The sequence below is a fragment of the Pseudomonas sp. FG47 genome (assembly GCF_057809115.1).
Genome location: NZ_JBMDJI010000026.1, coordinates 1 through 57,126 on the forward strand (window position 1 = coordinate 1; position 57,126 = coordinate 57,126).

52 protein-coding genes and 2 pseudogenes (1 of these 54 only partly in view) are annotated in these 57,126 nt (G+C 59.4%); 42 read left to right on the forward strand and 12 right to left on the reverse strand.

Annotated features, from left to right (window positions below; all coding sequences use genetic code 11):
- Window positions 1-39 precede the first annotated feature (39 nt).
- Window positions 40-1,434, reverse strand: coding sequence for a class II fumarate hydratase (locus ACODS5_RS18040; RefSeq protein ID WP_489109308.1), 1,395 nt, complete (start codon window positions 1,432-1,434; stop codon window positions 40-42).
- 154 nt (window positions 1,435-1,588) lie between these two features.
- On the opposite strand from ACODS5_RS18040, the gene ACODS5_RS18045 reads away from it, so the two are divergent.
- From ACODS5_RS18045 to ACODS5_RS18075, 7 genes are all read left to right on the forward strand, one after another.
- The gene (locus tag ACODS5_RS18045; protein WP_134689260.1) at window positions 1,589-2,113 is read left to right on the forward strand and encodes a DUF2059 domain-containing protein; all 525 of its coding nucleotides are present in this window, start codon (window positions 1,589-1,591) and stop codon (window positions 2,111-2,113) included.
- Window positions 2,114-2,123: 10 nt separating this feature from the next.
- The gene (locus ACODS5_RS18050; RefSeq protein WP_489109309.1) at window positions 2,124-2,420 is read left to right on the forward strand and encodes a BolA family protein; all 297 of its coding nucleotides are present in this window, start codon (window positions 2,124-2,126) and stop codon (window positions 2,418-2,420) included.
- Between the two features lie 205 nt (window positions 2,421-2,625).
- Entirely contained in the window at window positions 2,626-3,558 is a 933-nt protein-coding gene (gene trhO / locus ACODS5_RS18055) for an oxygen-dependent tRNA uridine(34) hydroxylase TrhO (protein WP_489109310.1), read from the forward strand.
- Window positions 3,559-3,561: 3 nt separating this feature from the next.
- Window positions 3,562-4,194, forward strand: coding sequence for a DsbA family protein (locus ACODS5_RS18060; protein WP_489109311.1), 633 nt, complete (start codon window positions 3,562-3,564; stop codon window positions 4,192-4,194).
- On the forward strand, window positions 4,187-6,019 hold the full coding sequence (locus ACODS5_RS18065; RefSeq protein ID WP_134689255.1) for an ABC transporter ATP-binding protein: 1,833 nt from the start codon (window positions 4,187-4,189) through the stop codon (window positions 6,017-6,019). Before ACODS5_RS18060 ends, ACODS5_RS18065 begins: the two co-directional genes overlap by 8 nt.
- Window positions 6,020-6,179: 160 nt before the next feature.
- On the forward strand, window positions 6,180-8,636 hold the full coding sequence (locus ACODS5_RS18070) for an EAL domain-containing protein (RefSeq protein ID WP_134689254.1): 2,457 nt from the start codon (window positions 6,180-6,182) through the stop codon (window positions 8,634-8,636).
- A gap of 38 nt (window positions 8,637-8,674) precedes the next feature.
- Window positions 8,675-9,460, forward strand: a complete 786-nt coding sequence (locus ACODS5_RS18075) for an iron-containing redox enzyme family protein (protein ID WP_489109312.1) — start codon at window positions 8,675-8,677, stop codon at window positions 9,458-9,460.
- Between the two features lie 66 nt (window positions 9,461-9,526).
- Here the strand turns inward: ACODS5_RS18075 and ACODS5_RS18080 are convergent, their stop codons facing one another.
- From ACODS5_RS18080 to ACODS5_RS18095, 4 genes are all read right to left on the reverse strand, one after another.
- Entirely contained in the window at window positions 9,527-10,267 is a 741-nt protein-coding gene (locus tag ACODS5_RS18080; protein ID WP_489109313.1) for a YciK family oxidoreductase, read from the reverse strand.
- A gap of 115 nt (window positions 10,268-10,382) precedes the next feature.
- Complete coding sequence (gene mupP, locus ACODS5_RS18085; protein WP_134689251.1) at window positions 10,383-11,054, reverse strand: N-acetylmuramic acid 6-phosphate phosphatase MupP; 672 nt, start codon at window positions 11,052-11,054, stop codon at window positions 10,383-10,385.
- A 2-nt stretch (window positions 11,055-11,056) separates the two neighbouring features.
- The gene (gene ubiG, locus ACODS5_RS18090) at window positions 11,057-11,755 is read right to left on the reverse strand and encodes a bifunctional 2-polyprenyl-6-hydroxyphenol methylase/3-demethylubiquinol 3-O-methyltransferase UbiG (protein ID WP_023630595.1); all 699 of its coding nucleotides are present in this window, start codon (window positions 11,753-11,755) and stop codon (window positions 11,057-11,059) included.
- Between the two features lie 64 nt (window positions 11,756-11,819).
- Window positions 11,820-13,145: a TRZ/ATZ family hydrolase gene (locus tag ACODS5_RS18095; RefSeq protein ID WP_489109314.1), complete on the reverse strand. Its 1,326-nt coding sequence runs from the start codon at window positions 13,143-13,145 to the stop codon at window positions 11,820-11,822.
- A gap of 111 nt (window positions 13,146-13,256) precedes the next feature.
- On the opposite strand from ACODS5_RS18095, the gene mtnA reads away from it, so the two are divergent.
- The 20 genes from mtnA to rfbA all read left to right on the forward strand — a co-directional run bounded on the left by mtnA (window position 13,257) and on the right by rfbA (window position 38,298).
- The gene (gene mtnA / locus ACODS5_RS18100) at window positions 13,257-14,333 is read left to right on the forward strand and encodes an S-methyl-5-thioribose-1-phosphate isomerase (RefSeq protein ID WP_489109315.1); all 1,077 of its coding nucleotides are present in this window, start codon (window positions 13,257-13,259) and stop codon (window positions 14,331-14,333) included.
- Window positions 14,334-14,581: 248 nt separating this feature from the next.
- Window positions 14,582-17,344, forward strand: a complete 2,763-nt coding sequence (gene gyrA / locus ACODS5_RS18105; RefSeq protein WP_134689248.1) for a DNA gyrase subunit A — start codon at window positions 14,582-14,584, stop codon at window positions 17,342-17,344.
- Between the two features lie 247 nt (window positions 17,345-17,591).
- Window positions 17,592-18,677, forward strand: coding sequence for a 3-phosphoserine/phosphohydroxythreonine transaminase (gene serC, locus ACODS5_RS18110; protein ID WP_489109316.1), 1,086 nt, complete (start codon window positions 17,592-17,594; stop codon window positions 18,675-18,677).
- Entirely contained in the window at window positions 18,677-19,771 is a 1,095-nt protein-coding gene (pheA, locus tag ACODS5_RS18115; protein ID WP_134689246.1) for a prephenate dehydratase, read from the forward strand. The genes serC and pheA overlap by 1 nt, the downstream gene beginning before the upstream one ends.
- A gap of 77 nt (window positions 19,772-19,848) precedes the next feature.
- Window positions 19,849-22,089 (forward strand): bifunctional prephenate dehydrogenase/3-phosphoshikimate 1-carboxyvinyltransferase, encoded by a 2,241-nt coding sequence (locus ACODS5_RS18120; RefSeq protein ID WP_489109317.1) that lies wholly within the window; start codon window positions 19,849-19,851, stop codon window positions 22,087-22,089.
- Window positions 22,086-22,772 (forward strand): (d)CMP kinase, encoded by a 687-nt coding sequence (gene cmk, locus ACODS5_RS18125; protein ID WP_489109318.1) that lies wholly within the window; start codon window positions 22,086-22,088, stop codon window positions 22,770-22,772. Before ACODS5_RS18120 ends, cmk begins: the two co-directional genes overlap by 4 nt.
- Window positions 22,773-22,895: 123 nt before the next feature.
- Window positions 22,896-24,572: a 30S ribosomal protein S1 gene (gene rpsA / locus ACODS5_RS18130; protein WP_134689584.1), complete on the forward strand. Its 1,677-nt coding sequence runs from the start codon at window positions 22,896-22,898 to the stop codon at window positions 24,570-24,572.
- 256 nt (window positions 24,573-24,828) lie between these two features.
- Window positions 24,829-25,128, forward strand: coding sequence for an integration host factor subunit beta (gene ihfB, locus ACODS5_RS18135; protein ID WP_134689244.1), 300 nt, complete (start codon window positions 24,829-24,831; stop codon window positions 25,126-25,128).
- A 20-nt stretch (window positions 25,129-25,148) separates the two neighbouring features.
- Window positions 25,149-25,412, forward strand: a complete 264-nt coding sequence (locus ACODS5_RS18140; RefSeq protein WP_134689243.1) for a lipopolysaccharide assembly protein LapA domain-containing protein — start codon at window positions 25,149-25,151, stop codon at window positions 25,410-25,412.
- Window positions 25,413-25,512: 100 nt separating this feature from the next.
- Window positions 25,513-26,937: an MBL fold metallo-hydrolase RNA specificity domain-containing protein gene (locus tag ACODS5_RS18145; RefSeq protein ID WP_489109319.1), complete on the forward strand. Its 1,425-nt coding sequence runs from the start codon at window positions 25,513-25,515 to the stop codon at window positions 26,935-26,937.
- Window positions 26,938-27,195: 258 nt separating this feature from the next.
- On the forward strand, window positions 27,196-27,762 hold the full coding sequence (gene rfbC, locus ACODS5_RS18150; RefSeq protein WP_489109320.1) for a dTDP-4-dehydrorhamnose 3,5-epimerase: 567 nt from the start codon (window positions 27,196-27,198) through the stop codon (window positions 27,760-27,762).
- A 215-nt stretch (window positions 27,763-27,977) separates the two neighbouring features.
- Window positions 27,978-29,258 (forward strand): O-antigen translocase, encoded by a 1,281-nt coding sequence (locus tag ACODS5_RS18155; RefSeq protein ID WP_489109321.1) that lies wholly within the window; start codon window positions 27,978-27,980, stop codon window positions 29,256-29,258.
- Between the two features lie 65 nt (window positions 29,259-29,323).
- The gene (locus ACODS5_RS18160) at window positions 29,324-30,274 is read left to right on the forward strand and encodes a glycosyltransferase family 2 protein (protein ID WP_489109322.1); all 951 of its coding nucleotides are present in this window, start codon (window positions 29,324-29,326) and stop codon (window positions 30,272-30,274) included.
- A 126-nt stretch (window positions 30,275-30,400) separates the two neighbouring features.
- Entirely contained in the window at window positions 30,401-31,312 is a 912-nt protein-coding gene (locus tag ACODS5_RS18165) for a glycosyltransferase (protein WP_489109323.1), read from the forward strand.
- Window positions 31,309-32,277, forward strand: a complete 969-nt coding sequence (locus ACODS5_RS18170) for a UDP-glucose 4-epimerase family protein (RefSeq protein WP_489109324.1) — start codon at window positions 31,309-31,311, stop codon at window positions 32,275-32,277. Before ACODS5_RS18165 ends, ACODS5_RS18170 begins: the two co-directional genes overlap by 4 nt.
- Window positions 32,274-33,296, forward strand: a complete 1,023-nt coding sequence (locus ACODS5_RS18175) for an MraY family glycosyltransferase (RefSeq protein ID WP_489109325.1) — start codon at window positions 32,274-32,276, stop codon at window positions 33,294-33,296. Before ACODS5_RS18170 ends, ACODS5_RS18175 begins: the two co-directional genes overlap by 4 nt.
- A 47-nt stretch (window positions 33,297-33,343) precedes the next feature.
- Complete coding sequence (locus ACODS5_RS18180) at window positions 33,344-35,341, forward strand: polysaccharide biosynthesis protein (protein WP_489109326.1); 1,998 nt, start codon at window positions 33,344-33,346, stop codon at window positions 35,339-35,341.
- Between the two features lie 110 nt (window positions 35,342-35,451).
- Complete coding sequence (rfbB, locus tag ACODS5_RS18185) at window positions 35,452-36,522, forward strand: dTDP-glucose 4,6-dehydratase (RefSeq protein WP_489109342.1); 1,071 nt, start codon at window positions 35,452-35,454, stop codon at window positions 36,520-36,522.
- A complete protein-coding gene (rfbD, locus tag ACODS5_RS18190; RefSeq protein ID WP_489109327.1) occupies window positions 36,519-37,415 on the forward strand; it encodes a dTDP-4-dehydrorhamnose reductase in 897 nt (298 codons plus the stop codon). The genes rfbB and rfbD overlap by 4 nt, the downstream gene beginning before the upstream one ends.
- A gap of 4 nt (window positions 37,416-37,419) precedes the next feature.
- Window positions 37,420-38,298 carry a glucose-1-phosphate thymidylyltransferase RfbA gene (rfbA, locus tag ACODS5_RS18195; RefSeq protein ID WP_489109328.1) on the forward strand — a complete coding sequence of 293 codons (879 nt, stop codon included), beginning with the start codon at window positions 37,420-37,422 and terminating at the stop codon, window positions 38,296-38,298.
- A 411-nt stretch (window positions 38,299-38,709) separates the two neighbouring features.
- Here rfbA and ACODS5_RS18200 read toward each other — a convergent pair.
- A pseudogene (locus ACODS5_RS18200) lies at window positions 38,710-39,863 on the reverse strand (IS3 family transposase).
- A gap of 345 nt (window positions 39,864-40,208) precedes the next feature.
- Between ACODS5_RS18200 and ACODS5_RS18205 the strand changes: the two are divergent.
- Genes ACODS5_RS18205 through ACODS5_RS18245 form a run of 9 tightly spaced genes read left to right on the forward strand, consistent with a single transcriptional unit; the run spans window position 40,209 to window position 47,773 of the window.
- The gene (locus tag ACODS5_RS18205; protein ID WP_134694143.1) at window positions 40,209-40,967 is read left to right on the forward strand and encodes an ABC transporter permease; all 759 of its coding nucleotides are present in this window, start codon (window positions 40,209-40,211) and stop codon (window positions 40,965-40,967) included.
- A complete protein-coding gene (locus tag ACODS5_RS18210; RefSeq protein WP_489109329.1) occupies window positions 40,964-41,701 on the forward strand; it encodes an ABC transporter ATP-binding protein in 738 nt (245 codons plus the stop codon). The genes ACODS5_RS18205 and ACODS5_RS18210 overlap by 4 nt, the downstream gene beginning before the upstream one ends.
- Window positions 41,694-42,452 carry a glycosyltransferase family 2 protein gene (locus ACODS5_RS18215; RefSeq protein WP_134694145.1) on the forward strand — a complete coding sequence of 253 codons (759 nt, stop codon included), beginning with the start codon at window positions 41,694-41,696 and terminating at the stop codon, window positions 42,450-42,452. The genes ACODS5_RS18210 and ACODS5_RS18215 overlap by 8 nt, the downstream gene beginning before the upstream one ends.
- Window positions 42,449-43,072 carry a PI-PLC domain-containing protein gene (locus ACODS5_RS18220; RefSeq protein WP_489109330.1) on the forward strand — a complete coding sequence of 208 codons (624 nt, stop codon included), beginning with the start codon at window positions 42,449-42,451 and terminating at the stop codon, window positions 43,070-43,072. The genes ACODS5_RS18215 and ACODS5_RS18220 overlap by 4 nt, the downstream gene beginning before the upstream one ends.
- The gene (locus tag ACODS5_RS18225) at window positions 43,069-43,704 is read left to right on the forward strand and encodes an HAD family hydrolase (protein WP_134694147.1); all 636 of its coding nucleotides are present in this window, start codon (window positions 43,069-43,071) and stop codon (window positions 43,702-43,704) included. The genes ACODS5_RS18220 and ACODS5_RS18225 overlap by 4 nt, the downstream gene beginning before the upstream one ends.
- Window positions 43,701-44,429 carry a glycosyltransferase family 2 protein gene (locus ACODS5_RS18230; RefSeq protein ID WP_489109331.1) on the forward strand — a complete coding sequence of 243 codons (729 nt, stop codon included), beginning with the start codon at window positions 43,701-43,703 and terminating at the stop codon, window positions 44,427-44,429. Before ACODS5_RS18225 ends, ACODS5_RS18230 begins: the two co-directional genes overlap by 4 nt.
- The gene (locus ACODS5_RS18235) at window positions 44,426-44,746 is read left to right on the forward strand and encodes a cupin domain-containing protein (RefSeq protein WP_134694149.1); all 321 of its coding nucleotides are present in this window, start codon (window positions 44,426-44,428) and stop codon (window positions 44,744-44,746) included. The genes ACODS5_RS18230 and ACODS5_RS18235 overlap by 4 nt, the downstream gene beginning before the upstream one ends.
- A gap of 32 nt (window positions 44,747-44,778) precedes the next feature.
- Complete coding sequence (locus ACODS5_RS18240; protein WP_489109332.1) at window positions 44,779-46,737, forward strand: WavE lipopolysaccharide synthesis family protein; 1,959 nt, start codon at window positions 44,779-44,781, stop codon at window positions 46,735-46,737.
- 13 nt (window positions 46,738-46,750) lie between these two features.
- Complete coding sequence (locus ACODS5_RS18245) at window positions 46,751-47,773, forward strand: WavE lipopolysaccharide synthesis family protein (protein WP_489109333.1); 1,023 nt, start codon at window positions 46,751-46,753, stop codon at window positions 47,771-47,773.
- 90 nt (window positions 47,774-47,863) lie between these two features.
- Here ACODS5_RS18245 and ACODS5_RS18250 read toward each other — a convergent pair whose 3' ends face one another.
- The 3 genes from ACODS5_RS18250 to ACODS5_RS18260 form a co-directional block, all read right to left on the reverse strand.
- Complete coding sequence (locus tag ACODS5_RS18250; protein WP_489109334.1) at window positions 47,864-48,004, reverse strand: transposase domain-containing protein; 141 nt, start codon at window positions 48,002-48,004, stop codon at window positions 47,864-47,866.
- 160 nt (window positions 48,005-48,164) lie between these two features.
- The gene (gene tnpB / locus ACODS5_RS18255) at window positions 48,165-48,356 is read right to left on the reverse strand and encodes an IS66 family insertion sequence element accessory protein TnpB (protein ID WP_489109335.1); all 192 of its coding nucleotides are present in this window, start codon (window positions 48,354-48,356) and stop codon (window positions 48,165-48,167) included.
- A gap of 216 nt (window positions 48,357-48,572) precedes the next feature.
- Complete coding sequence (locus tag ACODS5_RS18260; RefSeq protein WP_489109336.1) at window positions 48,573-49,514, reverse strand: NAD-dependent epimerase/dehydratase family protein; 942 nt, start codon at window positions 49,512-49,514, stop codon at window positions 48,573-48,575.
- Window positions 49,515-49,727: 213 nt separating this feature from the next.
- Between ACODS5_RS18260 and ACODS5_RS18265 the strand changes: the two are divergent.
- The 3 genes and pseudogenes from ACODS5_RS18265 to ACODS5_RS18275 all read left to right on the forward strand — a co-directional run bounded on the left by ACODS5_RS18265 (window position 49,728) and on the right by ACODS5_RS18275 (window position 52,634).
- Window positions 49,728-50,963 (forward strand): annotated as a pseudogene (locus ACODS5_RS18265) (IS3 family transposase).
- A 212-nt stretch (window positions 50,964-51,175) separates the two neighbouring features.
- Complete coding sequence (locus ACODS5_RS18270) at window positions 51,176-51,943, forward strand: hypothetical protein (protein ID WP_489109337.1); 768 nt, start codon at window positions 51,176-51,178, stop codon at window positions 51,941-51,943.
- Between the two features lie 364 nt (window positions 51,944-52,307).
- Entirely contained in the window at window positions 52,308-52,634 is a 327-nt protein-coding gene (locus ACODS5_RS18275) for a ComEA family DNA-binding protein (RefSeq protein WP_134693748.1), read from the forward strand.
- 55 nt (window positions 52,635-52,689) lie between these two features.
- Here ACODS5_RS18275 and ACODS5_RS18280 read toward each other — a convergent pair whose 3' ends face one another.
- Complete coding sequence (locus ACODS5_RS18280; protein WP_134693713.1) at window positions 52,690-52,857, reverse strand: DUF2897 family protein; 168 nt, start codon at window positions 52,855-52,857, stop codon at window positions 52,690-52,692.
- Between the two features lie 182 nt (window positions 52,858-53,039).
- Here ACODS5_RS18280 and pyrF point away from each other — a divergent pair, with 182 nt between their 5' ends.
- On the forward strand, window positions 53,040-53,741 hold the full coding sequence (gene pyrF / locus ACODS5_RS18285; RefSeq protein ID WP_094010694.1) for an orotidine-5'-phosphate decarboxylase: 702 nt from the start codon (window positions 53,040-53,042) through the stop codon (window positions 53,739-53,741).
- A 69-nt stretch (window positions 53,742-53,810) separates the two neighbouring features.
- Here the strand turns inward: pyrF and ACODS5_RS18290 are convergent, their stop codons facing one another.
- Complete coding sequence (locus ACODS5_RS18290) at window positions 53,811-54,812, reverse strand: NADP-dependent oxidoreductase (protein WP_489109338.1); 1,002 nt, start codon at window positions 54,810-54,812, stop codon at window positions 53,811-53,813.
- A gap of 176 nt (window positions 54,813-54,988) precedes the next feature.
- On the opposite strand from ACODS5_RS18290, the gene ACODS5_RS18295 reads away from it, so the two are divergent.
- On the forward strand, window positions 54,989-55,750 hold the full coding sequence (locus tag ACODS5_RS18295; RefSeq protein ID WP_489109339.1) for an SDR family oxidoreductase: 762 nt from the start codon (window positions 54,989-54,991) through the stop codon (window positions 55,748-55,750).
- Between the two features lie 6 nt (window positions 55,751-55,756).
- Here the strand turns inward: ACODS5_RS18295 and ACODS5_RS18300 are convergent, their stop codons facing one another.
- Window positions 55,757-56,929: an MFS transporter gene (locus tag ACODS5_RS18300; RefSeq protein WP_489109340.1), complete on the reverse strand. Its 1,173-nt coding sequence runs from the start codon at window positions 56,927-56,929 to the stop codon at window positions 55,757-55,759.
- A 117-nt stretch (window positions 56,930-57,046) separates the two neighbouring features.
- On the opposite strand from ACODS5_RS18300, the gene ACODS5_RS18305 reads away from it, so the two are divergent.
- Window positions 57,047-57,126, forward strand: partial view of an aminotransferase-like domain-containing protein gene (locus ACODS5_RS18305; RefSeq protein WP_134693717.1) — the beginning only. It continues 1,318 nt past the right edge of the window; 80 of the gene's 1,398 nt are visible here — the first part of the coding sequence; the start codon lies at window positions 57,047-57,049; its stop codon lies beyond the right edge, outside the window.

Genomic DNA, 57,126 nt, shown 5'->3' on the forward strand with positions numbered 1-57,126 from the left:
GCCCATTCGCGGCACAAGGCCGCTCCTACAGGTGATGAGTCAACCTTTGCCGCCGGGCGCCAGCATGTTATCTGGCCGCACCCACTGGTCGAACTGCTCGTTGGTCAGGTACTTCAACTGCAACGCCGCCTCGCGCAGGGTCTTGCCCTCGCTGTAGGCCTTCTTGGCGATTTCCGCCGCCTTGTCATAACCGATGTGCGGGTTCAGCGCGGTCACCAGCATCAGCCCCCGCTCCAGGTGCGCGGCCATCTGCTCGGCGTCCGGCTCGATGCCGGCCACGCAGTGCTGCTGGAAGTTGCGACAGCCATCGGCCAGCAGCTCGATCGACTGCAGCAGGTTGTGGATGATCACCGGTTTGAACACGTTCAACTGCAGATGCCCCTGGCTGGCGGCGAAGCCGATCGCCGCGTCGTTGCCCAGCACCTGGCAGGCCAGCATCGACAAGGCCTCGCACTGGGTCGGGTTGACCTTGCCGGGCATGATCGAGCTGCCCGGCTCGTTGGCTGGCAGGCGGACCTCGGCAATCCCCGCACGCGGGCCGGAGCCCAGCAGACGCAGGTCGTTGGCGATCTTCATCAGCGCCACGGCCAGGGTCTTCAGCGCCCCGGCCAGGCTGGTCAGCGGTTCGTGGCCGGCGAGGGCGGCGAACTTGTTCGGCGCGGTGACGAACGGCAGGCCGGAGAGCGCGGCCAGTTCCGCGGCAATCGCTTCGGCGAAGCCGTGTGGGGCGTTCAGCCCGGTGCCCACCGCCGTGCCACCCTGGGCCAGTTCGCACACCGCCGGCAAGGTCGCGCGGATGGCGCGCTGGGCGTAGTCGAGCTGGGCGACGAAGGCCGAGACCTCCTGGCCGAAGGTGATGGGCGTTGCGTCCATCATGTGCGTGCGCCCGGTCTTGACCAGGTGCATGTGGCGCGCCGACAGCTCGGCCAGCCCCGCGGACAGCTCGGCGATCGCCGGCAGCAGCTGGCTGTGCACGGCCTGGGCGGCGGCGATGTGCATGGCGGTGGGGAAGCAGTCGTTGGAACTCTGCGAACGGTTGACGTGATCGTTGGGGTGCACCGGCGCCTTGCCGCCACGGCCCTTGCCAGCCAGCTCGTTGGCGCGCCCGGCGATCACCTCGTTGACGTTCATGTTGCTCTGGGTGCCGCTGCCGGTCTGCCAGACCACCAGCGGGAACTGGGTGTCGTGCTCGCCGTCGAGCACTTCGTCGGCGGCCTGCTCGATCAGCCGGGCGATATCGGCGGGCAAATCGCCGTTGCGGTCGTTGACCCGGGCAGCGGCTTTCTTGACCAGCGCCAGGGCGTGCAGCACCGCCAGCGGCATGCGCTCCTTGCCGATGGCGAAGTTGATCAGCGAACGCTGGGTCTGCGCCCCCCAGTAGGCGTCCTCTGGAACTTCGACCGGGCCCAGGCTGTCTGTCTCGATACGGCTCATGCTGCGCTCACTCCTTTGGTAGTTCGAAACCGCAGTTTAGGCCCTGATTCGACACAGCGGTTCCATCGCTCGTCGTGCCACTTGAGCACTTCGCCATCACGGCGCAGAATGCTCTACCCTGAGGTATCCGCCTCCCTCTCTTGAAGGAAATGCAATGACCCGTCTCCGTGCCCTCTGTGCCGCCGTTGCCCTGGTTTGCGCCAGCGGCCAGGTACTCGCAGCCACTCCAGCCCACAATGCTGCCGCCGAGAAATTCCTGACCCTGGCCAATGCCGACAAGCTGGGCACCCCGGTGTACATGCAGGTCCAGCAGATGTTCGCCCAGCGTTTCGAGCAGACCAAGGCCCCGGCCTCCAAGAAAACCGTGCTCGACAGCTACCAGGCCAAGGCTAACGCAGCCCTGGACAACGCCATCGGCTGGAAGAAACTCAAGCCGCAGATGGTCAACCTGTACACCGCGACCTTCACCGAGGCCGAGCTGAACGACCTGGTCAAGTTCTACGAGTCGCCGCTGGGCAAGAAAGTCCTGCGCGAAATGCCCAAGGTCACCCAGCAGTCGGCCCAACTGACCCAGCAGAGCCTGGAACCGGCGGTGCCGGTGGTCAACAAGCTGCTCGAGGACATGACCAAGGAACTCGACCCGAGCGCCGGCAAGGCCGCCGCCCCGGCGAAGAAGTGAGCCTGACGCGATGAGCATGCAGCAACGCATCGAACAGCAGCTGGCGCCCTTGGGCGACCAGCACCTTGAAGTGCACAACGAAAGCCATATGCACAGCCGTGGCCAGGAAACGCACTACAAGGCGGTGCTGGTCAGCGAGCAGTTCGCCGGGCTGAACAGCGTCAAGCGCCACCAGAAGGTCTACGCCACCATGGGTGAGCTGATGGGCGAGATTCATGCCCTGGCGATTCACACCTACACGCCCGGAGAGTGGGCGGCAGTCGGCGCCGCGCCAGCCTCGCCGGTGTGCGCCGGCGGCGGGCACTGAATCCTTTCCGTCGTTCTGGTACAATTGCGCAAAATCCGGGGGCCGCGTTGCGGCCCTTTCGCGGCACAAGGCCGCTCCTGCAGGAATACGCATTCCCCCTGTAGGAGCGGCCTTGTGCCGCGAAAGGGGCGCAACGCGCCCCCATGCTTTTTATGTCAAACCCGGTCCGCCCCTTACGAGGGCAACCACCTGGAGATTCAGCTTCATGACTCAACCGATCGTCGTGGCGGCGCTGTACAAGTTCGTCACCCTCGAAGACTACGTCGAACTACGCGAGCCGCTGCTCAAGGCCATGCTCGACAACGGCGTCAAAGGCACCCTGCTGCTGGCCAACGAAGGTATCAACGGCACCGTCTCGGCCACCCGCGAAGGCATCGACGCGCTGTTGGCCTGGCTGCGCACCGACCCACGTTTGGTGGACGTCGACCATAAAGAGTCGTATTGCGACGAACAGCCGTTCTACCGCACCAAGGTCAAGCTCAAGAAAGAGATCGTCACCCTGGGCGTGCCCGGCGTCGACCCGAACAAGGCCGTCGGCACCTATGTCGAGCCCAAGGACTGGAACGCCCTGATCAGCGACCCGGAAGTGTTGCTGATCGACACCCGCAACGACTACGAAGTGGCCATCGGCACCTTCAAGGGCGCCGTCGATCCGAAGACCGAGACCTTCCGCGAGTTCCCCGACTACATCAAGGCCAACTTCGACCCGAGCAAGCACAAGAAGGTCGCGATGTTCTGCACCGGCGGCATCCGTTGCGAAAAAGCCTCCAGCTACATGCTCGGTGAAGGCTTCGAAGCCGTCTATCATCTCAAGGGTGGGGTGCTGAAATATTTTGAGGAAGTCCCCCAGGAAGAAAGCCTCTGGGACGGCGACTGCTTCGTGTTCGACAATCGGGTCACCGTGCGTCACGACCTCAGCGAGGGCGAGTACGACCAGTGCCACGCCTGCCGCCACCCGGTCGATGCCAAGGACCGCGAGTCCGAGCACTATTCGCCAGGCGTGAGTTGCCCACACTGCTGGGACAGCCTCAGCGAGAAGACCCGCCGCAGCGCCATGGATCGGCAGAAGCAGATCGAGTTGGCCAAGGCGCGCAACCTGCCACACCCGATCGGTTACAACTACAAAGCCGAGGCCTGATGCATGTCCGCACGCCTGCTCTATGTGATGGACCCGATGTGCTCCTGGTGCTGGGGTTTCGCCCCGGTAGCCGAGGCGCTGATCGCCCAGGCCCGTGCGGCCGGGGTCGAGACCCGTCTGGTGCCGGGTGGCCTGCGCAGCGGTGGCAGCGCCTTGGACGCCTCGACGCGCAAGTACATCCTCGAGCACTGGCAGGCCGTGCATGACGCCACCGGGCAGGGGTTCCGCTTCGACGGGGCGATGCCCGCCGGCTTCGTCTATGACACCGAGCCGGCCTGCCGCGCGCTGGTGACCGCGCGCGAGATGGACGCGCAGGGTATGTGGCGTTTGCTCAAGCTGATCCAGGCGTCGTTCTACGCGCAGGGCGTGGATGTCACCCGCGCCCCGCAACTGGTGGAGCTGGCCGAGCAGGCCGGCTTCGACCGCGAGCAGTTCTCCCAGCGCTTCACGCTCCCTGACACCCGTGTCGCCACCAGTGCCGATTTCGCCTGGGTGCAGGACCTGGGCATCGCCGGCTTCCCCACCTTGCTGGCCGAGCGCAATGGCCAACTGGCCCTGCTGACCAATGGCTACCAGCCGCTGGACAGCCTGCAACCCTTGCTCGGCCGCTGGCTGCAGCAGGCCGCCTGTGCTTGATCTGCCCGGGTCGCCAGACCCTGCGCCAGGGAAGTCCCCCGCTGTGCCCGATCGCCTGAGCTGGGTGGAGATCCGCCGCCTGGCCCTGCACCACAAAAAAGCCCTGTGGACCGCCAACCTGGTGGCCGTGCTCGCCGCCCTGTGCAGCGTACCGATCCCGTTGCTGCTGCCGCTGCTGGTCGACGAAGTACTGCTCGGCCATGGCGACACCGCGCTGCAGTGGATGAACAATTTCCTGCCCGCGGGCTGGCAGGTGGCGGCGGGCTATATCGGCCTGATGCTGTGCGCCACCCTGGGTCTGCGCCTGGCCGCGCTGGCGTTCAACGTGGTGCAGGCCAAGCTGTTCGCCGGTTTGGCCAAGGATATCGTCTACCGCTTGCGCATCCGCCTGATCGAGCGGCTCAAGCGCATTTCCCTCAAGGAATACGAAAGCCTGGGCAGTGGCACGGTGACCACTCACCTGGTCACCGACCTGGACACGCTCGACAAGTTCGTCGGTGAGACCCTCAGCCGCTTCCTGGTGGCGGTGCTCACCCTTACCGGCACCGCTGCGATCCTGATCTGGATGCATTGGCAGCTGGCGCTGCTGATCCTGCTGTTCAACCCGCTGGTGATCTACTTCACCGTGCAGTTGGGCAAGCGCGTCAAGCACCTGAAAAAGCTCGAGAACGACAGCACCGCGCGGTTCACCCAGGCATTGTCGGAAACCCTGGATGCAATCCAGGAAATCCGCGCCAGCAACCGCCAGGGTTATTTCCTCGGGCGCCTGGGGCTGCGGGCCCGGGAAGTGCGCGATTTCGCGGTGGCTTCGCAGTGGAAGAGCGACGCCAGTGGTCGTGCCAGCGGGCTGTTGTTCCAGTTCGGTATCGATATCTTCCGCGCCGCGGCCATGCTCACCGTGCTGTTCTCCGACCTGTCCATCGGCCAGATGCTCGCGGTGTTCAGCTACTTGTGGTTCATGATCGGCCCGGTGGAGCAGTTGCTCAACCTGCAATATGCCTACTACGCCGCCGGCGGCGCGCTGAGCCGCTTGAACGAGCTGCTGGCGCGGGCCGACGAACCGCAGTATCCGGCGGCCGCCGACCCGTTCGCCGGGCGCGCCACGGTCGGTATCGAGGTGCGCGACCTGCGTTTCGCCTATGCCGACGAGCCGGTGCTCGACCAACTCAACCTGACTATCGCGCCGGGCGAGAAGGTCGCCATCGTCGGTGCCAGTGGCGGTGGCAAGAGCACCCTGGTGCAGTTGCTGCTGGGTCTGTATGGCGCCCAGGCCGGGACCATCCGCTTCGGTGGCGCCAGCCTGCAGGAGATCGGCCTGGAGACCCTGCGCGAAAATGTCGCGGTGGTGCTGCAGCAGCCGTCGCTGTTCAACGACAGCGTGCGCGCCAACCTGGCCATGGGTCGTGACTGCAGCGACGACGCCTGCTGGCAGGCGCTGCGCATCGCCCAGCTGGACGCCACCATCGCCGCGCTGCCCCAGGGCCTGGACAGCGTGGTCGGGCGCTCCGGCGTGCGCCTGTCAGGTGGCCAGCGCCAGCGCCTGGCGATCGCCAGGATGGTGCTGGCCGAGCCAAAGGTGGTGATCCTCGACGAGGCGACCTCGGCGCTGGATGCCGCCACCGAGTACAACCTGCACCAGGCCCTGGCGCGCTTCCTCAGTGGCCGTACCACGCTGATCATCGCCCACCGGCTGTCGGCGGTGAAGCAGGCAGACCGCGTGCTGGTGTTCGATGGCGGCCATGTGGCCGAGGACGGCGACCATCAGCAACTGATCGCCGAGGGCGGGCTTTACGCCAAGCTTTACGGTCACCTGCAGCAAACCTGAAAAGCTGCCTCAAGCTTCGAGCTGCAAGCGGCAAGTTGAAGTCAGCGCACTTTTCTTGCCGCTTGGGGCTTGTCGCTTGTCGCTCCTTCATGGCAAATGGCCTACGCTGTGCTTTGTCTAGGTCGATTCGTGCCTTATCTGCCGCCGTGACAGGGATTACATGAAGGGAAATCGGACTCTCGAAGCGCCAAGGCTGCTGGGTATCATCTGGCCCTTCGTCGCCGTTGTGCTGTTCCAGGTACTGCTGGGCAGCCTGAGTCTCTACGCGTTGTCCGCCGTGCGCGCCTATGTGGCGGGTGAAAGCCTGTGGTCCAAGGCGCAGAAAGACGCCATCTATTACCTCAACCTCTATGCCGATGACCGCGACCCGCTAACCTACGCCCGCTACCGCCGCGCCATCCTCGTGCCCCAGGGCGATTTCGACCTGCGCCTGGCCCTGGACCGCCCCGAGCCGGACCTGGCGGCCGCCCGTCGCGGCATCCTGCAGGGCGGCAACCATCCCGACGATGTCGCCCGGATCATCTGGTTCTATCGCAACTTCCGCCATATCAGCTACATGGAAACCGCCATTCATTACTGGGATATCGGCGACGACTACCTGCGCCAGCTCGATAGGCTGGCCGACGAGATGCGCGCAGGCTTCGCCACCGGCGCGGTCGACGCGCGCCAGGTGGCCAACTGGCGGGCGCGCATCGTGGTCATCAACGATGGGGTGACGCCTGCGGCCAAGGCGTTCAGCGATGCCCTGGGCGAAGGCTCGCGGATGCTGCTCAAGGTGCTGATGATCACCAACCTGGCTACCGCACTGTTCCTCATTGCCATGGCCTGGTTGCGTTCGAGCAAGCTGCTGGCCCAGCGCCAGGCATTCGCCAGCGCGCTGCAGGCGGAAAAGGAGCGCGCCCAGGTGACCCTCGAATCGATCGGCGATGCGGTGATCACCACCGATGTCGATGGCTGTATCGCCTACATGAACCCTGCCGCCGAGCAATTGACCCACTGGCAGGCGGCTCAGGCCCAGGGCTTGCCGTTGGCGGCGTTGTTCAGCCTGCTCGATGAAAACGCCGAGAAGGACGGCCACACCCTGGTCGAGCAGGTGCGCAGTGGCAGCCTCAAGGGCGGCGCCGAGCATGCCCGACTGATCCAGCGCCTGGACGGCAGCACGGTATCGGTGAACCTGGTCGGCTCGCCGATCCTCACCGAAGGGCAGCTCAGTGGTATCGTCGTGGTGCTGCACGACATGACCCAGGAGCGCCAGTACATCGCCAACCTGTCCTGGCAGGCCACCCATGACGCGCTCACCGGCCTGGCCAACCGTCGCGAGTTCGAATACCGCCTGGAGCTGGCGCTCAACGGCCTGGCGCGCCAGGCCGGGCGCCATTCGCTGATGTTTCTCGACCTCGATCAGTTCAAGCTGGTCAACGACACCAGCGGCCATGCTGCTGGCGACGAGCTGCTGCGACACATCTGCGCGGTATTGCAGTCGGGCTTGCGCGAAGGCGACACCTTGGCCCGGCTGGGCGGCGACGAGTTTGGCGTGCTACTGGAAAACTGCCCGTCGGAGCAAGCCGAGCGCATCGCCGAGCAGTTGCGTCAGGCGGTGCAGAGCCTGCATTTCGTCTGGAAGGGGCGGCCTTTCGTCACCACCGTCAGTATCGGCCTGGTGCACATCGCCCAGGTGCCGACCACCCTGGAGGCGTCGCTGCGGGCCGCCGACATGGCCTGCTACATGGCCAAGGAGAAGGGGCGTAACCGCGTGCAGGTTTACCACGCCGACGACAGCGAGCTGTCCATGCGCTTCGGTGAAATGGCCTGGATCCAGCGCCTGCATGTGGCGCTCGAGGAGAACCGTTTCTGCCTCTACGCCCAGGAGATCGCGCCGTTGCAGTTGCACGAAGGGCCCGGCCATATCGAGATCCTGCTGCGCCTGCACGACGAAAGCGGGCGCACCATCCTGCCCGACAGCTTCATTCCGGCGGCCGAGCGCTACGGCCTGATGACTGCCCTCGACCGCTGGGTGGTGCGCAACGTGTTCCAGACCATCCGTCAGTGCCTGGATGAAGGCCGCGCAGGGCCGCTGGCAATGTGCGCGATCAATTTGTCGGGTTCGAGCATCGGCGACGACAAGTTCCTCGAGTACCTGCAGCGGCTGTTTGGCGAGTTCGATATCCCGCCGCGGTTGATCTGCTTCGAAATTACCGAAACCAGCGCCATCGCCAATCTTGGCAGTGCGATTCGCTTCATCAATGAATTGAAGGGATTGGGCTGTCGGTTCTCGCTCGACGACTTCTGCGCCGGGATGTCGTCATTCGCCTATTTGAAGCATTTGCCTGTAGACTTCCTGAAGATCGACGGAAGTTTCGTCAAGGACATGCTCGACGACCCGATCAACCGGGCGATGGTCGAAGTGATCAACCACATCGGCCACGTCATGGGTAAGCGGACCATCGCCGAGTTCGTCGAAACGCCGTTGATCGAGCAGGCTTTGCAAGAGATCGGCGTGGACTACGCCCAGGGATACCTCATCGAACGCCCGCAGGTCTTCACCTGCGACAGCCTGCAGCGCCAACGGATTGCCGCGAGGCCCCTTTTGCACCGGGCACCGGGGACCTTTCGCTGAACAACGCCCGGAAATCACAGGGAATCAAGGAGCTGACAGTGATTGACGCGTTCGTACGGATCGGACCATTGATGGATCCGGCCAGTTATCCAGATTGGGCCCAGCAACTTATCGAGGATTGTCGCCAGAGCAAACTCCGCGTGGTGGAGCATGAGTTCTACCAGCGTCTGCGTGATGGCCAGCTCAAGCAGTCGACCATACGCCAGTACCTGATCGGGGGCTGGCCGGTGGTCGAGCAATTCTCCTTGTACATGGCCCATAACCTCACCAAGACCCGCTATGCCCGCCACCCGGGCGAGGACATGGCACGACGCTGGCTGATGCGCAACATCCGCGTCGAGCTCAACCACGCCGACTATTGGGTGCACTGGTGCCAGGCCCATGGCATCCACCTGCACGAGTTGCAGGCCCAGGAGGTGCCGCCGGAGCTCAACGGCCTTAACGACTGGTGCTGGCGCGTATGCGCCACCGAGTCGCTGGCCATCGCCATGGCGGCCACCAACTATGCCATCGAAGGGGCGACCGGCGAATGGTCGGCGGTGGTCTGCGCCGATGACACCTACGCCCAGGGCTTCCCCGAGGATACCCGCAAGCGCGCGATGAAGTGGCTGAAGATGCACGCCCAGTACGACGATGCTCATCCGTGGGAGGCGCTGGAGATCATCTGTACCCTGGCGGGCGAGAACCCCACGCTGGGGCTGCGGACCGAGCTGCGTCGGGCGATCTGCAAGAGCTACGACTGCATGTTCCTGTTCCTGGAACGCTGCATGCAGCTTGAAGGGCGTCAGCCAGGGCGGCTGCGCCCGGCACTGGCGGCGGGCTGAGGCGGCTCGCCGGCGAGCCGGCTCCTGCAAGGTTGCGTAGGAGCCGGATTGCCGGCGAATGGGGCGTTACTGCGCGTTCAGCGCCTGCCCGTTCACACCCTTGCTGTCCGGCCCCATCAGGAACAGGTACACCGGCATGATCTCTTCGGGCAGCGGGTTGTTCTGCGGGTTCTCGCTCGGGTACGCCTGGGCGCGCATCGCGGTGCGCGTGGCGCCCGGGTTGATGCTGTTGGAGCGCACCGGCGCCACGCCTTCGAGTTCGTCGGCGAGAGTCTGCATCAGGCCCTCGGTGGCGAACTTCGACACGCCATAGGCGCCCCAGTAGGCCCGGCCCTTGCGGCCGACGCTGCTGGAGGTGAACACCACCGAGGCGTCTTCCGACAGCTTGAGCAGCGGTAGCAAGGTGCTGGTGAGCATGAAGGTGGCATCGACGTTGATGTGCATCACGCGCATGAAGTTGTCGCCCGACAGCTGCTCCAGCGGCGTGCGCGGGCCAATGATCGAGGCGTTGTTGAGCAGCCCGTCTAGGCGTCCGAACTGCTCCTCGATCATCACCGCCAGCTCGTCGTACTGGTGGGGCAGGGCGGTTTCCAGGTTGAACGGGATCACCACCGGCTGCGGGTGGCCGGCGGCCTCGATCTGGTCGTAGACCTCATTGAGGTTGGCCTCGGTCTTGCCCAGCAGCAGCACGGTGGCGCCGAGGGCGGCGTAGGCCTTGGCGGCGGCGGCGCCGATGCCGCGGCCGGCGCCGGTGACCAGGATGACCCGACCCTTGAGCAGGTCGGGGCGGGCGGTGTAGTCGAACATAGGTCTGTCCTTGGATATGAGCTGCAAGCTACAAGCGGTAAGCTACAAGAGAAAGCGTATCAGTGTTGGAGCTGCTCTTTCTTGAGGCTTGCAGCTTGACGCTTGCGACTTGAAATCAGCAGCCGCACAGTGCGCTGTCGATCACCTTGCGCAGTTCCAGCGGGTGGTCCACCACCACGTCGGCGCCCCAGTGGTTGGGGTTGTCCTCGGGATGAATGTAGCCATAGCGCACCGCGGCGGTGCGGGTGCCGGCATCGCGGCCGGACTCGATATCGCGCAGGTCGTCACCGACGAACAAGACGCTGGCCGGGTCCAGGTCGAGGGTCTTGCACGCCAGGATCAGCGGCTCGGGGTCGGGCTTGCTGTTCTTCACGTGGTCCGGGCAGATCAGCAGCGCCGAGCGCTCGGCCAGGCCCAGGCGTTGCATGATCGGCTCGGCGAAGCGCACAGGCTTGTTGGTGACCACGCCCCATAGCAGGTTGCCTTTCTCGATGTCGGCGAGCAGCTCCGGCATGCCGTCGAACAGCTTGCTGTGCACCGCGCAGTCGCGCTGGTAGCGTTCGAGGAATTCCAGGCGCAGGGCCTCGAAACCTTCGGCCTCGGGGTCCATGGCGAAGGTCGCGGCGACCATCGCCCGGGCACCGCCGGAAATCACCTCGCGGATGCGCGCGTCGTCGATGGCTGGCAGGCCGCGATCGGCGAGCATCGCCTGGCAGATGGCGATGAAGTCCGGCGCCGTGTCCAGCAGGGTGCCGTCCATGTCGAAGAGTACTGCTCGCAGGCGCATGCTCATTCCTCGCGCAGGGTCTGGATCATGTAGTTGACGTCGACGTCGTTGCACAGCTTGTAGTGCTTGGTCAGCGGGTTGTAGGTCAGGCCGATGATGTCCTTGACCTCGAGGCCTGCGGCACGGCTCCAGGCGCCCAGCTCGGAGGGGCGGATGAACTTCTTGAAGTCGTGGGTGCCGCGCGGCAGCATCTTCAGCACGTATTCGGCGCCGATGATCGCCAGCAGGTAGGCCTTGGGGTTGCGGTTGATGGTCGAGAAGAACACCTGGCCGCCGGGCTTGACCATGCGATAGCAGGCGCGAATCACCGAGGAAGGGTCGGGTACGTGCTCGAGCATTTCCAGGCAGGTGACCACGTCGAACTGGCCGGGCATCTCTTCGGCCAGGGCTTCGGCGGTGATCTGCCGGTATTCCACCGCAACGCCGGACTCCAGCTGGTGCAACTGGGCCACCGCCAGCGGTGCCTCGCCCATGTCGATGCCGGTGACGGTGGCGCCACGCTGGGCCATCGCCTCGCTGAGGATGCCGCCGCCGCAGCCGACGTCCAGCACCTTCTTGCCGGCCAGGCCGACGCGCTCGTCAATCCAGTTGACCCGCAGCGGGTTGATGTCGTGCAGCGGCTTGAACTCGCTCTCGCGGTCCCACCAGCGGTGGGCCAGGGCTTCGAACTTGGCGATTTCGGCGTGGTCGACGTTGCTCATGGGAACAGTCCTCTGAATCTTCGATAAATAGTGTCGCGGGCCGGCAGCCGTGGCGGCCGGTCGTTCATTCGTTGCGCCCGCCGATGCGGGCTCCCCAGGCGCGGGCGTTGGCGGCCAGCGCGGCTTCGTCCATCTGTGTCAGGCGGCGGTCCTCGACCAGTTGCTGCCCGGCGACCCAGACATCCTTCACGCAGTCGCGACCGGTGGCGTAGATCAGTTGCGAGACCGGGTCGTGCACCGGTTGCTGCGCCAGCCCCGACAGGTCGAAGGCGGCCAGGTCGGCGGCCTTGCCTACTTCGAGCGAGCCGGTGATCGCCTCCAGCCCCAGCGCCCGGGCGCCATTGAACGTGGCCATGCGCAGCGCGCGGTGGGCGTCCAGGGCGGTGGCCGAGCCTGCCACCGCCTTGGCCAGCAGGGCGGCGGTGCGGGTTTCGCCGAGCAGGTCGAGGTCGTTGTTGCTGGCTGCGCCGTCGGTGCCGACGGCAACGTTGACCCCGGCCTGCCACAGGCGCTCCACCGGGCAGAAACCGCTGGCCAGCTTGAGGTTGGATTCGGGGCAGTGGATCACGCTGGTGTTGCTTTCTACCAGCAGGGCCAGGTCGTCGTCGCTGACCTGGGTCATGTGCACCGCCTGCAGGTTCGGCCCCAGCAAACCCAGGCGGGCCAGGCGCGCCAGCGGGCGCTCGGCGTTGTCCTTGAGGGCCTGCTCGACTTCGCCGGCCGTTTCGTGGATATGCATGTGCAGCGGGGCGTCGAGCTGGTCGGCGATAATGCGGATCTTTTCCAGGTTGGCGTCACTGACCGTGTACGGCGCATGCGGGCCAAGAGCGACGCTGATGCGCGGCTGGTGGCGCAGTTCGTCGAACAGCTCGATGGCCTGGTGCAGGGCTTCGTCCGGAGTGCGCGCGCCGGGGATCGGGAAATCCAGCAGCGGCACGGCGACCTGGGCGCGTATACCGCTGCGTTGTATCCGCTCGCAAGCCGCGCGGGGGAAGAAGTACATGTCGGCAAAGCAGGTGATGCCGCCCTTGAGCTGTTCGGCGATGGCCAGGTCGGTGCCGTCGCGCACGAAGGCCTCGTCGACCCAGCGACCTTCGGCCGGCCAGATGTGCTCCTTGAGCCAGGTCATCAGTGGCAGATCGTCGGCCAGGCCGCGGAACAGGGCCATGGCCGCGTGCCCGTGGGCGTTGATCAGCCCGGGCGTGAGCAGGCAGTCCGGCAGTTCGCGCACGGCCTTGGCCTGCGGGGCGCGCTCGCGCGGGCCAAGCCAGGCGATCTGGCCGTCGCGGATACCCAGCGCATGGCCTTGCAAGACCACGCCCGCCGGCTCCACGGGGACCAGCCAGGCCGGTACGAGCAGCAGGTCGAGGAGGGGAGGGGCGCTGGGCATGCGAGGCATCTACCTGGTTCGGTTCGGCTAAAGGCGCAGTATACCCGAGCGTCCGTGGCTGAGGGTCGCTATAATCGCCGGCTTTTGATGCCAGGGCGACGGGGAGAGGCGATGCGCGAGCAACTGATGGCGGCGGAGACGGTGACGGGCATCGAGTGGCGCGACGGCGTGCTGCACCTGCTCGACCAGCGCCTGCTGCCGCTTGAGCAATGCTGGCTGGCCTGCACCGAGGCGGCCGAGGTGGCTGAGGCGATCAGCGACATGGCCGTGCGTGGCGCTCCGGCGATCGGCATCTGCGCCGCCTATGGCCTGGTGCTGGCGCTGCGCCGTCGCCTGGCTGAAGGCGACGGCTGGGAAGAGAGCCTCGAAGAAGACTACATGATGCTTGGCGAGGCTCGACCCACCCCGGCCAACCTGTTCTGGGCGCTCAACCGCATGCGTGAGCGCCTGCAGCGCCTGCGCCCGGATGAAGACGTGCTGAAGGTGATGGAGGCCGAGGCTGTAGCGATTCACCAAAGTGATCGCGAGGCCAACCTGACCATGGCCCAGTTCGGTGTCGAACAGATCCGCAGGCACCAGGGCAGCGAGCAGGCCCTGCTCACCCACGGTAACGCCGGAGCCCTGGCCACCGGCGGCTTCGGTACCGCCCTGGGGGTGATCCGCGCCGCCACCTTGGAGGGCATGGTCGAGCAGGTCTATGCCTGTGAGTCGCGGCCGTGGCTGCAGGGTTCGCGCCTGACCGCCTGGGAGCTGGCCGCCGACGGTGTGCCGGTGACCGTGGTCGCCGACGCGGCGGCCGGGCACCTGATGAAGACCAAGGGCATCACCTGGGTGGTGGTCGGCGCCGACTGCATTGCCGCCAATGGCGATGTGGCGGCGAAGATCGGCACCTACCAGGTGGCGGTGGCGGCCATGCACCACGGGCTGCGTTTCATGGTGGTGGCGCCGAGCAGCAGTATCGATCTGAATCTGCCCACCGGCGAGGATATCCCGCTGGAGACCCGCGGCGAGGAAGAGCTGCTGGAGGTGTCCGGGATCCAGGTGACTGCTGATGTCGAGGCCTACAACCCGGTGGTCGATGTCACGCCAGCCGACCTGATCGACGTGATCGTCACCGAAAAGGGCGTGGTCGAGCGCCCGGACACAGCAAAAATCGCCCAGTTGATGTGCCGCAAACGCCTCCACTGAGGCGTTTTGCCATCCAAGCGGATGGTGCGGTACGGCAACCTGCCATATCTCCCATGCGCGCGGCGTTTGTGATACCATCCGGCAGTTTCCAAGGCCGCTCTTTAGCGCGGCCTTCATTGCGCAGATCCATGGCACAACTCATTGATTTGTCGTAAGTCGTCGCACCCCAATTGCGCTGCGGCGGCGAGCTTCGTTCGTCCTACGAGGGACCAAGCGAAGTTTCACCAGAAAAAGGAATCAGGCTTCTCATGGGCGAACTGGCCAAAGAAATCCTCCCGGTCAATATCGAAGACGAACTGAGACAGTCTTACCTCGACTACGCGATGAGCGTTATTGTCGGGCGAGCGCTGCCCGATGCGCGTGATGGCTTGAAGCCCGTGCATCGTCGCGTTCTGTATGCGATGAGCGAACTGGGCAACGACTGGAACAAGCCGTACAAGAAATCCGCCCGTGTGGTCGGTGACGTGATCGGTAAGTACCACCCGCACGGCGACACCGCCGTGTACGACACCATCGTGCGCATGGCCCAGCCATTCTCGCTGCGCTACCTGCTGGTCGATGGCCAGGGCAACTTCGGTTCGGTGGACGGCGACAACGCCGCGGCCATGCGATACACCGAGGTGCGCATGGCCAAGCTGGCCCATGAACTGCTGGCCGACCTGCACAAAGAGACCGTCGACTGGGTGCCCAACTACGACGGCACCGAGCAGATCCCGGCGGTCATGCCGACCAAGATCCCCAACCTGCTGGTTAACGGCTCCAGCGGTATCGCCGTGGGCATGGCCACCAACATCCCGCCGCACAACCTCGGCGAGGTGATCGACGGCTGCCTGGCGCTGATCGACAATTCCGACATCACGGTCGATGAACTGATGCAGTTCATCCCGGGGCCGGACTTCCCGACCGCCGGCCTGATCAACGGTCGCCAAGGCATCATCGAGGCTTATCGCACCGGCCGTGGCCGCATCTATATGCGTGCCCGCTCGGAAATCGAAGACATCGACAAGGTCGGTGGTCGCCAGCAGATCGTCGTCACCGAACTGCCGTACCAGCTGAACAAGGCGCGGTTGATCGAGAAGATCGCCGAGCTGGTCAAAGAGAAGAAGATCGAAGGCATCACCGAGCTGCGCGACGAGTCCGACAAGGACGGCATGCGCATCGTCATCGAGCTGCGTCGCGGCGAGGTGCCGGAGGTGGTGCTCAACAACCTCTACCAGCAGACCCAGCTGCAGAGCGTGTTCGGTATCAACATCGTCGCCCTGATCGACGGCCGTCCGCGCCTGCTGAACCTCAAGGACCTGCTCGAGGCGTTCGTTCGTCACCGCCGCGAAGTGGTGACCCGCCGCACCGTGTTCGAGCTGCGCAAGGCCCGCGAGCGTGGGCATATCCTCGAAGGCCAGGCGGTCGCGCTGTCCAACATCGACCCGGTCATCGCCCTGATCAAGGCTTCGCCGACGCCGTCCGAGGCCAAGGAAGCGCTGATCAGCACTGCCTGGGAATCCAGCGCCGTGCAGGTGATGGTCGAGCGTGCCGGTGCTGAATCCTGCCGCCCGGAAGACCTGCCGGAGCAGTATGGCCTGCGCGAAGGCAAGTATTACCTGTCGCCGGAACAGGCCCAGGCAATCCTCGACCTGCGCCTGCACCGCCTGACCGGCCTGGAGCACGAGAAGCTGCTGGCCGAGTACCAGGAAATCCTCGCCCAGATCGGCGAGTTGATCCGCATCCTCAGCAGCGCCGAGCGCCTGATGGAAGTGATCCGCGAGGAGCTGGAGGCGATCCGCGCCGAATATGGCGATGCCCGTCGTACCGAAATCCTCAATGCCAGCCACGACCTCAACTACGGCGACATGATCCCGGAAGAAGAGCGCGTGGTGACCATTTCCCACGGCGGCTACGCGAAAACCCAGCCGCTGTCCGCCTACCAGGCCCAGCGCCGCGGTGGCAAGGGCAAGTCGGCTACCGGCGTGAAGGACGAGGACTACATCGAGCACCTGCTGGTCGCCAACAGCCACGCCACCCTGTTGCTGTTCTCCAGCAAGGGCAAGGTGTACTGGAAGAAGACCTACGAAATTCCAGAGGCTTCCCGCGCCGCCCGTGGTCGCCCGCTGGTCAACCTGCTGCCGCTGGAAGAGGGCGAGCGCATCACCGCCATGCTGCAGATCGACCTGGAGGCCCTGCAGCAGAGCGCTGGCGCCGACGAAGAGCTGGAGGACGCGGAAGACACCGTGCTCGAAGGTGAAGTGGTCGAGGTCGAGGAAATCGACGAGGAAGACGGCGACACTCCTGAGTGGCTGGCCGAGCCGACCGGCGCCTACATCTTCATGGCCACCGCCTCCGGTACCGTGAAGAAGACCCCGCTGGTGCAGTTCGCCCGTCCACGCTCCAACGGCCTGATCGCCCTGAAGCTCAAGGAAGGTGACACCTTGATCGCCGCGGCCATTACCGATGGTGCCAAGGAAGTCATGATGTTCTCCGACGCCGGCAAGGTGATTCGCTTCGCCGAGAGCGTGGTGCGTGAAATGGGCCGTAACGCCCGTGGCGTGCGTGGCATGAAGCTGGGCAAGGGTCAGCAGATCATCTCCATGCTGATCCCGGAATCCGGCGCGCAGATCCTCACCGCCTCCGAGCGTGGCTTCGGCAAGCGCACCCCGCTGTCCAAGTTCCCGCGTCGCGGCCGTGGCGGCCAGGGCGTGATCGCCATGGGCACCAAGGGGCGCAATGGCCTGCTGATCGGTGCGATCCAGGTGCAGGAAGGTGAAGAGATCATGCTGATCTCCGACCAGGGCACGCTGGTGCGCACGCGGGTCGGTGAAGTCTCCAGCCTGAGCCGCAACACCCAGGGCGTGACCCTGATCAAGCTGGCCAGCGACGAAACCCTGGTCGGCCTGGAGCGTGTCCAGGAGCCATCCGAGGAAGAGCTCGACGAACTGCTCGAGACGGACGAGGAGGGCACCCCGCTCGATGCGGTGGACGAGGACAGCGCTGGCGCCGAAGAGGCACCGCAGGAATAAGCGCAGCAACAACCCAAACGGGGCGACCAAGGTCGCCCCGTTTGACTGATTGGAATAGGCAACGCCCGCGTCATGTAGGAGCGGCCTTGTGTCGCGAAAGGGCTGCACAGCAGCCCCGGCGATTTCTGCTTTCACGCTGAAACCCTGGGGCCGCGCTGCGGCCCTTCGCGACACAAGGCCGCTCCTACAGGGGACGGGCGGGGCCTGCAAGTTACGATTTGTTCAATTTGGCAGAGCGAGAGTGGATGTGAGCAAACGAGCCTTTAACTTCTGCGCAGGCCCTGCCGCGCTTCCCGATGCTGTCCTGCAGCGTGCCCAGGCCGAAATGCTGGATTGGCGTGGCAAGGGGCTGTCGGTGATGGAGATGAGCCACCGCAGCGACGACTACGTGGCCATCGCCGAGAAGGCCGAGCAGGACCTGCGCGACCTGCTGTCCGTTCCCGCGAACTACAAGGTGCTGTTCCTGCAGGGTGGTGCCAGCCAGCAGTTCGCTGAAATCCCGCTGAACCTGCTGCCGGAAAACGGCACCGCCGACTACGTCGAGACCGGCATCTGGTCGAAGAAAGCCATCGAAGAGGCGCGCCGCTTCGGCAACGTCAACGTCGCCGCCAGCGCCAAGCCCTACGACTACCTGGCCATTCCGGGCCAGAACGAATGGCAGTTGAGCGGCAATGCCGCCTACCTGCACTATGCGTCCAACGAAACCATCGGCGGCCTGCAGTTCGACTGGGTGCCCGAGACCGGTGACGTGCCGCTGGTGGTCGATATGTCTTCGGACATCCTCTCGCGACCGATCGATGTCTCGCGGTTCGGCATGATCTACGCCGGCGCGCAGAAGAACATCGGCCCTAGCGGCCTGGTGGTGGTGATTATCCGTGAAGACCTGCTCGGCCGTGCCCGCAGCAGCTGCCCGACCATGCTCGACTACAAGATCTCGGCCGACAACGGTTCGATGTACAACACCCCGGCCACCTACTCCTGGTATCTCTCGGGCCTGGTGTTCGAGTGGCTCAAGGAGCAGGGCGGCGTCGAGGCCATGGAGCAGCGCAATCGCGCGAAGAAGGACCGCCTGTACGGCTTCATCGACAACAGCGAGTTCTACACCAACCCGATCAGCCACAACGCCCGTTCGTGGATGAACGTGCCGTTCCGCCTGGCCGACGAGCGCCTGGACAAGGCCTTCCTGGCCGGCGCCGAGGCCCGTGGCCTGCTCAACCTCAAGGGGCACCGCTCGGTTGGCGGCATGCGTGCCTCGATTTATAACGCCTTGGGCCTGGAGGCCGTCGAGGCGCTGGTTAACTACATGGAAGTATTCGAAAAGGAGCATGGATGATGTCCGATCAGGAACTCAAGGCACTGCGTGTGCGTATCGACAGCCTCGACGAGAAGATCCTCGAGCTGATCAGCGAGCGCGCCCGTTGCGCCCAGGAAGTGGCCAAGGTCAAGACGGCATCGCTGGCCGAGGGCGAAGCCCCGGTGTTCTACCGGCCTGAGCGCGAAGCTGCGGTGCTCAAGCGGGTGATGGAGCGCAACAATGGCCCGTTGGACAACGAAGAGATGGCGCGGCTGTTCCGCGAAATCATGTCATCGTGCCTGGCCCTCGAGGAGCCCCTGAAAGTGGCCTACCTCGGCCCTGAGGGGACCTTCACCCAGGCCGCGGCGATGAAGCACTTCGGCCATGCCGTGGTCAGCCGCCCGATGGCGGCCATCGACGAGGTGTTCCGCGAAGTGGCGGCCGGTGCCGTGAACTTCGGCGTGGTGCCGGTGGAAAACTCCACCGAGGGCGCGGTCAGCCACACCCTGGACAGCTTCCTCGAGCACGACATGGTGATCTGTGGCGAGGTCGAGCTGCGTATCCACCATCACCTGCTGGTGGGCGAGAACACCAAGACCGACAGCATCACCCGCATCTATTCCCACGCCCAGTCGCTGGCCCAGTGCCGCAAGTGGCTGGATGCCCACTACCCGAATGTCGAGCGCGTTGCGGTGTCGAGCAACGCCGAGGCGGCCAAGCGGGTCAAGGGCGAGTGGAACTCGGCGGCGATCGCCGGCGACATGGCGGCCAACCTGTATGGCCTGACCCGTCTGGCCGAGAAGATCGAGGACCGTCCGGACAACTCCACGCGCTTCTTGATGATTGGCAGCCAGGAAGTGCCGCCGACCGGCGACGACAAGACCTCGATCATCGTCTCCATGAGCAACAAGCCAGGCGCGCTGCATGAACTGCTGGTGCCGTTCCACGAGAACGGTATCGACCTGACCCGCATCGAGACGCGTCCGTCGCGCAGCGGCAAGTGGACCTACGTGTTCTTCATCGACTTCGTCGGCCACCACCACGACCCGCTGATCAAGGCGGTGCTGGAGCGGATCAGCCAGGAGGCCGTGGCGCTGAAGGTGCTGGGTTCCTATCCAAAGGCGGTGCTTTGATTTGAGATTGCCGGGGCTGCAACGCAGCCCCAATGGGTCTCGCAGATTGCCTAGATTTCTGAACAGGGTTTGCACTCGTGGTTGATGCTGTAACAAACAAATCCGCACCGATTGTCGGTCGCCTGGTCGTGGTCGGCCTCGGTCTGATCGGCGGCTCCTTCGCCAAGGGCTTGCGTGAAAGCGGCCTGTGCCGCGAAGTGGTGGGGGTCGATCTGGATGCCGAGTCGCGCAAGCAGGCGGTGGTGCTGGGCGTGGTCGATCGCTGCGAGGCCGACCTGGCCGCCGCCTGTGTTGGCGCCGATGTCATCCAGTTGGCGGTGCCGATCCTGGCCATGGAGAAAGTCCTGGCACGCCTGGCCCAGCTCGACCTGGGCGATGCGGTGATCACCGATGTGGGTAGCGCCAAGGGCAACGTCGTGCGCGCGGCGCGCGAAACGTTCGCCGAGCGCCTGCCGCGCTTTGTGCCGGGGCACCCGATCGCCGGTTCCGAGCAGAGTGGCGTGGAGGCTTCCAACGCCGCGCTGTTCCGTCGGCACAAGGTGATCCTCACGCCGCTGCCGGAAACCGACTCGCAAGCGCTGCTGCTGGTCGACCGCCTCTGGCGCGCGCTGGGCGCCGATGTCGAGCACATGCCGGTGGAGCGTCATGACGAAGTCCTGGCCGCCACCAGCCACCTGCCGCACTTGCTGGCCTTTGGCCTGGTCGACTCGCTGGCCAAACGCAATGAAAACCTGGAGATCTTCCGGTACGCTGCGGGGGGCTTTCGCGATTTCACAAGAATCGCCGGCAGCGACCCGATCATGTGGCACGACATCTTCCTCGCCAACCGGGAAGCGGTCCTGCGCACACTCGATACATTTCGCAGCGACCTCGACGCCTTGCGCGACGCGGTCGATGCTGGGGACGGGCACCAACTGCTGGGCGTGTTCACCCGCGCCCGGGTTGCCCGCGAGCATTTCAGTAAAATCCTGGCCCGCCGGGCCTATGTGGACGCTATGAACGCCAACGATCTGATTTTCCTGGCCCAACCGGGTGGCCGCGTGTCCGGACGGATCCGCGTACCGGGCGACAAATCCATTTCCCACCGCTCGATCATGCTCGGCTCGCTGGCCGAGGGTACCACCGAGGTCGAAGGCTTCCTCGAGGGCGAAGATGCCCTGGCCACCCTGCAGGCGTTCCGTGACATGGGCGTGGTCATCGAAGGCCCGCACCATGGTCGGGTGACCATCCATGGCGTTGGCCTGCACGGCCTGAAGCCACCGCCCGGCCCGCTGTACGTCGGCAATTCCGGCACTTCGATGCGTCTGCTGTCCGGCCTGCTGGCGGCGCAGTCGTTCGACACCACCATGACCGGCGATGCCTCGCTGTCCAAGCGCCCGATGAACCGCGTTGCCAATCCGCTGCGCGAAATGGGGGCGGTGGTCGAGACCGGTCCTGAGGGTCGTCCGCCGCTGACCATTCGTGGCGGCCACAAGCTCAAGGCGCTGAACTACACGCTGCCGATGGCCAGTGCCCAGGTCAAATCCTGCCTGCTGCTGGCTGGCCTGTATGCCGAAGGCACCACCACCGTCACCGAGCCAGCACCGACCCGTGATCATACCGAGCGCATGCTGCGTGGTTTTGGCTACTCGGTCGCCTCCAATGGTCCGGTCGCCTCGCTGCAGTCGGGTGGCAAGCTCACCGCGACCCGCATCGAGGTGCCGGCGGATATTTCCTCCGCGGCGTTCTTCCTGGTGGCGGCTTCGATCGCCGAGGGTTCCGAACTGGTGCTCGAGCACGTCGGCATCAACCCGACCCGCACCGGGGTCATCGACATCCTGCGCCTGATGGGCGGCGACATTACCCTGGAAAACCAACGTGAAGTCGGTGGCGAGCCAGTGGCCGACCTGCGTGTGCGCGGCGCCAAGCTCAAGGGTATCGATATCCCCGAGCACCTGGTGCCGCTGGCCATCGACGAGTTCCCGGTGCTGTTCGTCGCCGCGGCCTGCGCCGAAGGCCGCACCGTGCTGCGTGGCGCCGAAGAGCTGCGGGTCAAGGAGTCCGACCGTATCCAGGTGATGGCCGACGGCCTGATTGCCCTGGGTGTGAAGTGCGAGCCGACCCCGGACGGCATCATCATCGACGGCGGCCAGATCGGTGGCGGCGAAGTGCACGGTCACGGCGACCATCGCATCGCCATGGCCTTCAGCATCGCCTCGCTGCGCGCCAGCGCGCCGATCGTGATTCATGACTGCGCCAACGTTGCGACCTCCTTCCCCAACTTCCTGGCCCTGTGCAAGGAAGTCGGCATCCGCGTCGCCGAAGAGGGTAAGTCGTGAATTCGCAAGCACCGGTCATCACCATCGACGGGCCAAGCGGCTCGGGCAAGGGTACGGTCGCAGGGCTGCTGGCCCGGGAGCTGGGCTGGCGTCTGCTCGACTCCGGCGCGTTGTATCGCCTGCTGGCATTCAATGCCAGCAACCACGGTGTCGACCTGACCAACGAAGAGCTGCTCAAGGCGCTGGCGGCCCACCTGGACGTGCAGTTCATCGCCGCCGAGCCGGGCAAGCTGCAACAGATCATTCTCGAGGGTGAGGATGTCAGCAACGTCATCCGCACCGAGACCGTTGGTGCCGGCGCCTCGATGGTCGCCTCGCTGCCGACGGTGCGCGAGGCGCTGCTGCAGCGCCAGCGGGCTTTCCGCGAGGCGCCCGGGCTGATCGCCGATGGCCGTGACATGGGTACGGTGGTGTTTCCGGATGCGCCGCTCAAGGTGTTCCTCACCGCCAGTGCCGAGGAGCGTGCTCGTCGCCGTTACCTGCAGTTGAAGGGCAAGGGCGAAGATGTTAGTCTGTCGAGTCTGCTAGATGAGATCCGTGCGCGTGATGAGCGCGACACCCAGCGAGCAGTGGCCCCGCTCAAGCCGGCGGCCGATGCAATTCAGCTGGATTCCACGGAGTTGTCCATCGAGCAGGTGCTGCAACGCATCAGAAGCGAGCTCGCCCTGCGCGACTTGGTCTGATGGAGAGGAGGGTCGGCAGGGGCACCAGTCAACGTCCTGCCAGCGCTTCTTAACTTAACGAAACCCACATTGTCTGGAATGTGGCTATGGGCGTTTTTTTCGCCCGAATCTACAGGAATTAAAATGAGCGAAAGCTTTGCAGAACTCTTTGAAGAAAGCCTGAAAACCCTCAATCTTCAGCCGGGTGCAATCATCACCGGTATCGTTGTCGACATCGACGGCGACTGGGTTACCGTACACGCTGGCCTGAAGTCCGAGGGTGTCATCCCGCTCGAGCAGTTCTACAACGAAACTGGCGAACTGACCATCAAGGTCGGTGACGAAGTTCACGTTGCGCTGGACGCGGTCGAAGACGGCTTCGGCGAAACCAAGCTGTCCCGTGAAAAAGCCAAGCGCGCCGAGTGCTGGATTGTTCTGGAAGCTGCTTTCGCTGCTGAAGAAGTGGTCAAGGGCGTTATCAACGGTAAGGTTAAAGGCGGCTTCACTGTCGACGTTAACGGCATCCGTGCGTTCCTGCCGGGCTCCCTGGTTGATGTCCGCCCAGTGCGCGACACCACCCACCTCGAAGGCAAAGAGCTGGAATTCAAGGTCATCAAGCTGGACCAGAAGCGCAACAACGTTGTCGTTTCCCGTCGCAGCGTCCTGGAAGCCGAAAACAGCGCCGAGCGCGAAGCTCTGCTGGAATCGCTGCAGGAAGGCCAGCAGGTCAAAGGTATCGTCAAGAACCTCACCGACTACGGTGCGTTCGTTGACCTGGGCGGCGTCGATGGTCTGCTGCACATCACCGACATGGCCTGGAAGCGTATCAAGCACCCGTCCGAAATCGTCAACGTTGGCGACGAGATCGACGTCAAGGTCCTGAAGTACGATCGCGAGCGCAACCGCGTTTCGCTGGGTCTGAAGCAACTGGGCGAAGACCCATGGGTTGCCATCAAAGCCCGTTACCCAGAAAGCACCCGCGTCATGGCTCGCGTCACCAACCTGACCGACTATGGCTGCTTCGCTGAGCTGGAAGAAGGCGTTGAAGGCCTGGTACACGTCTCCGAAATGGACTGGACCAACAAGAACATCCACCCGTCGAAAGTCGTTCAGGTTGGCGACGAAGTGGAAGTCATGGTTCTGGACATCGACGAAGAGCGTCGTCGTATCTCCCTGGGCATCAAGCAGTGCAAGTCCAACCCATGGGAAGACTTCTCCGGCCAGTTCAACAAGGGTGACAAGATCACCGGTACCATCAAGTCGATCACCGACTTCGGTATCTTCATCGGCCTGGACGGCGGCATCGACGGTCTGGTTCACCTGTCCGACATTTCCTGGAACGAAGCTGGCGAAGAAGCCGTGCGTCGCTTCAAGAAGGGCGACGAGCTGGAAACCGTCATCCTGTCGGTTGACCCAGAGCGCGAGCGCATCTCCCTGGGCATCAAGCAGCTCGAAGACGATCCGTTCTCCAACTTCGTTTCGATCAACGACAAGGGCGCTATCGTCAAAGGTATCGTCAAGGAAGTTGACGCCAAGGGCGCTATCGTGACCCTGGCCGACGACATCGAAGCTACTCTGAAGGCTTCCGAAATCAGCCGTGACCGCGTTGAAGACGCCCGTAACGTGCTGAAGGAAGGCGAAGAGATCGAAGCCAAGATCATCAGCGTCGACCGCAAGTCCCGCGTCATCAGCCTGTCCATCAAGTCGAAGGACGATGCTGAAGAGCGCGAAGCCATCCAGAGCCTGAAAAACGCTCCGGAAGCGGCTGCCGATACCACCATGGCTGCGCTGCTGCGCGAAGCAATGGCCAAGCAGAACTGAGTTCTGTTTGATCGGTAAAAAGGGCGACCCTCGGGTCGCCCTTTTTTTTGGCCTGCGTTTTTGTCCGGCGTTCTGTGGTGTGGGCGTGGGGGCTCGGTGATTGCTGGGTATGACTTGGGCTCGATGCTAGGGGCGCCTGTCACGGTGCGTTCTTGAATTTTTTTATTAAGTCAAGAACCACCCTGTTCAAACGCCTCGGGGCGTGCTACAAACTGATTAAGCAATGATCTAGCTGCTTGATAACGAAGGGAAAAATATGACGAAGTCGGAGCTGATCGAACGTATTGTCACCCATCAGGGGCTGCTCTCGTCCAAGGACGTGGAGTTGGCCATCAAGACCATGCTTGAGCAGATGTCGCAATGCCTGGCGACCGGGGATCGTATCGAGATCCGCGGCTTTGGCAGTTTTTCGCTGCACTACCGTGCTCCACGCGTAGGGCGCAACCCTAAGACGGGTCAGTCTGTCAGCCTCGAAGGCAAGTATGTCCCTCACTTCAAGCCCGGCAAGGAATTGCGCGACCGGGTCAATGAAGAAGAAGAGCATGAGCCTGGCTGAGTCATTCAAGGAGCGATCCGATGCGTAACCTCAAGCGCGCCTTGCTGGCGTTGTTCGTGCTGCTGTTGGCGGCAGTAGTGCTGTTCTTCGTCCTGGAAAATCAGCAGGCCGTTTCCCTGGTGTTGTTTGGCTGGTCGGCCCCGGCGGTACCGCTGGCGGTGCTGGTGCTCGCGGCGCTGGTGCTGGGCTTGGCGGTAGGCCCACTGTTGGGGGCGTATGGCCTGATGCGCGGCAAGCGCAAGATTCGCGCCAGTGCCCGCAAGGATGCCTTGGCCGGACATTAAGGACGTTTCTCACTCCAGGTGTGGCCTTTGCGCGCTGTGTTGGTGGTTGAGGGGGTGACTTAATAAGGCGCTCTTTCCCCTGACTCAAGGCTTTGGCGCAATGACCTACCCCTTCCTTTCTCATCATGGCGGCAGCCGTGGTGTCACCGGCTCGTGTCACCAGCTGCATCTTGATCCCGCGACCAGTCTATTGATCGACTGTGGCCTGGAACAGGGCATGGCTGACGGGGCCGGCTCGGTGTCCGCGGCGATTGATTTCGACGTCGCGGGCGTTCAAGCGCTCATCGTTACCCATGTACATCTGGACCATGTCGGGCGCATTCCTGCGCTGTTCGCGGCGGGCTTTCGTGGCCCGATCTACTGCAGCGAGCCTTCGGCGCAATTGTTGCCGCTGGTGCTTGAAGATGCCTATCGGCTCGCGATCAGTAGCGAGCCTGCCGAGGTTGCCCGCTATGTGGCATTTGTGCGGCAGCGTATCGTCCCATTGCCATTCGATCACTGGCAGGTGCTGATCGAGGAGCCTTCGCTACGCTGTGCAATACGGCTGCAGCGTGCGGGGCACCTGCTCGGTTCCGCCTATGTCGAATGTGATGTGAAGGGCGCCGAGAGTGCTCTGCGCATCGTGTTCTCCGGTGATCTTGGGGCGGCGCAGAATCCCCTGTTGCGCCCAGTGGTGCCGCCGGAGCGCGCCGACCTGCTGGTGCTGGAGAGCACCTATGGCGATCGTCTGCATGCCGATCGCAGTCAGCGTCGTCAGCGGCTCGAGCAGGTCATTGACCGCGCCCTTGCCGACGAGGGGACGATTTTGATTCCTGCATTCAGCCTGGGGCGTACCCAGGAGCTGTTGTGCGAGATCGAAGATATTCTTTATCACAAAGCCTTGCTGAACCAGCCGGCCGACAAGGCGCGAGGTGACTTCCCTGACTGGTCGCAGTTGCCGATCATCCTTGATTCGCCATTGGCCAGGCGTATCACCGACGTGTACCGGGATTTACATCAGTACTGGCGCCAGGAGGCCAGGGATCGAGTGGCTCGGGGGCGCGATCCGCTGGGCTTTCGCCAACTGGTCAGCATCGATAGCCATGCTCGCCACCAGCAGGTGGTGAACTACCTGAAAAGCACCGGGCGCCCGGCTATCGTGATTGCCGGCAATGGCATGTGCTCCGGTGGGCGAATTGTCAATTATCTCAAGGCGATGCTCGGCGATCCTCGACATGAGGTGCTGTTCGTGGGCTATCAGGCCAAGGGCACGCCTGGTGCGGTGATTCAGGCCAGTGAAGGGGCTGAAGGGTTTGTGCGGATCGACCTGGATGGGCGGATGTATGACATTCGGGCGAAGGTGGTGACGCTCGAGGGGTATTCGGGGCATGCGGACCAAGAGGGGTTGGTCAGGTTCGCGCTATGTCGCGAGCAGCCGGCGAGGCGGGTGGTGCTGGTGCATGGCGAGCAGGGGGCCAAGCTGGCCTTGGCCGGGGTGCTGGAGCGACGGGCGCAAGGCTCGGGGATGCTGGTGTCGATTGGTTAGTGGGGCTGCGCACAGCATTCGGGGCTGCCGTTTCGCGCGTGTCGGCAAGCACAGTTCGGCCTAACTGTGCTTAAATAGCGCCCTTTCGAATGGCGCATTTCACGCTCCGGGCTGAATGTTCCAGCTAGGTGTGGTGGATGGCCAGTTCCGCATGGCTGAATCGCTGCAGTACAGGTCAAGCCCGGTGATCGGCGGCTCGGATGAGCGCTGAATATTGGATTGAATGTGCTGTAGCCACTCCACAGTAATAGGCTGCTCATGAAGTTAACTCAGTTGTCCATTCCCGATGTCGTATTGATCGAGCCCGTGGTGTACGCCGATGATCGGGGGTGGTTCATGGAGTCTTTCAATGAACCGCGCTTCCATGCGGAGCTTGGCAAGTTAGGTTTGCCTGTTCCGCGGCCCTTTGTTCAGGGTAACCATTCTGTCTCGAAAAAAGGTGTCCTTCGAGGCTTGCATTTTCAGCATGGGCCCCATGCCCAGGGCAAGCTGGTGAGGGTGACCCAAGGTGCGGCGTTCGACGTTGCCGTCGACATTCGCCCGGGATCGCCAACCGAAGGCCAGTGGGTGGGGGTGGAGCTAAATGCGCAAAACAATTACATCTTGTGGATTCCAGAAGGTTTTGCGCACGGTTTCGTGGCCTTGGAGGACAACACGCATTTCCTCTACCAGACGACTGACGTCTATCACAAGGAATGCGAAGGCAGCATCCGTTGGGATGATCCGGATCTAGCGATTGCCTGGCCTCTTCAGGGTGGGCTGATCGTCAGTGAGAAGGATCGGGAGGCGCAAGGCTATGCGCAGCTCATGAGTGGCGATTGCTGAGTCAGCCAAAGCTGAGCGTCAAGGAAAGGGCGTGGAATGTGCGCGTTATTAGCTGTATGGGCGACGCGGTAGCCATCGACCGCAGTGTTGGCGAATGTCATGCAGAATTAGCCATGAAGACGAATTTAGATGATTAAGGTTCTCCACCTCCATGTGCTCACCGTTTCGCATTGTGCCGAACTGTGTAGCGCATACCAACCCGTGGTGAGCGACTGATGTCCTTGGTCAAGACCAGTTTTCTGAACGGGATTGCCGTGCTGGTAAAGGCGCTCAGTCTGTTTGTGTTGAATAAGGTGCTGGCCGTTTACGCGGGGCCATCAGGCTATGCGGTAATCGGCCAACTGCAGAATGCGCTGGCGATGATCACTACGCTTTCGATCGGCGCGGTCAACACGGGTGTCACCAAGTACACGGCGGAGTACGCAGATGATCCGCAGCGACAAGCGAAGGTTTGGCAATCGGCCACGGCGTTGGCGGCGGTCAACTCGTTAGTCATCGCCGCGCTGGTTGGCCTGTTCAGTCGTCAATTAGCAGGGTATTTTTTGCATGATCAGGGGCTCTACGGCGTATTCATTGCCGTGGCGCTGTCGCTGTCATTTTTCACCCTCCATGCTCTTTTGCTGGCGATCCTCAATGGCCGCAAGGAAGTTGGCCGTTATGTCATTGCTAGCATCAGCGCCAGTCTGGTTTCCTTGGCGTTGACCAGCCTGCTGGCTCATTGGTATGGCTTGTATGGGGCGCTGCTGTCCATTGGGATTAGCCAAGGTGCAATCTTCGTGACCACAGTTGCCGTGTGCAGGCGGGCGGCTTGGTTCAAGCTGCATTTGCTGTGGGGCAAATGGCATCTGGCAATTGTGCGTGACCTGTTCAAGTTCGCTGCGATGGCAGTGACAGCTGCAATATGCCTACCGGCTGCCCAGGTATTGATTCGCAGTCACCTGATCCATCAGTTCGGCGCCGACGCTGCAGGATATTGGGAGGCTATGTGGCGCTTGAGCAGCGCGTACCTGATCATCGTCACCATGACTTTGAGTGTCTATTATTTGCCTCGGTTGTCGGAGTTGAGGGGTGCACGCGCGATTTTCGGTGAGATCTGCTCCGGCTATAAACTGATTTTGCCGGCAGCGGTGGTGGGCTCGGTGACAATCTATTTGCTGCGCGATTTCATCATTCATCTACTCTTCACGCCGGATTTTTTGCCGATGCGTGAGTTGTTCGCCTGGCAGTTACTGGGTGATACGTTGAAGCTGGGCAGTTGGCTTGTCGCTTCCGTTATGCTCGGCAAGGCAATGTACAAGCTTTATATCGTCAGCGAAATAATCTTCGCTGCGCTTTTTTATGGGCTGACCGTCTGGTTTACGGGAAGTGATGGCTTGCAGGGTGTGGTCAAGGCTTACGCCGTAAACAACCTGGTCTACTGGATCTTCATGGTGGCGAGCATCGCAATTTTGCTCAAGTCATCGCGCCGTCATAAGCCAGTTGACGGTCAGGCCTGATTATTGGAATACGTTATGAACGTGGTGATATCCGTATTGGGACTCTCAGCTGACGGTGGCCTGGCATGAGCAATGCGCAACTTTTTAGCGAGTCTCTCGAAAAGACTACCGTGTCGGGAGTAGGGGCGGTCGTGGTGCTTTATCGACCGGATCAGGTACTGCTGCAGCGACTCGTCGCGAGTGTCGTTGGACAGGTCGGCGCGGTATATGTCATCGACAATACTCCAGGTGGGCGGCGTGAGGATTATGGAACAATCCTTGATATGCCTGAGATCCTGTATCACCCATTGCATGAAAACCTGGGTATAGCCACTGCGCATAACCGTGGCATTGAACTGGCCAGGCGCGACGGATTAAGTCATGTGCTGTTGATGGATCAGGACAGCGCGCTCGCGCCAGAGACGGTGGTGCGACTAGCGCGCCAGGAGGCGCGCCTGCTTGAAGCTGGCATGGCGGTTGCTGCCGTTGGCCCGGTTTTCGTCGATGACAAGACAGGTGACCCGGCTCCAGCCATCGTGTCTGGCCTGTTTGGCCCGCGCAAGACAGCAATCGACCTTGCCGCGACGGAGCCAGTACGTTCCACCTATATCATCGCCTCGGGTTCGCTGATTCGCCTGTCGGTGCTCGAACGCATTGGCGGCATGCAGGACAACCTGTTCATCGACTTCGTCGATATCGAGTGGGGCGAACGGGCCGCGCTGGCAGGCTATGGGTGTTACCTTGTCCCGTCGGTGACGATGAAGCACAGTATCGGCGATGAGTTCGTCACCCTGCTGGGGCGGCGCGTGTTGCTGCACTCGGACTTCAGGAACTACTTCATCGTGCGCAACGCCGTGTTCCTGGCTTTATGGAGCTCGCTCTCGGTTTCGACAAGGCTGCAACTGGTATTCAAGGTCCCTTATTACCTATGTTGCTATTCGTGGTATTCAGCCAAACGTGCTTCTGCCCTGCGTCTGTTGCTCGGCGCGGTGGCGGATGGGGTGCGAAAGCGCATGGGTAAAGGGCGTTTCCAGTGATGCCGAAAATGGCGGCTGTCATGATCCTGCGGCTGTGCTTTGCAGATAAGTCATTTCCAAGTGCTGTGGATAGGTAATGTTGAACCGACTGCTAGAAGGGGCTCCTGAACGGGGCCGTGAACCGTAATGACACCGAGATGTCTAGTCCTGCTCGCCGCCTATAATGGCCGCGCATTCATCGAGGAGCAGGTGCGCTCCATCCTCGACCAGCGCGGCGTGTCAGTGACTTTGCTGGTCAGTGTCGATTGCTCCAGCGATGGCACCGAAGCCTGGGTCGACGAGCTCGCGCGGACCGAGCCGCGCGTCAAGGTGCTGCCTCACGGCTTGCGTTTTGGTGGCGCGGCCCCGAATTTCTTCAGGTTGATCGAGGCCGCGGCAGCAGACGATCATGATTTCTTCGCCTTGGCCGACCAGGATGATATCTGGCTCGATGGCAAGCTGGCGCGCGGCTGTGAGGTTTTACAGCAACAGCCCGTTCACGGTTTTTCATCGGACGTTCTGGCATTCTGGCCTGATGGCCGCGAGCGGATTGTCAGGAAGTCGCAGCCTCAAGTCGCCCACGACCATTTATTCGAGGCAGCCGGGCCTGGCTGCACTTACCTGCTTGATCGCGACCTGATGAAAGCGTTGCAGGCGAACCTGCGCAGCCAAGGCGAAGACTTGCATCGGGTCAGCCTGCATGACTGGTACATCTATGCCTTCGCCAGGGCAAATGGCTTTCGCTGGCATATAGACGACCAGCCGCTCATGCGCTACCGACAACATGCCAGCAACCAGGTTGGTGTAAACAGCGGCATCAGTGCTTACAAGACACGCCTGGCCAAGGTGCTCAATGGCTGGTGGTTGGGGCAGTCACGTCTGATCGCCCGGCTGGTCGGGTTGGCTGACGATCCTTTTGTCAAACAATGGCGGCGCTTGGATCGCGGCGCGCTGTTGAGGCTGGCGTGCAAGGGCAGGCAGTGCCGACGCCGGCCCAGGGACCAGCTGTCTTTCGCCGTGTTTTACCTGGCACTGGCGATGGTTGGGGCGGGCAAATGAGCGCAGGGCTTCTGATCACTGGTGCTACTGGTTTCGTTGGTAGTGCACTCATGCGTCGGCTGCAGCTCGAAGGTAAAGCACCGCTGCGGGCGCTGGTACGGCGCATCCCCGATGGCGAACATCCGGGTATCGAGTACCGTCTGATCGATGACCTGTGCGCCATTCCCTCGGAACCGGCAGTGTTCGCTGGCATCGATAGCGTCATCCATCTCGCCTCGCGGGTACATGTGATGAACGAGACTGCCCAGGATCCCCTGGCTGAGTTTCGCAAAGTCAATGTCGAGGGCACTCTCAATCTCGCCCGCGCGGCAGCACGGGCCGGGGTGAAGCGGTTTATCTTCGTCAGTTCCGTCAAGGTCAATGGTGAAACCACCGATGGCCGCCGGCCGTTCACCGCCGATGAACAACCCGCCGCGCAGGACCCTTATGGCATCTCCAAGCACGAGGCTGAAGCGGCGCTGCGCCAACTGGCCCGCGACTGCTCGCTGGAAGTGGTCATCGTGCGCCCGCCGTTGGTGTATGGCCCTGGGGTCAAAGCCAATTTCCGCAGCATGCTCGGCTGGCTTGGCAAGGGTGTGCCGCTGCCCTTTGGCGCTATCCACAATGCGCGTAGCCTGGTGGCGCTGGACAACCTGGTCGACCTGTTGGTGACCTGTGTCGATCACCCAGCCGCCGCCAACCAGACCTTCCTGGTCAGCGACGGGCAAGACCTCTCCACGACCCAGTTGCTGGCTGGTCTTGGCGTGGCACTGGGCAAGCCCGCGCGGTTGCTGCCGGTGCCGGCGGCCTGGCTGCGTGGCACTGCCATCTTGCTCGGCAAGGGCGCCCTGGCCCAGCGTCTGTGCGGCTCGCTGCAGGTGGATATCGACAAGACCCGCGAGCTGTTGGGCTGGACGCCACCGGTCAGCGTCGAACAGGCATTCAAGGCGACAGCCGAACATTTTTTGAAAGAGCGTGAACAATGACAGGATGGTGGTTGCTTCCTTTGGCTCTCGGGGCCTCTCTGCTACTGACAGCAGTTCTGCGTCGTTACGCCTTGAGCCGGCAGATCATCGATGTACCCAATGCGCGCAGTTCGCATACCGTCCCCACGCCCCGCGGCGGCGGCGTAGCGATCGTGGTGACCTTCCTTGCATCCTTGCCGGTATTGGCTGTGCTCGGTTGGGCGCCGCCTGCCGTGCTGATGGGTATCGGCGGGGCTGGCGCGTTGGTGGCGGTAATAGGTTTTATGGACGACCATGGCCATATTGCTGCGCGTTGGCGCCTGCTTGGCCATTTCGCCGCCGCGGCCTGGATGCTGTTCTGGCTCGATGGGCTGGCCCCCCTGGAGTTCGCGGGCATGCACCTGGACTTGCAGTGGTTCGGTTACCTCCTGGCAGCGTTGTACAGCGTGTGGATGCTTAACCTCTACAATTTCATGGACGGTATCGATGGCATCGCCAGCCTGGAGGCCATCAGCGTCGGCGTCGGCATGGCCGTGATCGCGATGCTGACCGGCACGCCCGAGCTGATGACCTTGCCCCTGTTGCTGGCTGCGGCCACGGCGGGTTTCCTGTTCTGGAACTTCCCGCCGGCGAAGATCTTCATGGGCGATGCCGGCAGCGGTTTTCTCGGTATCGTCCTGGCGGGCCTGTCGCTGCAGGCGGCCTGGCATTCGCCACAGCTATTCTGGTGCTGGCTGATCTTGCTGGGCGTGTTCGTGGTAGACGCCACGTTCACCCTGTTGCGTCGCTTGTTGCGCGGCGACAAGGTATACGAAGCTCACCGTAGTCACGGCTACCAGTTCGCTTCGCGCCACTATGGGCGGCACTTGCCCGTGACGCTGGCGGTGATGGCGATCAATGTGGCTTGGCTGCTGCCAGTGGCATTGTGCGTGGCACTGCTGGGCCTCGATGGTGTGTTGGGCGTGGTGATTGCCTACCTGCCGCTGGTGTTGTTGGCGGCGCGTTGGCGCGCCGGTGCGCTCGAGCATCCGGCAAAGTGAGATGAATAGGGAATGGTTTAGTGTCGGATAACGCTTGCAGGGGTTTTATGGATAAGCTGCGCGCTCGATTGCTGGGATTGTCACGGCGGCACAAGCGTCTGCTGCAGGTCGCGGCGGATGTGGTGCTGGTGTGGGTCGCGCTGTGGCTGGCATTCCTGGTGCGGCTGGGTATCGATGATGTGATCGACCCGCTGCGTGATCACTCATGGCTGTTCATCTGCGCGCCGCTGGTGGCCATTCCGTTGTTCATCCGGGTAGGCATGTACCGGGCGGTACTGCGTTATTTCGGTAATGACGCGTTGATCACCATCATCAAGGCGGTCACGCTGTCGGCGCTGGTATTGGGGCTACTCATCTATTGGGTGGGCAACAAAGACAATGTGGTGCCCCGCTCGATCACCTTCAACTATTGGTGGCTGAGCATGATCATGCTCGGCGGGTTGCGCTTGCTGATGCGCCAATATTTCCTGGGCGACTGGTTCAACAGCGCAGCTACCCAGGGAGGGCGCTTCAATCAGGGCGAGGCGTCCACGCGGGTCGCTATCTATGGCGCTGGCGCGGCAGGTAACCAGCTGATGGCCGCCCTGCGCATGGGCAAGGCCATGCGCCCGGTAGCGTTCATCGATGACGATGCCAGCCTGACCAACCGGATGATCGCGGGGTTGCAGGTCTATGCCCCCAAGAATCTGCAGCGCATGATCGACGCCACCGGGGCCGAGGAAATCCTCCTGGCGCTGCCCTCGGCAAGCCGCAGCCGGCGCCGCGAAATTCTCAACCTGCTTGAAGGCTACCCGCTGCATGTGCGCAGCGTGCCAGGCTTCATGGACCTCGCGAGCGGCAGAGTCAAGGTGGATGATATCCAGGAAGTGGATATCGCCGATTTGCTAGGGCGCGATGCCGTGCCCGCCCAGCAGGACCTGCTGGCGCGCTGCATTGCCGGGAACACGGTGATGGTGACCGGCGCCGGTGGCTCGATCGGCTCGGAGCTGTGCCGGCAGATCGTCGGTCAGCGGCCACGCACGTTGTTGTTGTACGAACACAGCGAGTTCAACCTGTACAGCATCGCCAAGGAGCTGGAAGAACGCATCGCCCAAGACCAGCTTGGCGTGCAGTTGCTGCCTATCCTGGGTTCGGTGCGTGACCAGCGCAAGCTGCTGGACATCATGCAGGCCTGGAAGGTGGATACCGTCTATCACGCCGCGGCCTACAAGCATGTGCCCATGGTCGAGCACAACATTGCCGAAGGGGTGCAGAACAACGTCATCGGCACGCTCTATACGGCCCAGGCTGCGTTGCAGGCCCAGGTGGCCAACTTCGTGTTGATTTCCACCGACAAGGCCGTGCGTCCGACCAACGTCATGGGCAGCACCAAGCGCCTGGCCGAGATGGTACTGCAGGCCTTGAGCAACGAGCGTGCGCCGACGCTCATGGGCGATGTCGGCAATGTTGCCCAAGTCAACAAGACCCGCTTCACCATGGTGCGGTTCGGCAACGTGCTGGGTTCTTCCGGTTCGGTGATCCCATTGTTCCATGCGCAGATCAAGGCGGGTGGGCCCCTGACCGTCACCCACCCGAAGATCACCCGTTACTTCATGACCATCCCCGAGGCGGCGCAATTGGTGATCCAGGCGGGCTCCATGGGGCAGGGCGGCGACGTGTTCGTGCTGGACATGGGCGAGCCGGTGAAGATCGTCGAGTTGGCGGAAAAGATGATTCATCTCTCCGGCTTGAGCGTGCGCTCCGAGCGCAATCCGCATGGTGATATTGCCATTGAGTTCAGTGGGCTGCGGCCTGGCGAGAAACTCTATGAAGAGCTGCTGATCGGAGATAATGTGCTGGGTACTCGCCACCCGATGATCATGAGCGCCAACGAGGATTACCTGCCCTGGGAGGTGCTCAAGCAACGCCTGGAGGCATTGTTGGGCGCTATCGCTCGTGATGAATACCCGATGGTGCGGCAGTTGCTCAGGGATACGGTCAGCGGTTATACGCCAAGCGAAGAAATCGTTGATTGGCTTTATCAGCGTCGACGCCATGAATTGTAGTGTCTGGCGGCAGCGAGTGATTGAAGATGCGGCCTTCCTGAGGGAGTGACGCTGGTTTACGAAGCTCGAACATGGTCGGGTTCGAGTTCAAATATCGGAAAAACAGACATATGACTATATTGGTTACAGGTGGCGCTGGTTTCATCGGTGCGAACTTCGTATTGGATTGGCTTGCCGCTGGAGGCGAGACAGTCATCAATCTCGACAAGCTCACCTACGCGGGAAACCTGCAAACGCTGGCCAGCCTGAAAGGCGATAAGCGTCATGTGTTCGTACATGGTGATATCGGAGATTCGGAGCTGGTGGCGCGCTTGCTGGAAGAGCACAAGCCTCGTGCGGTCATCAATTTCGCAGCCGAATCCCATGTCGACCGATCGATTCACGGTCCCGAGGCTTTCGTCGAAACCAACGTCATGGGCACCTTCCGCCTGCTCGAAGCCGTACGGGCCTACTGGGGGGCGCTGGGTGAAGAGGCGCGCCAGGGTTTCCGCTTCCTGCATGTTTCCACCGATGAGGTGTATGGCTCTCTGGCCGCTGACGAGCCCGCGTTCACTGAAACCCACCAGTACCAGCCAAACAGCCCATACTCGGCCAGCAAGGCGGCCAGCGACCATCTGGTGCGCTCGTACCACCATACCTACGGCCTGCCGGTGTTGACCACCAACTGCTCCAACAACTATGGACCGTATCACTTCCCGGAAAAACTGATCCCGCTGATGATCGTCAATGCCCTGGCGGGGAAAGCCCTGCCTGTCTACGGCGACGGCCAACAGATTCGCGACTGGCTGTACGTCAAGGATCACTGCAGTGCCATCCGCCGTGTGCTCGAGGCTGGGCGGGTGGGTGAGGTGTACAACGTCGGCGGCTGGAACGAGAAGCCGAACCTGGACATCGTCCAGCGTATCTGCACGTTGCTGGATGAAATGCGCCCGCGTGTCGATGGCAAGTCCTACAGTGAGCAGGTGGCTTATGTCACGGACCGCCCAGGTCATGACCGCCGCTACGCCATTGATGCCCGCAAGCTCGAGCGCGAGCTGGGATGGAAGCCTGCCGAGACGTTCGAAACGGGTATTCGTAAAACGGTCGAGTGGTATCTGGATAACCAAGAGTGGGTGCAAAACGTCCAGTCTGGTGCTTATCGAGACTGGGTCGAGCAGAACTACGCGGATCGTACGGCATGAAAATCCTCCTTTTAGGGAAGGATGGCCAGGTGGGCTGGGAGCTGCAACGCAGTCTCGCGCCACTAGGGCAGGTGGTGGCACTCAATGCGCGTAGCGAAGCGTTTTGTGGCGATCTCGCAGACCTCGAGGGCTTGGCCAAGACTGTTGCGAGCATCGCTCCCGACGTTATTGTCAACGCGGCGGCCTACACTGCCGTGGATAAAGCTGAGTCCGAACCTGAGCGAGCGCACTTGATCAACGCACAGGCAGTGGAAGTGCTGGCGAGGGCCGCGAAGGCCTGCGGGGCGCTTTTGGTGCACTATTCCACCGACTATGTGTTTCCTGGCAGCGGTGCCACGGCGTGGCGGGAAGACCTTCCGGTTGCGCCATTGAATGTCTATGGGCAAAGCAAGCTGGCGGGTGAGCAGGCAATCCAGGCCAGCGGCTGTGCATATCTGATCTTGCGCACCAGCTGGGTCTATGCCGCTCGCGGCAGTAACTTTGCGCGGACCATGCTGCGTCTGGCTGCCGAGCGCGACAGCCTCGCGGTGATTGACGATCAGGTTGGCGCTCCAACGGGTGCTGATTTGATTGCCGACGTCACTGCCCATGCAGTTCGTGCCGTGCGCAGCAATCCTGAGCTGTGCGGTTTATATCATCTGGCGGCAGCAGGGGAGACTACCTGGTGTGGCTATGCGCGTTATGTCCTTGAGCAAGCGGCGGAGCTTGGTGTGGAGCTGAAGGTCCGCGCCGAACAGGTCAAGGCGTTGACCACTGATGCCTACCCTACGCCAGCAAAGCGCCCGGCCAATTCACGGCTCGATATCCAGAAACTACAGCGGGCCTTTGAGCTGAGCTTGCCAGATTGGCATCAGGGCGTCGCCCGGATGCTGGTTGAAATTCAAGGAAAGTAATTAAATGAAACGTAAAGGTATTATCCTGGCTGGTGGTTCCGGTACCCGTCTGCATCCAGCGACGCTGGCGATTTCCAAGCAGTTGTTACCGGTCTACGATAAACCGATGATCTACTATCCCTTGACCACGCTGATGCTGGCGGGGATTCGCGATATCTTGATCATCTCCACGCCTCAGGATACCCCGCGCTTCGAACAGCTTCTTGGTGACGGTAGTCAGTGGGGCTTGAATATCCAATATGCGGTACAGGCCTCTCCAGATGGTCTGGCCCAGGCGTTCCTCATTGGCGAGCAGTTCATTGGAAGCGATCCTTCTGCCTTGGTGCTGGGTGACAATATCTATCACGGCCATAACTTCCAAAAGCTTTTGGGTAGTGCGATGGCGCGACCACAGGGGGCCAGCGTGTTCGCCTACCACGTTCATGACCCTGAACGCTATGGTGTGGTCGAGTTCGATAAGGCCGGCAAGGCGGTTAGCCTGGAAGAGAAACCCAAGCAGCCGAAGTCCAAGTATGCCGTGACCGGTCTGTACTTCTACGATAACCAGGTCGTCGATATCGCCAAGCAAATCAAGCCCTCACCTCGCGGCGAGCTTGAAATTACCGATGTCAATCGCACCTATCTGGAACAGGGTACCCTGTCGGTCGAAATCATGGGGCGAGGGTATGCATGGTTGGATACCGGTACCCATGAGTCCTTGCTGGAGGCCAGTCAGTTCATTGCAACCCTCGAGCATCGTCAAGGGCTCAAGGTGGCCTGTCCTGAAGAGTTGGCTTATAGAATGCGCTGGATTGACTCGGAGCAGTTGGCAAGACTGGCAGCACCGTTGGCCAAGAATGGCTATGGTCAGTATCTGTTGCGCGTGTTGAGAGACGAGGCCTGATATGCAAAGGGGCGCTTGGGCGCCCTTGTCATTGTAAGCGCGCACCGCCTTCAACTCACGCACTTCGCTCCTCGTTTGCGGGATGCTTATTCAAGTGGGATGTTGGGTATCAACTGATGAGCTGAATTGAAACCTTCCGGTTCTAGTCGCGGTTCTGCGACAATGCGTAAACACCTTGGGCAATCTCATCGCCGGTAAATGGTATCTGGATTTTGTATGAAAGTAAGCGCTCCATGAACCTCACATTCAGAGCGATATTCTGATCGTCGATGCTGTGCTCGCGATTTTTTCTGGAACCCGCACGCCATGATGTACCTCGACACCTAAAGTCGAAAAATCTATCTCTACCCCAAACCCATTGGCTTCCGAAAATTCATTGATGGCTTGGCGGCGCTGGTTGTAGTGGCCAACTCATCCCGGACACGGTTTTGAGTTTTCTTCAGCTTTCGCCGGAGCCAGTCCATCGTTGAACTGATGAGGCCGGATCCAGTTGTAGTGGCTCGTCAGGTGCTGGCCAATGTCTCGTTGAGCTTGCTGCCCGGTCAGGTAGCCCGTGGTCGGTATCCACTCTGATTTCAAGTTGCGAAATACTCGCTCCATCGGTGCATTATCCCAGCAGTTGCCTCGGCGGCTCATGCTCTGGCGCATGCGGTAGCGCCACAGTCTCTGGCGGAACTGACGGTTGCCATATTGCGGGCCCTTGTCAGAGTGGAAAGTAGTCCTTGGGGCTTTCGCGGTGTTCGTAAGCCACCTCCAGTGCTTTGACCATCAGGTCTGCATCCGGCTTTTCTGATAAGGCCCAACCCACCACTCTGCGTGCATAGAGATCCAGGACAACTGCCAGATAGTGCCATTTGCCCTATGCCCAGACATAGGTGATGTCGCCACACCAGACCTGATTTGGCACTTCGACATCAAACGCTCGGTTCAAGATATTCGGAGTATCTGGCCGCTCCACTGTGGCCTTTTTGTACGCATGCGACCCAGGCTGCTTGCTGCCCAACGGCAGCTCACGCATCAGTCTGCGCACCTTGAACCGCCCGATTTTCTCACCCTCTTCTTGCATCATCATCTTGATACTGCAGCTGCCGGGCGCACTTCGTCCACGCGTGAATAACTCATTCACTCGACTACGTAACCTCAGTCGCTCAACGTTCGGTGTTCGCCTTCTATGACGATGTGCAGAGTAACTCGAGCGAGTGACTTCAAACACTTCGCACAAACAATCAACGGGCTCATGGTCGCTGAGCTGGCGGATCAGTGCGTAGGCTCGAGATCTTCCGACATCAAGAGCGCGGTAGCCTTTTTTGTATCGATTTTTCGCGTTCAAGGCGCGTGATCCGGGCTTCCAGCTCTTAGATTTTTTACTGCTCTGGCGTCAACGCTTTGCTGGCCGGCGCGATGCCGCCGCGCTCCTCCTGAAGCTGATTAACCCATCGGCGTAGGGCCGATTCCACCAAGCCGAGCGAACGGGCCGCTTCGGCATGGCTGTAGCCTTGATCGAGCACCAGGCAGGCGGCTTCACGCTTGAACTCAGGGGTAAAGGCACGGCGTTGCTTGGTCATCGGACACCTCTGTTTGGCGAGCATTCTCGCCTAAATGGGTGTCCGGGGTTAGTAGACTACTACAGGCGGCCCCTGACTGGGGAGGTCCCGAGTCCACCGGCCAATCTGCTGGCTGGTAGAGCAAAAGGGAAGACAGTTTTTCCGAAAAAGGCCATAATTCCGCTAAGGGATATAGCCAGCCTCTAGCAGGCTGGAGCTGTGACGTGGAGTTGCATGCAAGACGGGAAGGCTCGACAAAGCCTAGCACGCCAAATGCACTCAAGATCTACACACTTTCCCTACGGGACTCGCGGATAGGCAGTTTCGCGATATTTCTATATTACCGATGGGCTGCGGAAGGCGCGAATGAGCAGGGCGAATTTTGATCTAGTGGCAAACTTAGTCAAGAAAGATATTAGAGTCAGATATATGGGGTCCGCACTAGGGTTCTTGTGGTCCCTAGGTAGTCCATTGCTGACAACCCTGACCTTTTTAGTTGTCTTTAAGTTCATATTTTCGAATCCCGATCCTAAGTATGTTCTTCATTTGGTCACAGGGATACTGCATTGGACACTTTTTTCTCAATTAGTACTCCAGAGCTGTGATTGGCTGTACGGAAACGGAAATCTTATAAAGAAAATTAATTTCGACCGTGTTCTCTTGCCCGTTGCAGGTGCAGGAACAGTTCTGATATTCTGGCTGACCTCTCTCGCGGTTTATATGGCGGCATTTTTGCCTCTTGGTGGCTCGCTCTCTTGGTCAATGCTATATTATCCCATTGTATTTATAGGTTTTTTATCTTTCGCACTGGGTATCAGCTTAATTTTTTCCGTGCTCTATGTGAAATTGCGGGACATAAAACATCTAGTAGAAGTTTTGATGCCAATCCTATTCTGGCTAACCCCTATCGTTTGGCAGCCTGAGGCATTGACTTCCGAGGTGAGATCTTGGATTGAACTTAATCCTTTGAATGTTTTTTTTGATGCTTTTAATAGCATCCTCTATGCCGGGATTTCTCCGAGCGTTCAGGCTCTAGCCGGGTGCCTTCTTCTTGGTCTGACGGTGTTGGTTTTCGGATTTGTAATCTTCCGTAAAGAAAGTAAAACCATTGTAGAAGAATTATGACTACTTCAATTATAAATGTTCAGGGTGTCAGTAAGATATTTACACTCCACCACACACCGCATAGGACGCTAAAACAGCGCGTAGTAGGCATGTGGGATAAGCGAAGTCGTCTGACCTCTGAAAAAATTAAGGTGCTAGACAGCATTTCCTTCCAGTTAGGGACGGGCGAGTCTTTGGCATTGCTGGGGCATAATGGATCTGGCAAAAGCACACTGATGCAGTTGCTCGCAGGTGTCATGCTTCCAACGAGCGGATCTATTGCAGTAAAAGGCCGAATTGCACCTCTTATCGAACTTGGCGTAGGTTTTCACCCGGAGTTGACTGGGCAGGAAAACATCTATCTCAATGCCTCTCTTTACGGACTAACAAATAAAGAAACCCGAGAAATATATAGCGAAGTAGTAGAATTTTCAGGGTTGGGTAAGTTTATTGACACCCCTGTAAAGCACTATTCTTCCGGCATGTACATGAGACTAGGTTTCTCTATTGCGGTTCATGTCCGGCCAACAATATTGCTAGCAGATGAAATATTGGCAGTGGGTGACTCGGAGTTTCAGCAAAAATGCTTTGAGCGAATCCGTTCAATGCAACAAGACGGGATGAGCCTGATTCTCGTAACCCACAATGATCATCAAGCACAGCAATTTTGCGCACGCTATATGCGTTTAGACCATGGAAGAGTGGTAGCGGAAGGTGTGTTTGAAGATAATCAAAAAGGAGTTAACTATGCTTAACATCGTCATACCCATGGCGGGTGCTGGGAGCAGATTTTCCAAAGCCGGGTACGTTGATCCAAAGCCATTAATCAAAATTCACGGCGTACCGATGATTCGGGTTGTTATAGAGAATCTACGTCCAAAATGCGAGCATCGTTTCATATTTATCGTTCAGCGAGAGCATGCAAGTAAGTATGCTCTCCAAGAGAAGCTAAAAAGGTGGGCTTCTGGGTCAATTGTAATTGAAATCGATGGCGTAACAGAAGGGGCAGCATGCACAGTGCTTGCTGCAAAAGAATACATTTGTAACTCGTCACCCCTTATGATTGCAAATAGTGATCAGTATGTTGATTGCGATATTGATGATTATCTTTCCAGGATTGATAGTGAGGGGCTGGATGGTTTGATCATGACTATGAGTGCTGATGATCCTAAGTGGTCCTATGTGGGGTTTAATGCCAATGGAAGTGTCAGTCGCGTCGTAGAGAAAGAAGTTATCTCTGATGAGGCAACTGTTGGAATTTATAATTTCCGACATGGCGAAGAGTTTGTCAGGGCTGCTGAGGCAATGATCTTGAACAATGAGCGGGTGAATGGCGAGTTTTATGTTGCCCCCGCTTATGACAAAATTATAAGTGGCGACAAGAAAGTAGGTGTTTACAATATCGGCTCTGAAGCTGACGGGATGTATGGTCTGGGTATCCCAGCCGACCTAGATATTTTCTTAGCACTACCACTTTCAGTAAAAGCTGCTCAGGTCCAGTTATGATTATCATGTCCCATAGAGGGTACTGGAAAGCAGAAACAGAAAAAAACCAAGAAATTGCTTTTAATCGTTCCTTTGAGCTTGGCTATGGTACTGAAACTGACGTTCGAGACTGCGGTGGATTATTGCTGATATCTCATGACATGCCATCGGGTAGCGAAATTACACTAGATCAGTTCTTGTCCATAGTAAATAACCGGGCTTTACCTCTAGCAGTCAATATAAAAGCCGACGGCTTAGCAAATGTGCTTAAGGTAGCGTTTGGTAAGTATCCCGATTTGGATTGGTTTGTTTTTGACATGTCCATACCAGATACAAAAGCTCATCTTAACGCCGGAAATCCAGTCTTCATAAGGATGAGCGAGGTTGAGAGGATACCTGCTTGGGTGGATCAAGCACGTGGTATTTGGCTGGATGGTTTCGATAGCGTCTGGTATGACAATGCGCTGATATTAGAGATGCTTCATAGGAATAAAAGAGTTTGCATCGTCTCGGAAGATCTGCATAAGCGGAATCCCTCTAAGCAATGGGAAATGCTATCTCAAATATCCTCTGAGAATTTTATGCTCTGCACTGATTTTCCAGAGGAAGCAACTGAGTTTTTCTTCGGAGAAGCAAAATGATTAGAGCTGTAATTTTTGACATGGACGGAGTTCTGGTTGAGGCAAAAGACTGGCACTATGAGGCGCTGAACCAAGCACTCAGGCTGTTTGGTCATGAAATTAGTCGTGATGAGCATCTCACAACCTATGATGGGCTGCCTACCTCAACCAAACTCGAAATGCTAACATCCCAGCGCGGACTACCAGCAGGTCTGCACAAGTTTATCAATGAGATGAAGCAAATATATACGATGGAGCTGGTCCACACACAATGCAAACCTTTGTTTGTGCATGAGTATGCCCTGTCAAAACTTAAAGCGGGAGGATACCGGCTGGCCGTTGCTTCTAATTCAATAAAAAATACAGTTGTAATGATGATGATGTACACTCATCTCGACCAATACTTGGACTTTATGCTTTCCAATGAAGATGTTCAAAGGCCAAAACCTTTTCCTGATATTTACGCTAAAGCCATTGAAGACTTGGGGCTGAAGCCGCATGAATGCCTTGTTGTAGAAGACAATGACAATGGCGTCCGCGCAGCCACTGCGGCGGGAGCGCATGTCCTAGTCGTTAGAGAAGTGGCTGATGTGAATTTGGAAAATATTATGGCTCGGATTAAAAAGATCGATGCTGGCGAGGCCGATGCATGAATATTCTAATTCTTTCAGCAGGCTCATCTCATGGTGCCGGTGGGGATGACTATCCAAGCTGCCTTACCGAGGTAAACGGTATTCCTCTATTGCAACGCTTGGTGTCGGAGAGTGCTGGCCTAAATCCAGAAAAAATTATCTTCGCTTTTCAACAAGCTCAAATTGATAAGTTCCACTTGGATCACGTTGCGCAGCGCCTGAGTGATCGAGCTGAAGTGTTTGGTGTGAGTGAGCGCACTCAAGGTGCTGCGTGCACTATTCTTTCAGGCGTTCACCATATAGATAATGATCAAGAGCTTCTGATCATGAACGCTAACGAACTGGTTCGTGCAGACCTTGTAGAAATTGTTCAATCATTCCGTGATCGTAAGTTAGCAGCTGGCACAATCACATTCCCCTCTGTGCATCCGCGCTACTCCTATGTGAGGCTCGGTGATGCAGGACTCGTGACTGAAGCAGCTGAAAAAAACCCAATCAGTAACAACGCAACGGGAGGGATTTACTGGTTCGCCAATGGTGCATTATTTGTCCAGTGCGCAATGTCGATGATTCGTAAAGATGCCCGCGTCAATGGTAAGTTCTACATCTGCCCAGTTTTTAATGAAATTATTCTAAAGGGCTTTAAGGTCGGCGTCTTTCCTATCAATAGCGATCAGTACACACCATTGAAAACTGAACGTCAGTTGGAGGCGTATGAAGTAAGTGCAGGAAGAGGTAGCGCATGAAAACCTTTAAGCTGGATGATATGACCCGTGGGTGGTTTGTCGGAGCTTTCAACCCGACAAGCTTTGCCACCGAAGCCTGTGAAGTTGGTTTGAAACGTTACACTGCTGGTGACTACGAGGCATCTCATTATCATAAAGTTGCAACCGAGATTACTCTAATCGTTGAAGGGCGTGTCCTTATGAATGGGATAGAGTACTCCTCAGGGGACATCATAATCATTGAACCCGGCGACATGACTGACTTTCGAGCGCTGACGGATACTGTTAATGTTGTGGTAAAGACCCCCGGCGCCTTGCACGATAAATATATTCCGTGATATCTGGCATGATCTATGAAGAGCTTTGATTTATGAAGATTGATTCCTCGGAGATCTCTGTAATTATTCAGGGGCCTATTGTCCATAGAAGCTATAACTATGGGCGGCAGTCAATAACACAAGCTGCGGTAAATAGCGTTCGACTTCTCCTTCCTGATGCTGAAATTATAGTATCGACTTGGGCAGGGGAGGAGCCGCCGTCACCTCTCATTGATCTATTCTTAGAAAATCCCGACCCGGGTGCACAGAAGGCGAGCCCAGAGTCGTTAGCCAACAATGTTAATCGGCAAATTGTAAGTACTGTCGCAGGGCTAAAGCAGGCTACTCGTAAGTACTGCTTAAAGTTGCGCACGGATATTGTTCTAAAATCCATAGACTTTATAGAAACCTATAGCTCCGATACATTCAGTCGAACAAACTATAGTTTGTTCGAGCGCAGAATAGTTTCTAATAATCTCACGTCGCGCAACCCAGTTCGCTACTATCAGGCCACGCCATTTTTCAATTGGAAGTTGCTCTTCCATATATCGGATCATGTGCATTTCGGGCTGAAACAAGACATGCTGTTGCTGTGGGATCTCCCATTGCAAACTAAAAGTGAGGCTGAGTATTTTGTTGAGCGCGTTCATCCAGAGCGCTTTCGCCTTAACGAAGAAGCTCGCTTGGCGCCCGAACAATACATTGCTGTAAACTGCTTTAAAAAGTCTTTCGACATTGATTTGATTGACTATGCTGACTGGGATGCAGAGAAAGAGAAAGAGAGTGAAGCGCTGCTGAGATCTAACTTTATTTTCCTCGAAGATCAAAAGTTCAGCATTGCATTTCCAAAATATCACTCTAAGCACGAAAGCCGTTTTGAATCAATTCGTTATAATAGAGCCGACGCTCATGCTACGCCGACGAGTAAAATATCCCCTCTCCCTACAAAGGGAAGAGTATCAAAAGTCTCAGTTGTTATGCCCGTGCATAACTCCTGGCCTTACTTCGAAAATTGTGTTGAGTCGATTCTCTCTCAGAGCTACACCAACTTCGAGCTTGTTCTAGTTAACGACCACTCCACACAATTTGAACTACTAGCATATCTCGAAAAACTCGCGGCTTCTGACTCCCGGGTCCGCGTCATAGATAGCAAAGAGAAAGGTGCAAACAAAGCGCGTAAATTAGGTATCAGTTCAGCTGAAGGTGATTACCTATTAGTCATGGATTCTGACGACTTACTTGATCATGACGCTATTCAAATGCTGGTTTCATCGGCAGAAAAATACAACTCAGACGTTGTAGTATTCGGCTTCGAGGTTTTTGATACTCTCTCTGAAAACATTGTATGTTCTTATACGCCGCACATTAATAAAGAGCTTCGCTGGTACCGTGCAGACAAAGCAAAAAATGTTACCAGCATAACGGCTGGGTTTAATCATACATTCTGGGTGCACTTCTTTAGGCGTGGTGCAATGGATGTCAGTACTCTCTCGTTGAACTTGAAGTACTATGAGGAGCTACCGGCTATCGCCTCCCTTTACAGCGATAACAATATATTTTCTTTTGTCTGCGCCCCTTTATATAGATACCGAGTAGGTCAGTCGGGGCAATTGACCTCCGCTTGGAGCGATGTTGATCGGGAGAAGAAACTGAAGGACCTTGCTCACGCAATTAAAATCTGCATAGAAAACTCTCCCGCGCACTCTCCTGCCCAAAATTTTATCCGCCAAAAAGCTTTTGGTATAATAGTTGCCGAGATAGGGCACTCGGAGGGAACCGATCGCTTTAGCCAGAGCGAATCTTATGAGCTAATCAAAGATGCTGCGAGAAGTGCGCTGGGTGCGCCTAAAACCTGGCTCTTAAAGGCAGAAAAAAAGCGCCTGCTCTACCTCTTAGCGCTATCCAATCTGAATAGGAAGAATTTTGGCCGGGCCCTGAATCTATATCGTCGCATCCATGGATTTGTTTACCATATGGCCATGGGTATCTTGACGCTAATAGGGCATCGGTGAGTAGATCTTTAATATGAGTGCAAAGGTCCCCTCCAAAGATATAAGCGTTGTCATCCAAGGACCGCTCTCGAGCGCCTTGGATGGAGCAAATGCTACAGTGAAGTCTATTAGGAAATTTTTGCCATATGCAGAAATAATCGTATCTACTTGGGAGGGAGAGGACACTTCAGACCTTTCGTCTATAGATCATCTGATAGTTACAAAACAGCCTGCCCCGCTAGTGGAACCGCTAGGTAATGTTAACAATGTAGCGAGACAGATGGTTTCTACATTGACGGGTATTCAGCGATCCACACGCCCGTTTGTTTTGAAAATGCGTGCAGACCACATACTATTAAACGATAATATTTGCATTAGGCCTGAACTAACATCGAAACACGAGACCCTTGCTTTTTTGTCGCGAAAAATTGTAGTCACTAGTTTGTTTCTTCGGAATCATCTAAAAATTCCCTTCCTGTTCCACATTTCTGACCTGGTTCAGTTTGGCACTAAAGAGGATATGGCTAGTTTCTGGGGGGGCGATCTGCCTGATGTCGCTTCGCTGCTTCAAGGAAACAGGTCAACTCGAGTTAGAGTTTTCGGAAACTTCTCGGGAAATACCTCTTTTCGTGAAACGCCAGAGCAAACCTTAGTCAGGCTCTGGCTTGCCAAAGAGGGGATGAATATCTCGCTGAGTTATCCTTGCGATACGAGTTATGAGCTTTTTTCATTATGGGAAAAAGTACTGGTGGAAAATTTTCAGCTGCTTGATTATTCGAGCGCCGGTATTGTATATCCGCCTCGTTTTTTATCCGCGTTCTTAGGGCCTAGGACCGTATTGACTGCGCATGAGTTCCAGGTTATGCAGCGCGATCCTGGGAGTAGAAGAAGATATCTTAAAGTTCTATTTTCTAAATATATTAAGTGCTGGGGAATGCCGCGCTACTGGATAGCTACCGCAAATGTTATTTTGTCTGGACTCACTCCTGCTTTGGCAGCAAAAATCCGCATATGGCTTCGTTCTAAACTAGGGCTTACTCATCCGGATAGGCGCTGAAATAGAAAGTCCTAGCCAGAAACTGGGACTTTTAATAGGGCTTCTGGAAATGCTCCATAAATCCCACCTGACGAACGATGGACAGCGCACTTAGCTGTGTATTTGAGGTGTAAAATTCCACGGCAGTAGCACTTCGTATTCTTCCCTTGAGGACGACCGCGGCAGGCGTTCCGGTGCGTGGCGCAGCCACGCATAGGGTTCTCGATGGTTAGCTTTAGTCGTTGCTACCACGCTTTAAAGTTGTTCGCTGGTTTCTTCATCGATGGCACGTTTGCACCAGCCGCAAGCGCAGGTCAGCTCATGGATAACTTCGATACGCGGCAAATCAGCCGGCAGCGTCTTTAGCTTGCCACGGCGTTTGATCCGCTCAACCACTTCTTCGTCTCTAGCCTCATCCAAGGATTAGGCCAGGCTTTCCGCTTCGTCGACGAGTGGTAATTGCGGTGTCGGCGATGTCAATCGGATCGGGGGAGGTTTTGAACCGTTTGGAGCCCAAGCGCTTGAGCCACAGGCCGAAACCGTTGCGTCCCCAATACAAGATCTCCACGCGGTTGCGCGGCTTGTTGAGGAAGACGAAAAGCACCGGTCGAACACCTCCGCCTTGATATCTAGTTTGGCCAGTGCGGCTAGGCTATCGATGGATTTTCGAAAGTCAACAAGCTTGGGGTAAAGTTACACTTTTCGACTTTGGTGCCGGGTCGCATCATGGCAGGCAGGCTCCAGAAAGAAATCAGGAGCACAGCAACGGGGATCAGCTTAGCGCTTTGGATCTGGGGTTCATGGAGCGCTTACGAGAATCTTAGTTATTATCGATGTTATACTTATATCCCGAAAGTATGAGTAGCTCCTTAGGGTCGGATTTTGGGGTCCATCCTAACAGCCTGGTTGCCTTCGCGCTGTCTATAATTAGAGATCCAAATAGTTGGTTATGTGCCCGTTCTTTTCGCAGTAGTCTAGCAATCCCTCTAGTTAAATCAAGAGGGATTGGAAGTAATACAACCTTCCGTCCCATGCCTTTGGCAAGCAGTTCTATCAGCTCTCGGACTGATATTGTTATGTCTGAAATTACAAATGTCTCACCCATCGCGCCTGGATGAGTGGCGCAAGTAAAAATAAAGTCAACAAGATTATCCAGGCTAATCAAGCTTCGGACGCTTCTGGTGTTTCGAAAGGGGAGAACTGGAAATGTCTTTACAGCGCGCAGGAGTCGGTTAAAGTTTCCCGGCGCATTGGCGGAAAATACTAGTGGAGGCCTTATGATGGTTAGCGACGTACTACTAGGCTCCAATATTTCTGCCAGTACCTTCTCAGCGGTGAGTTTGCTCTTTGCATATGTTGTTTTTGGGTTTGTGTTTGAGGATTCGGAAAATAAAACACTTGTGCTTGTGTCGCCTATTACACCGATAGAGCTAATAAATATGAATTGCCTGACGCTTAATGCAACTGACAGTCGTGCTAAGCTTGCAGTTAGCGCCACGTTTACAAAGTGAAATTCTTCCTCCGCATATTTATCATTGCCGTTTAGTATGTGAGCCCTTCCGGCCAGGTGAATGACTGCATCTGACCCTCTGACTTTTTCTATTATCCGGCTTTCGACAGCAGAAAAATCAGACTCGTACTCCTGGAGGGCACGACAATCATCTCGGCTGAGCAGTTTGACATCAATGCTTTGTTGTTCGGATAACATAGCTGTCAAAGCTTGGCCGATGTAGCCCGTCGCCCCCGTTATACAAATCTTCATACTCTCTCCGCGCGGTTTCCACCTGGAATACTAGCGCCCAACAATTTCGTTGTCCATTAGTAAGAGTTCCTCACTCTCACATCCAAAGCACCTGCGTACCCTGCTACGATGCCTCCTGGCGCTAAATGCGAAGAGTCGTAAGCTCTCCATGTAGTGGTCTACTAACCTCGGACACCCATTTAGGCGAGAATGCTCGCCAAACAGAGGTGTCCGATGACCAAGCAACGCCGTGCCTTTACCCCTGAGTTCAAGCGCGAAGCCGCCTGCCTGGTGCTCGATCAAGGCTACAGTCATGCCGAAGCGGCCCGTTCGCTCGGCTTGGTGGAATCGGCCCTACGCCGATGGGTTAATCAGCTTCAGCAGGAGCGCGGCGGCATCGCGCCGGCCAGCAAAGCGTTGACGCCAGAGCAGTAAAAAATCCAAGAGCTGGAAGCCCGGATCACGCGCCTTGAACGCGAAAAATCGATACAAAAAAGGCTACCGCGCTCTTGATGTCGGAAGATCTCGAGCCTACGCACTGATCCGCCAGCTCAGCGACCATGAGCCCGTTGATTGTTTGTGCGAAGTGTTTGAAGTCACTCGCTCGAGTTACTCCGCACATCGTCATAGAAGGCGAACACCGAACGTTGAGCGACTGAGGTTACGTAGTCGAGTGAATGAGTTATTCACGCGTGGACGAAGTGCGCCCGGCAGCTGCAGTATCAAGATGATGATGCAAGAAGAGGGTGAGAAAATCGGGCGGTTCAAGGTGCGCAGACTGATGCGTGAGCTGCCGTTGGGCAGCAAGCAGCCTGGGTCGCATGCGTACAAAAAGGCCACAGTGGAGCGGCCAGATACTCCGAATATCTTGAACCGAGCGTTTGATGTCGAAGTGCCAAATCAGGTCTGGTCTGGTCTGGTCTGGTCAGGTCTGGTCTGGTGTGGCGACATCACCTATGTCTGGGCATAGGGCATAGGGCAAATGGCATTATCTGGCAGTTGTCCTGGATCTCACGCAGAGTGGTGGGTTGGGCCTTATTAGAGAAGCCGGATGCAGACCTGGTGGTCAAAGCGCTGGAGGTGGCTTACGAACAACGCGGAAAGCCCCAAGGACTACTTTCCACTCTGACAGGGCCCGCAATATGGCAGCCGTCAGTTCCGCCAGAGACTGTGGCGCTACCGCATGGGCCAGAGCATGAGCCGCCGAGGCAACTGCTGGGATAATGCACCGATGGAGCGAGTATTTCGCAACTTGAAATCAGAGTGGATACCGACCACGGGCTACCTGACCGGGCAGCAAGCTCAACGAGACATTGGCCAGCACCTGACGAGCCACTACAACTGGATCCGGCCTCATCAGTTCAACAATGGACTGGCTCCGGCGAAAGCTGAAGAAAACTCAAAACCGTGTCCGGGATGAGTTGGCCACTACATAGAGGCGCCTACGAAACTAGGGACGCCTGCCATTGATCGCTCAAGCTTATGCAGTACGTGTAGGATGTAACGCCTCGAGAGATAAGGCAATTTACTATTGCTTTCAAATGAAAATTAATCTTATTAGTATTTGTGTGTTTTGACTCCTCAAGTGTGTCATAAAGCTGCCGATACAGAGCTAGGTTCAGCGCATACCGTGCGAGAAAGTAACTCCAAAATGGACAGTTAATTCAATGATTTCGAAGTGGATGTCGAAGCTCCCCTACTTGAGCGCTTCTGTTGTATTCGTAGTAGCGTTGTACCTCCTCTGCGCTGTCGATAACTACGCCTGGGTCGAGTCCTCGTCCCTCAAATGGCTGGTCACCGAGCAGATCCTGAGCACGAATGAAGACTCCTTCCTCGAGGTGCTCTCAGCGGTGCTTTGGGCCGTGGCCTTCGGCCTGTTCGTCATTCTGTTCATGCGTTCGCGCTCCACCGTGGAGCGCTGCTGGCTAGCCCTCTATGCTGCTGTCAGCCTGTTCGCGTTCGGTGAAGAAACCAGCTGGGGCTACCACTGGTTCGATTACACCGATGCGGTGCCGCTGCTGACCTCGCACAATGCCCAGGGCGAGACCAACCTGCACAACATCAATGTGGCGGAAATCCTCGGGGTCAGTACTGAAGCCAGTTACTACTATTACCTGGAAAACGTTTCGCACCTGCTCAACCCGCTGTTCTATTTGTTCCTGTCCGGCCTCTGGCTGGGCTTGCCGTTGCTGAAGATGTCCGGTGCGTTCAGGTCGATGAGCCTGCTGCGCGACATGCCGGTTGCCAGTACGGGGTTCCTCGCGTTTTTCTTCCTGCACTCGGTCTGCTTCATTTTTGTCGATGTGGTGCTGTTCAACGTGGGCTTCATTTACGAAATGTTCATCGCGCTGGCGGCGGTGCTGGTCGCAGCCGATATCGCTCGCACCAACGCTGCGACCGATACCATCGGGCTTGGCGATTCGTTGCTGCCTGCAGGGGCTATGCGCTAAGCGTTTGGCGAGGATGATCCCTTAAAGATCGGGCGCCGCGTGTGCGGCGCTTCGCCGGCAAGGCCGGCTCCTACAGGTTGTCCTGGGCGGGGCTGAAGGGGCGAAGTTGTAAACGAGCCTATTGGCGCTGGTTATTTCCGTTGAGGATTTAGGCGCAATAAACTGGCGCTGTAGGCAAGCGCACCCTCAGCCGTCAGAGCTCCACTCGAACGCCCTGTCACCCAGGGTTTGCTGGCTTGGCGGCACCTTCAACCAAGTTTACTTTTGCAATACTTGCCGAATCGCCTCCGGATTCACCTCTTGCTAGCTTGATCAGGCAGCCACGGAAACGCTGCCAACCCATTGAGCCACAGGAGTGAACATGATGCGCAACATCGTCCTTTCCCATCTGCTGCTTCCGCTATTCGCAAGCCTGGCATTCTCCGCCACCGCGGCACCTGCTACAGCAACCGTCGATTCGGTGGTGCCAGTGGTTGCCACTGCTTCTTCCTCGGTAAAGCTGAACCTCAACACCGCCGACGCCGCGACCTTGCAAAAGGCGCTCAACGGCATTGGCAAGGCCAAGGCCGACGCCATCGTGATGTACCGCGACGAGCACGGGCCATTTGCCTCGGTGGATGAGTTGCTGGAAATCAAGGGCATTGGCAAGGCGTTGCTGGACCGCAACCGTGATCAACTGACCATCGAGTAAGCATGCGAGGCAGCCGGCCAGCCGCTAGGCGGTCGGCTGTGAGGGGAGGGCCAGCTTAGCGCTCTTGCGCATCCTTGGCATCGGCCTCGGCATTGCGCTCATGCACCTTCTTCAACTGCTCGTCGGTCAATGGCAGCTTTTTCGCCGTATCGCGCAGCAGCAGCAACCCGCCGACGATAGACCCGAGTGCGATGACAAGTATCAACCAGGCATACCAAGGCATCGAAATTCCTCCTGAGCGTGTATAGGACGCTGCTTGCATGGCATTCGAGCCGTGCTGGCAGCTGTTGGTTCCATTATAGGAGTCGCGCTCCGGCGGGCCAATTCTCATGACCTGCGGCCCCCAACCCGGCCCCACTTCGTTTACAATGCGCGCCGTTTACGACTTGCCAAGAGACCCTGCCCATGTCCGCCTGCCAGACGCCCCTGATCGTCGCCCTGGATTTCCCTACCCGTGACGCCGCCCTGAAGCTGGCCGACCAGCTCGACCCTGCCCTGTGCCGGGTCAAGGTGGGCAAGGAACTGTTCACCAGCAGCGCTGCGGGCATCGTCGAGACCTTGTGCAGCAAGGGCTTCGAAGTGTTCCTCGACCTCAAGTTCCACGATATCCCCAACACCACCGCCATGGCGGTCAAGGCCGCGGCCGAGATGGGTGTGTGGATGGTCAACGTGCATTGCTCCGGTGGCCTGCGCATGATGTCGGCTTGCCGTGAAGAGCTGGCCAAGCGCAGCGGCCCGCAGCCGTTGCTGATCGGCGTGACCGTGCTGACCAGCATGGAGCGCGAGGACCTGGCCGGTATCGGCCTGGATGTCGACCCGCAGGAGCAGGTGCTGCGCCTGGCGGCATTGGCGCAGAAGGCCGGCATGGACGGCCTGGTGTGCTCGGCGCTGGAAGCGCCGGCACTGAAGGCTGCGCATCCGTCGCTGCAACTGGTGACCCCGGGTATTCGCCCGGCTGGCAGTGCCCAGGATGACCAGCGCCGTATCCTGACCCCGCGTCAGGCGCTGGATGCTGGCTCCGATTACCTGGTGATCGGCCGTCCGATCAGCCAGGCGGCGGATCCGGCCCAGGCGCTGGCTGCCGTGGTGGCTGAAATCCGCGGTTGATTGGACAGCGGTGGGGCCGCTTTGCGGCCCATCGCTGGTAAGCCCGTTGCTACAGGCCCTCCGCGGCGATCAAACCTTCAGCACCAACTTGCCGAAATTCTCCCCGCTGAACAGCTTGAGCAGCGTCTCGGGGAAGGTCTCCAAACCCTCCACCACATCCTCCTTGCTCTTGACCTTGCCGCTGGCCAGCCAGCCGGCCATCTCTTGCGCGGCCTTGCCGTACTCCTTGACGTAGTCCATCACCACGAAGCCTTCCATGCGCGCGCGATTGACCAGCAGTGACAGGTAGTTGGCCGGGCCCTTGACCGCCTCCTTGTTGTTGTACTGGCTGATGGCGCCACAGATCACCACCCGCGCCTTGAAGTTCAGGCGCGACAGCACCGCGTCGAGGATCTCGCCGCCGACGTTGTCGAAGTACACATCCACGCCCTTGGGGCATTCGCGCTTGAGCCCGGCGAGCAGGTCTTCGGCCTTGTAGTCGATGACCCCGTCGAAGCCCAGCTCATCCAGCAGGTACTGGCACTTCTGCGCGCCACCGGCAATGCCGACCACGCGGCAACCCTTGAGCTTGGCGATCTGCCCGGCAATGCTGCCGACCGCGCCGGCGGCGCCGGAGATCACCACGGTTTCGCCGGCCTTGGGCTGGCCGACGTCGAGCAGGGCGAAGTAGGCGGTCATGCCGGTCATGCCCAGTGCCGACAGGTAGCGCGGCAGGGGGGCCAGGCGCGAGTCGATCTTGTGCAGGCCCTGGGGTTCACCAGTGAAATAGTCCTGCACGCCCAGGGCGCCGCTGACATGGTCGCCGGGCTTGTAGTCCGGATGCCTGGAGCTGACCACCTCGCCGACGCCAAGGGCACGCATTACCTGGCCCAGGCCCACCGGGGGAATATACGACTTGCCTTCGTTCATCCAGCCGCGCATGGCCGGGTCCAGCGACAGGTAGAGGTTCTTCACCAGGACCTGGCCTTCGCCCGGCTCGCTGGCGGGCACCTGCTCGTAGGTGAAGTCGTCACGGCGCACGGCGCCGACCGGGCGCTTGGTCAGCAGGAAACGGCGGTTGGTGTTGGGCATGGCGAATTCTCCTGAACGAGTGTGAAGGGCTGATGATCGGCGGGTTGAATGGGGCGCGTCACGCAAGATCACCGCGAACGATAGTAGTCCAACCGTGCCCTTGATGATGCTGCCCAGCTCGATGGGGCCCTGACTAGACTCAGCCACGACTTCCCATCCTTTTGCAGGAGCCAGTGATGAGCATGACTTTCTCCGGCCAGGTTGCCCTGGTCACCGGCGGCGCGGCGGGTATCGGCCGGGCCACGGCCCAGGCGTTCGCCGCCGAGGGCCTGAAGGTGGTGGTCGCCGATCGCGATGTGGTGGGCGGCGAGGCCACCGTGGCGCTGATTCGCCAGGCTGGCGGCGAGGCGCTGTTCGTCGCCTGCGACGTGACTCAGGACCGCGAGGTGCGCCAGTTGCACGAGCAAGCCATCGCAGCTTATGGGCGGCTGGACTATGCCTTCAACAACGCCGGTATCGAGATCGAGCAGGGCCGGCTGGCCGATGGCAGCGAGGCCGAGTTCGACGCGATCATGGGTGTCAACGTCAAGGGGGTGTGGCTGTGCATGAAGTATCAGTTGCCCCTGCTGCTGGCCCAAGGTGGTGGCGCTATTGTCAACACCGCCTCGGTGGCTGGGTTGTCGGCGGCGCCGAAGATGAGCATTTACGCCGCTTCCAAGCATGCGGTGATCGGCCTGACCAAGTCGGCGGCCATCGAATATGCGAAGAAGGGCATCCGGGTCAACGCGGTGTGCCCGGCGGTGATCGATACCGACATGTTCCGCCGCGCCTACGAGGCCGATCCGCGCAAGGCCGAGTTCGCCGCGGCAATGCACCCGGTCGGGCGCATCGGCAAGGTCGAGGAGATCGCCAGCGCGGTGCTGTACCTGTGCAGCGATGGCGCGGCGTTCACCACCGGGCACAGCCTCACCGTCGACGGCGGTGCCCTGGCGATCTGAGGGGTGTCAGGCGGTGCGGGAGCGGGCATCTACCAGCGCGAGGGCCTTGGCCGATCTCGACAAGGCCAGAGCCACTGCCGCGCACCCTAGAACCAACAGACCGCCGAACACCATTAGCGCCATCCGTGCCCCCAGATGGTCGCTGAGCAGCCCGGTGAAGATCACCGGCAGGCTGAAGCCCAGGTAGGCCAGCAGGAAGAACCCGGCGCTGGCCCGGGTCTTCTCGCTGCCGGCCAACTGGTTCACCGCCGCCAGCCCGCCCAGGTAGATAAAACCGTAGCAGGCACTGCTGGCGGCGAACGCGCCCAGCAATACCCCGGCAAGGTTGCCGCGATCGGCGCCCCAGGCCAGCAGGGCATAGCTGCATGGCAGTATCAGCAGGCCGAGCAACGTTGCCCGGACGCTGGCCATGCGCCGCGCCAGGGGCTGGAACAGCAGCCCGCAACTGATCACGCAGAAGGTCGAGAACCCGGACCAGGCGCTCAGCCCGTGCTGGCGCAAAATTCCCGGCAGCAGGGCGATGACCAGGCCGACACAGGCCCAGGCCAGCAGGATCGCCAGGCCATAGGCCAGGCTGCCGGTGGGGTAGCAGGGCAGGCGCAGCATGGCGCCGCGTTGCGCCGGGCGCGGGTCGGGCAGGCGCGATACCAGCAGCAGGGCCAGGGCGGCCAGTGCCAGTTGCAGGTGGAAGCTGCCTGGGGTCAGGGTCGGGCCGGCCAGCAGGAACAGGCTGGTCAGCGCCGCGCCCAGGCCGAAGCCCAGCGAGGTGCTGGCGGTTACCCAGGTGGCGGCCTGGCCGCTGTCGCCAGGCGCCATCAACTCGCTCATGTAAGCGGTGGCGGTGGCCGAGGCCAGGCCGGTGCCCAGGCCCAGGAACAGCCGCGCCACGCCCAGTGAGGTGAGGCTCGGCGACAACAGCATGATCAGGGTGGCGAGCATCGACAGGGCGAGGGCGGCCAGAATCAACGGCCGGCGCCCGATCCGGTCAGCCAGCCCGCCCAGGGCCAGCAGCACCGGCAACACGCCGAGCACATAGCCGGAGAAGGCCACGGCGGTGGCCGCGGCGCCGCGCCCGGAAAGCTCGGCGTAGGTGATGTACAACGGTGCCTGCAAGTTGACCGCGAGGGTGATCAGGCATAGGGCGAAAGCCAGCAGGGCTGGGGCGTGGCGACTGGGCATCGGGCATGTCCGTACGGTGGTTTCCATACAGGATCGGGCTTCACCCCAGGGCTCGCCAAGACACACTCCGTGCGCATTTATGCTTAACTGTTTGCCTGAAATCAGCGAACACTTGCCATGCACATCACCCTGGATCGTCAACTTTCCACACCGCTGGTCCAGCAACTGAGCGAACAGTTGCTGGCCTGGATCGAACA

Coding starts and splice junctions, on each gene's coding strand:
- ACODS5_RS18040 (WP_489109308.1), bottom strand. CDS start 1,434: ATGAGCCGTATCGAGACAGACAGCCTGGGCCCGGTCGAAGTTCCAGAG.
- ACODS5_RS18045 (WP_134689260.1), top strand. CDS start 1,589: ATGACCCGTCTCCGTGCCCTCTGTGCCGCCGTTGCCCTGGTTTGCGCC.
- ACODS5_RS18050 (WP_489109309.1), top strand. CDS start 2,124: ATGAGCATGCAGCAACGCATCGAACAGCAGCTGGCGCCCTTGGGCGAC.
- trhO (WP_489109310.1), top strand. CDS start 2,626: ATGACTCAACCGATCGTCGTGGCGGCGCTGTACAAGTTCGTCACCCTC.
- ACODS5_RS18060 (WP_489109311.1), top strand. CDS start 3,562: ATGTCCGCACGCCTGCTCTATGTGATGGACCCGATGTGCTCCTGGTGC.
- ACODS5_RS18070 (WP_134689254.1), top strand. CDS start 6,180: ATGAAGGGAAATCGGACTCTCGAAGCGCCAAGGCTGCTGGGTATCATC.
- ACODS5_RS18080 (WP_489109313.1), bottom strand. CDS start 10,267: ATGTTCGACTACACCGCCCGCCCCGACCTGCTCAAGGGTCGGGTCATC.
- mupP (WP_134689251.1), bottom strand. CDS start 11,054: ATGCGCCTGCGAGCAGTACTCTTCGACATGGACGGCACCCTGCTGGAC.
- ubiG (WP_023630595.1), bottom strand. CDS start 11,755: ATGAGCAACGTCGACCACGCCGAAATCGCCAAGTTCGAAGCCCTGGCC.
- ACODS5_RS18095 (WP_489109314.1), bottom strand. CDS start 13,145: ATGCCCAGCGCCCCTCCCCTCCTCGACCTGCTGCTCGTACCGGCCTGG.
- mtnA (WP_489109315.1), top strand. CDS start 13,257: ATGCGCGAGCAACTGATGGCGGCGGAGACGGTGACGGGCATCGAGTGG.
- gyrA (WP_134689248.1), top strand. CDS start 14,582: ATGGGCGAACTGGCCAAAGAAATCCTCCCGGTCAATATCGAAGACGAA.
- pheA (WP_134689246.1), top strand. CDS start 18,677: ATGTCCGATCAGGAACTCAAGGCACTGCGTGTGCGTATCGACAGCCTC.
- rpsA (WP_134689584.1), top strand. CDS start 22,896: ATGAGCGAAAGCTTTGCAGAACTCTTTGAAGAAAGCCTGAAAACCCTC.
- ihfB (WP_134689244.1), top strand. CDS start 24,829: ATGACGAAGTCGGAGCTGATCGAACGTATTGTCACCCATCAGGGGCTG.
- ACODS5_RS18140 (WP_134689243.1), top strand. CDS start 25,149: ATGCGTAACCTCAAGCGCGCCTTGCTGGCGTTGTTCGTGCTGCTGTTG.
- ACODS5_RS18145 (WP_489109319.1), top strand. CDS start 25,513: ATGACCTACCCCTTCCTTTCTCATCATGGCGGCAGCCGTGGTGTCACC.
- rfbC (WP_489109320.1), top strand. CDS start 27,196: ATGAAGTTAACTCAGTTGTCCATTCCCGATGTCGTATTGATCGAGCCC.
- ACODS5_RS18155 (WP_489109321.1), top strand. CDS start 27,978: ATGTCCTTGGTCAAGACCAGTTTTCTGAACGGGATTGCCGTGCTGGTA.
- ACODS5_RS18160 (WP_489109322.1), top strand. CDS start 29,324: ATGAGCAATGCGCAACTTTTTAGCGAGTCTCTCGAAAAGACTACCGTG.
- ACODS5_RS18165 (WP_489109323.1), top strand. CDS start 30,401: ATGACACCGAGATGTCTAGTCCTGCTCGCCGCCTATAATGGCCGCGCA.
- ACODS5_RS18170 (WP_489109324.1), top strand. CDS start 31,309: ATGAGCGCAGGGCTTCTGATCACTGGTGCTACTGGTTTCGTTGGTAGT.
- ACODS5_RS18175 (WP_489109325.1), top strand. CDS start 32,274: ATGACAGGATGGTGGTTGCTTCCTTTGGCTCTCGGGGCCTCTCTGCTA.
- ACODS5_RS18180 (WP_489109326.1), top strand. CDS start 33,344: ATGGATAAGCTGCGCGCTCGATTGCTGGGATTGTCACGGCGGCACAAG.
- rfbB (WP_489109342.1), top strand. CDS start 35,452: ATGACTATATTGGTTACAGGTGGCGCTGGTTTCATCGGTGCGAACTTC.
- rfbD (WP_489109327.1), top strand. CDS start 36,519: ATGAAAATCCTCCTTTTAGGGAAGGATGGCCAGGTGGGCTGGGAGCTG.
- rfbA (WP_489109328.1), top strand. CDS start 37,420: ATGAAACGTAAAGGTATTATCCTGGCTGGTGGTTCCGGTACCCGTCTG.
- ACODS5_RS18205 (WP_134694143.1), top strand. CDS start 40,209: ATGAGCAGGGCGAATTTTGATCTAGTGGCAAACTTAGTCAAGAAAGAT.
- ACODS5_RS18210 (WP_489109329.1), top strand. CDS start 40,964: ATGACTACTTCAATTATAAATGTTCAGGGTGTCAGTAAGATATTTACA.
- ACODS5_RS18215 (WP_134694145.1), top strand. CDS start 41,694: ATGCTTAACATCGTCATACCCATGGCGGGTGCTGGGAGCAGATTTTCC.
- ACODS5_RS18220 (WP_489109330.1), top strand. CDS start 42,449: ATGATTATCATGTCCCATAGAGGGTACTGGAAAGCAGAAACAGAAAAA.
- ACODS5_RS18225 (WP_134694147.1), top strand. CDS start 43,069: ATGATTAGAGCTGTAATTTTTGACATGGACGGAGTTCTGGTTGAGGCA.
- ACODS5_RS18230 (WP_489109331.1), top strand. CDS start 43,701: ATGAATATTCTAATTCTTTCAGCAGGCTCATCTCATGGTGCCGGTGGG.
- ACODS5_RS18235 (WP_134694149.1), top strand. CDS start 44,426: ATGAAAACCTTTAAGCTGGATGATATGACCCGTGGGTGGTTTGTCGGA.
- ACODS5_RS18240 (WP_489109332.1), top strand. CDS start 44,779: ATGAAGATTGATTCCTCGGAGATCTCTGTAATTATTCAGGGGCCTATT.
- ACODS5_RS18245 (WP_489109333.1), top strand. CDS start 46,751: ATGAGTGCAAAGGTCCCCTCCAAAGATATAAGCGTTGTCATCCAAGGA.
- ACODS5_RS18260 (WP_489109336.1), bottom strand. CDS start 49,514: ATGAAGATTTGTATAACGGGGGCGACGGGCTACATCGGCCAAGCTTTG.
- ACODS5_RS18270 (WP_489109337.1), top strand. CDS start 51,176: ATGTCGAAGCTCCCCTACTTGAGCGCTTCTGTTGTATTCGTAGTAGCG.
- ACODS5_RS18275 (WP_134693748.1), top strand. CDS start 52,308: ATGCGCAACATCGTCCTTTCCCATCTGCTGCTTCCGCTATTCGCAAGC.
- ACODS5_RS18280 (WP_134693713.1), bottom strand. CDS start 52,857: ATGCCTTGGTATGCCTGGTTGATACTTGTCATCGCACTCGGGTCTATC.
- pyrF (WP_094010694.1), top strand. CDS start 53,040: ATGTCCGCCTGCCAGACGCCCCTGATCGTCGCCCTGGATTTCCCTACC.
- ACODS5_RS18290 (WP_489109338.1), bottom strand. CDS start 54,812: ATGCCCAACACCAACCGCCGTTTCCTGCTGACCAAGCGCCCGGTCGGC.
- ACODS5_RS18295 (WP_489109339.1), top strand. CDS start 54,989: ATGAGCATGACTTTCTCCGGCCAGGTTGCCCTGGTCACCGGCGGCGCG.
- ACODS5_RS18300 (WP_489109340.1), bottom strand. CDS start 56,929: ATGCCCAGTCGCCACGCCCCAGCCCTGCTGGCTTTCGCCCTATGCCTG.